General features: G+C 61.5%; 52 protein-coding genes (2 of these 52 only partly in view). 19 read left to right on the top strand and 33 right to left on the bottom strand.

Features of this window, described 5'->3' with window-relative positions:
* Both YH62_RS20720 and YH62_RS20715 read right to left on the bottom strand, forming a co-directional pair.
* On the bottom strand, positions 1 to 122 hold the beginning of the coding sequence (locus tag YH62_RS20720) for an aspartate aminotransferase family protein (RefSeq protein WP_046796182.1). It extends 1237 nt beyond the left edge of the window; 122 of the gene's 1359 nt are visible here — the first part of the coding sequence; it begins with the start codon at positions 120 to 122; the stop codon falls past the left edge of the window.
* Positions 123 to 272: 150 nt separating this feature from the next.
* A complete protein-coding gene (locus YH62_RS20715; RefSeq protein ID WP_046796181.1) occupies positions 273 to 1706 on the bottom strand; it encodes an amidohydrolase in 1434 nt (477 codons plus the stop codon).
* Positions 1707 to 2233: 527 nt separating this feature from the next.
* Here YH62_RS20715 and YH62_RS20710 point away from each other — a divergent pair.
* From YH62_RS20710 to YH62_RS20690, 5 genes are all read left to right on the top strand, one after another.
* A complete protein-coding gene (locus YH62_RS20710) occupies positions 2234 to 3829 on the top strand; it encodes an ABC transporter substrate-binding protein (RefSeq protein ID WP_046796180.1) in 1596 nt (531 codons plus the stop codon).
* A gap of 161 nt (positions 3830 to 3990) precedes the next feature.
* Positions 3991 to 4995: an ABC transporter permease subunit gene (locus YH62_RS20705; RefSeq protein WP_046796179.1), complete on the top strand. Its 1005-nt coding sequence runs from the start codon at positions 3991 to 3993 to the stop codon at positions 4993 to 4995.
* A gap of 78 nt (positions 4996 to 5073) precedes the next feature.
* Positions 5074 to 5928, top strand: a complete 855-nt coding sequence (locus YH62_RS20700) for an ABC transporter permease subunit (protein ID WP_245282149.1) — start codon at positions 5074 to 5076, stop codon at positions 5926 to 5928.
* A 1-nt stretch (position 5929) separates the two neighbouring features.
* Positions 5930 to 6781: an ABC transporter ATP-binding protein gene (locus YH62_RS20695; RefSeq protein WP_082118438.1), complete on the top strand. Its 852-nt coding sequence runs from the start codon at positions 5930 to 5932 to the stop codon at positions 6779 to 6781.
* Positions 6781 to 7635, top strand: a complete 855-nt coding sequence (locus tag YH62_RS20690) for a dipeptide ABC transporter ATP-binding protein (protein WP_046796177.1) — start codon at positions 6781 to 6783, stop codon at positions 7633 to 7635. The genes YH62_RS20695 and YH62_RS20690 overlap by 1 nt, the downstream gene beginning before the upstream one ends.
* 3 nt (positions 7636 to 7638) lie before the next feature.
* On the opposite strand, the gene pbpC is transcribed toward YH62_RS20690, so the two are convergent.
* The 11 genes from pbpC to YH62_RS20635 form a co-directional block, all read right to left on the bottom strand.
* Entirely contained in the window at positions 7639 to 9720 is a 2082-nt protein-coding gene (gene pbpC / locus YH62_RS20685) for a penicillin-binding protein 1C (RefSeq protein WP_046796176.1), read from the bottom strand.
* A 10-nt stretch (positions 9721 to 9730) separates the two neighbouring features.
* Positions 9731 to 15175, bottom strand: a complete 5445-nt coding sequence (locus YH62_RS20680) for an alpha-2-macroglobulin family protein (protein WP_046796175.1) — start codon at positions 15173 to 15175, stop codon at positions 9731 to 9733.
* 133 nt (positions 15176 to 15308) lie between these two features.
* Positions 15309 to 16064: an SDR family oxidoreductase gene (locus tag YH62_RS20675; RefSeq protein ID WP_046796174.1), complete on the bottom strand. Its 756-nt coding sequence runs from the start codon at positions 16062 to 16064 to the stop codon at positions 15309 to 15311.
* Position 16065: 1 nt separating this feature from the next.
* Positions 16066 to 16911: a DUF296 domain-containing protein gene (locus YH62_RS20670; protein WP_046796173.1), complete on the bottom strand. Its 846-nt coding sequence runs from the start codon at positions 16909 to 16911 to the stop codon at positions 16066 to 16068.
* Positions 16912 to 16936: 25 nt separating this feature from the next.
* Positions 16937 to 18568: an acyl-CoA synthetase gene (locus tag YH62_RS20665; protein WP_046796408.1), complete on the bottom strand. Its 1632-nt coding sequence runs from the start codon at positions 18566 to 18568 to the stop codon at positions 16937 to 16939.
* A 2-nt stretch (positions 18569 to 18570) separates the two neighbouring features.
* The gene (locus tag YH62_RS20660) at positions 18571 to 19740 is read right to left on the bottom strand and encodes an acetyl-CoA acetyltransferase (RefSeq protein ID WP_046796172.1); all 1170 of its coding nucleotides are present in this window, start codon (positions 19738 to 19740) and stop codon (positions 18571 to 18573) included.
* Between the two features lie 18 nt (positions 19741 to 19758).
* Complete coding sequence (locus YH62_RS20655) at positions 19759 to 20640, bottom strand: IclR family transcriptional regulator (protein ID WP_046796171.1); 882 nt, start codon at positions 20638 to 20640, stop codon at positions 19759 to 19761.
* Between the two features lie 29 nt (positions 20641 to 20669).
* A complete protein-coding gene (locus tag YH62_RS20650) occupies positions 20670 to 21689 on the bottom strand; it encodes a TRAP transporter substrate-binding protein (protein WP_046796170.1) in 1020 nt (339 codons plus the stop codon).
* Positions 21690 to 21746: 57 nt separating this feature from the next.
* Entirely contained in the window at positions 21747 to 23588 is a 1842-nt protein-coding gene (locus tag YH62_RS20645; protein WP_046796407.1) for a TRAP transporter large permease subunit, read from the bottom strand.
* A gap of 332 nt (positions 23589 to 23920) precedes the next feature.
* The gene (locus tag YH62_RS20640) at positions 23921 to 24724 is read right to left on the bottom strand and encodes an SDR family NAD(P)-dependent oxidoreductase (RefSeq protein WP_046796169.1); all 804 of its coding nucleotides are present in this window, start codon (positions 24722 to 24724) and stop codon (positions 23921 to 23923) included.
* A gap of 140 nt (positions 24725 to 24864) precedes the next feature.
* The gene (locus YH62_RS20635) at positions 24865 to 26313 is read right to left on the bottom strand and encodes a carboxypeptidase (RefSeq protein ID WP_245282148.1); all 1449 of its coding nucleotides are present in this window, start codon (positions 26311 to 26313) and stop codon (positions 24865 to 24867) included.
* Positions 26314 to 26606: 293 nt separating this feature from the next.
* Here YH62_RS20635 and YH62_RS20630 point away from each other — a divergent pair, with 293 nt between their 5' ends.
* The 4 genes from YH62_RS20630 (at position 26607) to YH62_RS20615 (ending at position 30438) form a co-directional block, all read left to right on the top strand.
* Positions 26607 to 27518: an ABC transporter substrate-binding protein gene (locus YH62_RS20630; protein WP_046796167.1), complete on the top strand. Its 912-nt coding sequence runs from the start codon at positions 26607 to 26609 to the stop codon at positions 27516 to 27518.
* An 81-nt stretch (positions 27519 to 27599) separates the two neighbouring features.
* Entirely contained in the window at positions 27600 to 28763 is a 1164-nt protein-coding gene (locus tag YH62_RS20625) for an ABC transporter permease (RefSeq protein ID WP_046796166.1), read from the top strand.
* A complete protein-coding gene (locus YH62_RS20620; protein WP_046796165.1) occupies positions 28760 to 29698 on the top strand; it encodes an ABC transporter ATP-binding protein in 939 nt (312 codons plus the stop codon). Before YH62_RS20625 ends, YH62_RS20620 begins: the two co-directional genes overlap by 4 nt.
* On the top strand, positions 29695 to 30438 hold the full coding sequence (locus tag YH62_RS20615) for an ABC transporter permease (RefSeq protein WP_046796164.1): 744 nt from the start codon (positions 29695 to 29697) through the stop codon (positions 30436 to 30438). Before YH62_RS20620 ends, YH62_RS20615 begins: the two co-directional genes overlap by 4 nt.
* Before the next feature lie 30 nt (positions 30439 to 30468).
* Here the strand turns inward: YH62_RS20615 and YH62_RS20610 are convergent, their stop codons facing one another.
* On the bottom strand, positions 30469 to 31392 hold the full coding sequence (locus tag YH62_RS20610; RefSeq protein WP_046796163.1) for a pseudouridine-5'-phosphate glycosidase: 924 nt from the start codon (positions 31390 to 31392) through the stop codon (positions 30469 to 30471).
* Positions 31393 to 31554: 162 nt separating this feature from the next.
* Between YH62_RS20610 and YH62_RS20605 the strand changes: the two genes are divergently transcribed.
* On the top strand, positions 31555 to 32166 hold the full coding sequence (locus YH62_RS20605; protein ID WP_046796162.1) for a LysE family translocator: 612 nt from the start codon (positions 31555 to 31557) through the stop codon (positions 32164 to 32166).
* 39 nt (positions 32167 to 32205) lie between these two features.
* Here the strand turns inward: YH62_RS20605 and cml are convergent, their stop codons facing one another.
* On the bottom strand, positions 32206 to 33393 hold the full coding sequence (cml, locus tag YH62_RS20600; RefSeq protein WP_082118437.1) for a CmlA/FloR family chloramphenicol efflux MFS transporter: 1188 nt from the start codon (positions 33391 to 33393) through the stop codon (positions 32206 to 32208).
* A 297-nt stretch (positions 33394 to 33690) separates the two neighbouring features.
* Between cml and YH62_RS20595 the strand changes: the two genes are divergently transcribed.
* The gene (locus YH62_RS20595; RefSeq protein WP_052760474.1) at positions 33691 to 34290 is read left to right on the top strand and encodes a DUF922 domain-containing Zn-dependent protease; all 600 of its coding nucleotides are present in this window, start codon (positions 33691 to 33693) and stop codon (positions 34288 to 34290) included.
* 164 nt (positions 34291 to 34454) lie between these two features.
* Here the strand turns inward: YH62_RS20595 and YH62_RS20590 are convergent, their stop codons facing one another.
* The gene (locus tag YH62_RS20590) at positions 34455 to 35270 is read right to left on the bottom strand and encodes an AraC family transcriptional regulator (protein WP_046796159.1); all 816 of its coding nucleotides are present in this window, start codon (positions 35268 to 35270) and stop codon (positions 34455 to 34457) included.
* 220 nt (positions 35271 to 35490) lie between these two features.
* Here YH62_RS20590 and YH62_RS20585 point away from each other — a divergent pair, with 220 nt between their 5' ends.
* The 4 genes from YH62_RS20585 (at position 35491) to YH62_RS20570 (ending at position 39332) form a co-directional block, all read left to right on the top strand.
* Positions 35491 to 36183 carry a GntR family transcriptional regulator gene (locus YH62_RS20585; RefSeq protein ID WP_046796406.1) on the top strand — a complete coding sequence of 231 codons (693 nt, stop codon included), beginning with the start codon at positions 35491 to 35493 and terminating at the stop codon, positions 36181 to 36183.
* A gap of 153 nt (positions 36184 to 36336) precedes the next feature.
* Positions 36337 to 37749 carry an aminomethyltransferase family protein gene (locus tag YH62_RS20580; protein WP_046796158.1) on the top strand — a complete coding sequence of 471 codons (1413 nt, stop codon included), beginning with the start codon at positions 36337 to 36339 and terminating at the stop codon, positions 37747 to 37749.
* A 92-nt stretch (positions 37750 to 37841) separates the two neighbouring features.
* Positions 37842 to 38762 (top strand): methylenetetrahydrofolate reductase, encoded by a 921-nt coding sequence (locus YH62_RS20575; protein ID WP_052760473.1) that lies wholly within the window; start codon positions 37842 to 37844, stop codon positions 38760 to 38762.
* A 90-nt stretch (positions 38763 to 38852) separates the two neighbouring features.
* The gene (locus tag YH62_RS20570) at positions 38853 to 39332 is read left to right on the top strand and encodes a GNAT family N-acetyltransferase (protein ID WP_046796156.1); all 480 of its coding nucleotides are present in this window, start codon (positions 38853 to 38855) and stop codon (positions 39330 to 39332) included.
* 2 nt (positions 39333 to 39334) lie between these two features.
* Here YH62_RS20570 and YH62_RS20565 read toward each other — a convergent pair whose 3' ends face one another.
* From YH62_RS20565 to pcaD, 11 genes are all read right to left on the bottom strand, one after another.
* Positions 39335 to 40717, bottom strand: coding sequence for a M20/M25/M40 family metallo-hydrolase (locus YH62_RS20565; protein ID WP_046796155.1), 1383 nt, complete (start codon positions 40715 to 40717; stop codon positions 39335 to 39337).
* An 85-nt stretch (positions 40718 to 40802) separates the two neighbouring features.
* Positions 40803 to 41519 carry an ABC transporter ATP-binding protein gene (locus YH62_RS20560; protein ID WP_046796154.1) on the bottom strand — a complete coding sequence of 239 codons (717 nt, stop codon included), beginning with the start codon at positions 41517 to 41519 and terminating at the stop codon, positions 40803 to 40805.
* A complete protein-coding gene (locus YH62_RS20555; RefSeq protein WP_046796153.1) occupies positions 41500 to 42264 on the bottom strand; it encodes an ABC transporter ATP-binding protein in 765 nt (254 codons plus the stop codon). Before YH62_RS20555 ends, YH62_RS20560 begins: the two co-directional genes overlap by 20 nt.
* Positions 42261 to 43256 (bottom strand): branched-chain amino acid ABC transporter permease, encoded by a 996-nt coding sequence (locus tag YH62_RS20550; RefSeq protein WP_245282147.1) that lies wholly within the window; start codon positions 43254 to 43256, stop codon positions 42261 to 42263. Before YH62_RS20550 ends, YH62_RS20555 begins: the two co-directional genes overlap by 4 nt.
* Positions 43257 to 43267: 11 nt before the next feature.
* A complete protein-coding gene (locus YH62_RS20545; RefSeq protein ID WP_046796151.1) occupies positions 43268 to 44131 on the bottom strand; it encodes a branched-chain amino acid ABC transporter permease in 864 nt (287 codons plus the stop codon).
* A gap of 68 nt (positions 44132 to 44199) precedes the next feature.
* A complete protein-coding gene (locus tag YH62_RS20540; protein WP_046796150.1) occupies positions 44200 to 45375 on the bottom strand; it encodes an ABC transporter substrate-binding protein in 1176 nt (391 codons plus the stop codon).
* 120 nt (positions 45376 to 45495) lie between these two features.
* Positions 45496 to 46566 carry a 3-carboxy-cis,cis-muconate cycloisomerase gene (locus YH62_RS20535; RefSeq protein WP_046796149.1) on the bottom strand — a complete coding sequence of 357 codons (1071 nt, stop codon included), beginning with the start codon at positions 46564 to 46566 and terminating at the stop codon, positions 45496 to 45498.
* Between the two features lie 6 nt (positions 46567 to 46572).
* A complete protein-coding gene (pcaG, locus tag YH62_RS20530) occupies positions 46573 to 47190 on the bottom strand; it encodes a protocatechuate 3,4-dioxygenase subunit alpha (RefSeq protein ID WP_046796148.1) in 618 nt (205 codons plus the stop codon).
* A 1-nt stretch (position 47191) separates the two neighbouring features.
* Positions 47192 to 47932, bottom strand: coding sequence for a protocatechuate 3,4-dioxygenase subunit beta (gene pcaH, locus YH62_RS20525; protein ID WP_046796147.1), 741 nt, complete (start codon positions 47930 to 47932; stop codon positions 47192 to 47194).
* Positions 47929 to 48360 carry a 4-carboxymuconolactone decarboxylase gene (gene pcaC, locus YH62_RS20520; RefSeq protein ID WP_046796146.1) on the bottom strand — a complete coding sequence of 144 codons (432 nt, stop codon included), beginning with the start codon at positions 48358 to 48360 and terminating at the stop codon, positions 47929 to 47931. The genes pcaH and pcaC overlap by 4 nt, the downstream gene beginning before the upstream one ends.
* Before the next feature lie 10 nt (positions 48361 to 48370).
* Positions 48371 to 49162, bottom strand: coding sequence for a 3-oxoadipate enol-lactonase (pcaD, locus tag YH62_RS20515; RefSeq protein ID WP_046796145.1), 792 nt, complete (start codon positions 49160 to 49162; stop codon positions 48371 to 48373).
* A gap of 93 nt (positions 49163 to 49255) precedes the next feature.
* On the opposite strand from pcaD, the gene pcaQ reads away from it, so the two are divergent.
* A complete protein-coding gene (gene pcaQ, locus YH62_RS20510; RefSeq protein WP_046796144.1) occupies positions 49256 to 50182 on the top strand; it encodes a pca operon transcription factor PcaQ in 927 nt (308 codons plus the stop codon).
* Positions 50183 to 50190: 8 nt separating this feature from the next.
* Here pcaQ and YH62_RS20505 read toward each other — a convergent pair whose 3' ends face one another.
* The gene (locus YH62_RS20505) at positions 50191 to 50523 is read right to left on the bottom strand and encodes a hypothetical protein (RefSeq protein ID WP_046796143.1); all 333 of its coding nucleotides are present in this window, start codon (positions 50521 to 50523) and stop codon (positions 50191 to 50193) included.
* Positions 50524 to 50671: 148 nt separating this feature from the next.
* On the opposite strand from YH62_RS20505, the gene YH62_RS20500 reads away from it, so the two are divergent.
* A complete protein-coding gene (locus tag YH62_RS20500; RefSeq protein WP_046796142.1) occupies positions 50672 to 51928 on the top strand; it encodes a glycerate kinase in 1257 nt (418 codons plus the stop codon).
* Positions 51929 to 51963: 35 nt separating this feature from the next.
* Here the strand turns inward: YH62_RS20500 and YH62_RS20495 are convergent, their stop codons facing one another.
* From YH62_RS20495 to YH62_RS20485, 3 genes are all read right to left on the bottom strand, one after another.
* Positions 51964 to 52869 carry a S1C family serine protease gene (locus YH62_RS20495; RefSeq protein ID WP_046796141.1) on the bottom strand — a complete coding sequence of 302 codons (906 nt, stop codon included), beginning with the start codon at positions 52867 to 52869 and terminating at the stop codon, positions 51964 to 51966.
* 203 nt (positions 52870 to 53072) lie between these two features.
* Positions 53073 to 53606, bottom strand: coding sequence for a DUF992 domain-containing protein (locus YH62_RS20490; protein WP_046796140.1), 534 nt, complete (start codon positions 53604 to 53606; stop codon positions 53073 to 53075).
* A 147-nt stretch (positions 53607 to 53753) separates the two neighbouring features.
* Positions 53754 to 54587, bottom strand: a complete 834-nt coding sequence (locus YH62_RS20485; protein WP_348625776.1) for a helix-turn-helix domain-containing protein — start codon at positions 54585 to 54587, stop codon at positions 53754 to 53756.
* 173 nt (positions 54588 to 54760) lie between these two features.
* Between YH62_RS20485 and pobA the strand changes: the two genes are divergently transcribed.
* Complete coding sequence (gene pobA / locus YH62_RS20480) at positions 54761 to 55930, top strand: 4-hydroxybenzoate 3-monooxygenase (protein ID WP_046796138.1); 1170 nt, start codon at positions 54761 to 54763, stop codon at positions 55928 to 55930.
* Positions 55931 to 55939: 9 nt separating this feature from the next.
* Here the strand turns inward: pobA and YH62_RS20475 are convergent, their stop codons facing one another.
* Both YH62_RS20475 and YH62_RS20470 read right to left on the bottom strand, forming a co-directional pair.
* The gene (locus YH62_RS20475; protein ID WP_046796137.1) at positions 55940 to 56350 is read right to left on the bottom strand and encodes a TIGR02588 family protein; all 411 of its coding nucleotides are present in this window, start codon (positions 56348 to 56350) and stop codon (positions 55940 to 55942) included.
* A 12-nt stretch (positions 56351 to 56362) separates the two neighbouring features.
* Positions 56363 to 57232, bottom strand: a complete 870-nt coding sequence (locus YH62_RS20470; protein ID WP_245282145.1) for a TIGR02587 family membrane protein — start codon at positions 57230 to 57232, stop codon at positions 56363 to 56365.
* A gap of 192 nt (positions 57233 to 57424) precedes the next feature.
* On the opposite strand from YH62_RS20470, the gene YH62_RS20465 reads away from it, so the two are divergent.
* Positions 57425 to 57671: the start of a DUF1003 domain-containing protein gene (locus tag YH62_RS20465; protein WP_082118436.1), read on the top strand. It continues 320 nt past the right edge of the window; the window shows 247 of its 567 coding nt (coding positions 1-247); it begins with the start codon at positions 57425 to 57427; the stop codon falls past the right edge of the window.

Genomic DNA, 57671 nt, shown 5'->3' with positions numbered 1-57671 from the left:
TAGACCCCCTCGCCCCGGTCCATCACCAGCGAACCGTCGCGCTCGAGCGCTCTGGCATTGGTGTAGGAGTGAAGCTGATAGGCTTTGTCCCTGGCTTCGATGGAATTCGGCTGAATGGTCACGGCGATCTCCTGTGAGACTTGCTGCGCGTTCGGACTTGGGGCGCATATAAATCTCATAGGCGGAAACACGGGCCTTTGACAGCCCGTGCCCATGAATTCGGCTGGCCTTTTGTTCAAAATAATTGACGCAAGGCGCCTGCGGTCATTTCATCATTTCGCCGTCATCGCGGCAATCGGCGGCTCAGCACCTTGCGGGATAGGGCTCGTATATTCCTGCCCCTTCCGGCGCTTCTTGAGGTCCGCCCAGGCGGCCTCCCGGAGCTGATCGCTTTCGAGTGCCGCCAGGCCCGTGGCCGCAAGCGCCTTGGCGGCCGAGATCATGCCCTTGTGGGCGAGCGGGCTCTGGCCTTGGGCAACCACCTGCCAGGTATGGAGTTGCGTGCCGATCGCATGCGTCGCGCCATAGGCCTGCACGGTCGGAACTACCCAGCTCACATCACCGACATCGGTCGAGCCGCCCATCTGGCGGACTTCGTTATGCGGCGGCAGGATGAAATCGGCGAGCGCGATGTCGCGCTGCTCAAGCCGCTCCTGGGCCCAGCTTGCGGCAATGTCCTCCGCGGTCAGCGTGCCTCGGATCTGTTCGGCAAAGCCGAGATCGGCCTCATCGAATTCCGGCGGGCCCAAGCTTTCCCAGATGTCCTGCATCGCGTCCATCAACGGTGTGTTGACCATCAGGTTGGAAACGCCGGAAAGTATGGTGCTCTCGACCTTGGTTTCCGTCATCAGCGCGGCCCCCTCGGCCACCTTCTTGACCCGCTCGATGAGGGAGATGAGACCGGGCAGCTCTGGTGAGCGCACCACATAGCGAACCTTGGCATGCGCCTGGACGACATTGGGAGAGATGCCGCCGGTATCGAGGACCGCATAATGGATGCGGCAATCCGACGGCATGTGCTCGCGCATATAGTTGATGCCGACATTCATCAGCTCGACGGCATCGAGCGCGCTGCGCCCGAGCTCGGGAACCGCCGAAGCATGAGCGGCCCGCCCCGTGAAGGTGAAATCGATACGGCAATTGGCGAGCGAGGTTTCGCGCTGGACGCCGGCGAAATTGCTCGGATGCCAGCTGATGGCGATATCGACGTCCTCGAATGCTCCAGCCCGCACCATGAACGCCTTTGCCGCACCCCCCTCTTCGGCGGGGCAGCCGTAATAGCGTACGCGGCCGGGCGTGCCGGTCTTTTTCAGCCAGTCCTTCAGTGCAGTCGCGGCAAGAAGCGAAGCTGCTCCGAGAAGATTGTGCCCGCAACCATGGCCGTTCGCGCCCTGCGTAACGGGATCGACATGGGCAATGCCTGCCTTCTGGCTCAACCCGGCAAGCGCGTCGTATTCGCCGAGAAAGGCAATGACGGGGCCGCCTTCGCCGGCTTCACCGATCAGCGCGGTTGGAATGCCAGCCACGTTTTCGGCGATCCGGAAGCCCTGCGCTTCCAGCATCTCGCGATGGGCGGCCGCCGAAAGCGTCTCCATGTAACAGGTCTCCGGCGTCTCCCACACCCGGTCGCTGAGTTCGGTGAAGACCTCCTTCTTCTTGTCAATGAGGTCCCAGATGAGCGGGCGATTGGAGCTGCCTGTCGTCATGAAATATCTGCCTTGGCTAACTTGGTCTGCGGTGGGAAGGGCGGACCGTACCCCATTCTTTTCGCCTCGGGAATGCGGCCAACCCCGAAAATTAAGGATTCGGCAGCCTTGACGGCACGCAGAAAGCGCAAGTGGGCGCGCCCTCTGCAATTGTCACGCGGTGGTGTCTCGACAAGTCAATCATAATCGCTATGCTCCGCCGCATGGTCCGACGGTGACTTCGCAGAACAATAAAAAACGGCAAAAAACGTTTGGGTGAGCGGCAGAAACTGGGAAAAAATTTCCACAATACATCTCGGGCGTAAAAATTTGGGGGTAGCCCCGAATTCAAAACGATGAGAAGAGGTTGCGGAATTCGCGACGAACTTCTCGAGAAGGAAAGCAGTAGTCGGCCGGTCGGTACAGCATTCGCCGGCCAGGAGGTGAAGAAAAGAACAATACCACTTGAGGCGCCAGGGAGCGCGCCACTTGAAAAAACGAAATCAACCTGACCGGCTTTTGCCGGCAAAGGTATTGGGAGACTAGTCATGAAAGTCAAACTCGCACTTGCCGCAGCGCTTCTGTCGGCAACGTTCTTCGCAAGCGCAGCCAGCGCGAAAACCTTCGTCTATTGCTCCGAAGGTTCTCCGGAAGGCTTCGATCCGGGCCTTTACACCGCCGGCACTACTTTCGACGCTTCGGGTCATCCGATCTACAGCCGCCTGCTGGAGTTCGAACCCGGCACGACCAAGCCGGTCGCCGGCCTCGCCGAAAGCTGGGAAATCTCGGAAGACGGCACCGTCTACACCTTCAAGCTGCGTTCGGGCGTGAAGTTCCAGACGACGGACTTCTTCACCCCCACCCGTGAGCTGAATGCCGATGACATCGTGTTCTCGATCGGTCGTCAGATCAAGACCGACGATCCGTGGCATCAGTACGTCCCCGGCACCTCGTGGGAATATGCCGCCGGTATGGGCTTCCCGGATCTGATCAAGTCGATCGAAAAGGTCGACGACCTGACGGTCAAGTTCACGCTGAACCGCCCGGAAGCGCCCTTCCTCGCCAACCTGGCCATGCCCTTCGCTTCGATCATGTCGAAGGAATATGCCGACAGCCTCGACGCCGCCGGCAAGAAGGAACAGCTGAACCAAATGCCGGTCGGCACCGGCCCGTTCACCTTCGTCGGCTATCAGCAGGATGCGGTGATCCGTTATAAGAAGAACGCGGACTACTGGGGCCCGGCTCCGAAGATCGACGATCTCGTGTTCGCCATCACAACGGATGCTTCCGTTCGCTACCAGAAGCTGAAGGCTGGCGAATGCCACCTGATGCCCTATCCGAACGCCGCCGACGTGAAATCCATGAAGGACGATCCGAACCTTACGGTTCTTGAGCAGGAAGGCCTGAACGTCGCCTACATGGCCTACAACACCACCCAGGCTCCGTTCGACAAGGTGGAGGTCCGCAAGGCGCTCAACAAGGCCATCAACAAGCAGGCGATCGTCGACGCGGTCTTCCAGGGCATGGCAACGCCGGCCAAGAACCCGATCCCGCCGACCATGTGGTCCTACAACAACGCCATCGAGGACGATGCCTACGACCTCGATGCCGCCAAGAAGATGCTCGAAGAAGCAGGCGTCAAGGACCTTTCCATGAAGGTCTGGGCCATGCCGGTATCGCGCCCCTACATGCTGAATGCCCGCCGTGCGGCGGAAATCATCCAGGATGATTTCGCAAAGATCGGCGTGAAGGTCGAGATCGTCTCCTACGAATGGGCTGAATATCTCGAGCGCTCCAAGGACAAGAACCGCGACGGCGCTGCCATCCTCGGCTGGACCGGCGATAACGGCGACCCGGACAACTTCCTCGATACGCTGCTCGGCTGCGACGCAGTTGGCGGCAACAACCGCGCTCAGTGGTGCAACGAGGAGTTCAACTCGCTCGTGAAGAAGGCAAAGACGACCGCGGACCAGGAAGAGCGTACTCAGCTCTATGAGGAAGCACAGGTCGTCTTCAAGCGCGAAGCTCCCTGGGCAACGCTCGACCACTCCCTGTCCATCGTTCCGATGCGCAAGGGCGTGACCGGCTTCACCCAGAGCCCGCTTGGCGATTTCACCTTCGAAGCGGTCGATATTTCCGAATAATAGCCGTTTCTTAGCATTTTTTGCCGCGGGGCGCGTTGCGTTTCCCGCGGCAATTGCTTTATGAGACCCGGAAAAATGTGGCGGAGACGCCTCAATTGCCGCGTTCATGGCTTGACAAAACCATGAATCGGTCAAGAACCAAAAACCATCGAAGGTTTCGAATGTTTGGCTTTCTCCTGCGGCGGCTCGCCGTATTGATCCCGACCTTTCTTGGGGTCTCCATCATCGCTTTTTCCTTTATCCGACTTCTGCCGGGCGATCCCGTCGCCCTCCTTTCCGGCGAGCGTGTGATGTCGCCGGAACGCCATGCCCAGATCAGCGCGCAGCTCGGCCTCGACCGCCCGCTGGTCATGCAATATTTCGACTATCTCGGCGGTGTGGTGACCGGTGACTTCGGGTCTTCCATCGTTTCCAAGCAGCCGATCCTGGACCAGTTCCTGGCTCTATTCCCGGCAACGGTCGAGCTTTCCTTCTGTGCCATCATCATTGCCATCGCGCTCGGCATTCCGGCCGGCGTGATCGCGGCGATCAAGCGCGGCTCCTTCTTCGACCAGTCGCTGATGGGCATCGCACTCGTCGGTTATTCCATGCCGATCTTCTGGTGGGGTCTGCTTCTTATCATCCTCTTCTCCGGCATCCTGCAATGGACGCCCGTCTCCGGCCGCATCTCTCTGATGTTCTTCTTCCCGCCGGTCACTGGCTTCATGCTGATCGACTCGCTGCTCTCCGGCCAGAAGGGCGCCTTTGTTTCGGCGCTTAGCCACCTCGCGCTGCCCTCGATCGTGCTTGCGACCATTCCGCTCGCAGTCATCGCCAGGCAGACGCGCTCGGCCATGCTGGAAGTGCTGTCGGAAGACTATGTCCGCACCGCGCGCGCCAAGGGCCTGTCGCCTTTCCGTGTGGTCGGCATCCATGCGCTGCGCAACGCCATGATCCCGGTCGTGACGACCATCGGCCTGCAGATCGGCGTCATGCTCGCCGGCGCGATCCTCACGGAGACGATCTTTTCCTGGCCGGGCATCGGCAAATGGATGGTCGATAGCGTCTTCCGGCGCGACTACCCGGTCATCCAGGGCGGTCTGCTGCTGATCGCCGGTATCATCATGTTGGTCAATCTCGTGGTCGATCTGCTTTACGGCCTGATCAACCCGCGTATCCGCCACTAGAAGGAAAGAAACCCCATGGCCGATACTGTCATCGACAAGGCACCCGAGGCGGCCTCGACCGCCCAGCTTCGCCGCCAGATGCTCAAGGAGTTCTGGTTCTACTTCTCCGAAAACCGCGGCGCCGTGATCGGCCTGTTCGTTTTCCTCGCGCTCGTCATCGTTGCCGTCCTGGCACCGGTGATCGCTCCGCACTCGCCGTTCGAACAATACCGTGACGCAGTTCTGATACCGCCGGTCTGGACCGACGGCGGCCGTGCGAGCTTCCTGCTCGGCACCGATCCGGTCGGCCGCGACATTCTCTCGCGCCTGATCTATGGAGCGCAGTATTCGCTGTTCATCGGGGTTTTCGTAACGACGCTTTCCCTCACCGGAGGCATCCTGGTCGGCCTCATCGCCGGCTATTACCGCGGATGGGTCGATACCGTCATCATGCGTCTGATGGACATCATCCTGGCCTTCCCGTCGCTGCTGCTCGCACTTGTGCTTGTCGCGATTCTCGGGCCTAGCCTGACCAACGGCATGATCGCCATTGCGCTTACCTTGCAGCCGCATTTCGTGCGCCTCACCCGCGCCGCGGTGATGTCGGAAAAGACCCGCGACTACGTGACGGCTGCGCGTCTCGCCGGCGCCGGTCCGCTGCGGCTGATGTTCCGCACCATTCTGCCGAACTGCACTGCACCGCTGATCGTCCAGGCGACGCTTTCCTTTTCGAACGCCATCCTCGATGCAGCCGCCCTCGGCTTCCTTGGAATGGGTGCCCAGCCGCCCGCACCGGAATGGGGCACGATGCTCGCCGAAGCGCGCGAGTTCATCCTGCGCGCGTGGTGGGTGGTCACTTTCCCCGGCCTCGCAATCCTCATCACCGTTCTCGCCATCAATCTGATGGGCGACGGGCTGCGCGATGCGCTCGACCCGAAACTGAAGAGGTCCTGACATGGCGCTTCTGCAAATCGACAATCTGACCGTCGAATTCGAAACCGCAAACGGCTGGTTCAGGGCCGTTGATGGCGTATCCATATCCGTCGACAAGGGCGAAGTGCTGGCGATCGTCGGCGAGTCCGGCTCCGGCAAGTCCGTCGCCATGCTGGCTGTCATGGGCCTGCTTCCCTGGACGGCGAAAATCACCGCCGACCGAATGCTCTTCGAAGGTCGCGACATCCAGAACATCGATCCGGCCGAACGGCGTAAGCTGATCGGCAAGGATATCGCGATGATCTTCCAGGAGCCGATCGCCAGTCTCAATCCGTGCTTCACGGTGGGTTTCCAGATCGAGGAGGTGCTGCGCATTCATCTTGGCCTCGGAAAGAAGGAGCGCCGCGCCCGCGCGATCGAACTCTTCAAGCTGGTCGGTCTGCCGAACCCGGATGAGCGCCTGAGCCACTTCCCGCATCAGATGTCGGGCGGACAATGCCAGCGCGTAATGATCGCAATCGCGATCGCCTGCAATCCGAAGCTTCTGATCGCCGACGAGCCGACCACCGCGCTCGACGTGACAATCCAGAAGCAGATCCTCGATCTCCTGATATCGCTTCAGGCCAAAACCGGCATGGGCCTCATCATGATCACCCATGATATGGGCGTCGTGGCCGAGACCGCCGATCGGGTGGTCGTGCAGTACAAGGGCCGTAAGATGGAGGAGGCAGACGTGCTTTCTCTCTTCGAGAACCCGAAGAGCAACTATACCAAGGCGCTGCTCGCTGCCTTGCCGGAGAACGCGACAGGCGATCGGCTCACCACCGTATCCGCCTTCTTCGACGGCACGCCCGAGCCCGCGGAGGCACGCTGATGACCGATACCTTGACCAAGAATACCATGCTCGAAGTGCGCAATATCAAGCGCGACTACGAGCTGCCCGGCGGCCTTTTCAAGCCAAAGAAGACCATTCATGCGGTGAAGGGCGTCTCCTTCTCGCTGGAGCGTGGCAAGACATTGGCAATCGTCGGTGAATCCGGTTGCGGCAAGTCCACCCTCGCCCGCATGCTGACCTTCATCGACGAGCCGACCTCCGGCGAACTCTATATCGACGGAGACAAGATCGACACGCGGCCCGGCCACCTCACGTCCGAGATGCGCCAGAAGGTGCAGATCGTTTTCCAGAACCCCTACGGCTCGCTCAACCCGCGCCAGAAGATTGGTGACGTTCTCGGAGAGCCGCTGGCGATCAACACCGGTATGAGCGCTGCCGAACGACGTGATCGCGCCACAGAAATGTTGGTGAAGGTCGGCCTTGGGCCGGAACACTACAATCGCTATCCGCACATGTTCTCCGGCGGCCAGCGCCAGCGCATCGCAATCGCCCGCGCGCTGATGTTGAACCCCAAGCTGCTCGTGCTCGACGAGCCCGTTTCCGCACTCGATCTTTCGGTGCAGGCACAGGTGCTGAACCTGCTCGCCGACCTGCAGGACGAGTTCGGCCTCACCTATGTCTTCATCAGCCACGACTTGTCCGTCGTGCGCTACATCGCCGACGAGGTGATGGTGATGTATTTCGGCGAGGCGGTGGAATACGGCACCCGCGACGAGGTCTTCTCCGATCCGAAGCACGAATATACGCGCACCTTGTTCAAGGCGACGCCACGCGCCGACGTAGAGTCGATCCGCGAGCGTATTGCAAAGAAGAAGACCGCCAGCGCGGCTTGATCGCTATTCCACGAAAATCCTGACGCTGGCGGCACGGCCGGCAGCGTCGATCACTGTCAGTGTCGAATATCCCGCCCCATCCGGCATCCATTCGCTGGTGCGACGGCGGGAAATCTCCGCAAGCGGCCTGCCATTGGCAAGCCACCGGAAGGGTGCGCGGCCGCCCTGCAATTTGAGCGCCAGCGGCGAAATCTCTCCCGAACGAGCACCGAGATCGACCTTTGCCCCCTCCGGCGGATAGACGATCTGCGGTGCCCGCTCGCGCGTCGACGCGGAAATCAGGCCGCTCGACGTCGTGGAAAAGCGCCGCTGGCTGATCGGCAGTTCGGACTGCGCGATCCGCATTGCACCTGCGGGAGCGGCAGGCAGCGGTGTAATCGGAACGCCTGACTTCGAGAAGGCCTCGAAGAGGATCGGCGCCGCCGTCTGATATCCGGCGATCCCCGGAACCGCACCGTTATCCGGCCGCCCAACCCAGACACCCAGCACGTAGCGTCCGTCGAAGCCCACCGACCAGGCATCGCGATAGCCGTAGCTTGTGCCGGTCTTATAGGCGATGCCGAGCCGACGGCTCCCCTGCGGAGGCAGGACATCGGAAAGAATGTCGGCCACATGCCACGCCGCGGTGGGTTCCAGCAGCGGTTCACCGTCGATCAGGCCGGGCTGATCCTCGATACCATTGCCGAGCCGCATCGGCTGGCCACGATTGGCGAGCGCCGCATAGGCCTGCACGAGATCCTTCAATGTGATGCCGACGCCGCCAAGCCCGATCGCCAGTCCCGGCGCCTCGTTGGGCGGCAGGACCGGCCGCACCTCCGCTCGACGGAAGCGCACCATCAGCCGCGAGGGGCCGACCGCATCGAGCAACCGCACCGCCGGCACGTTGAGCGACAATTGCAGCGCCTGCCGGACACTGACATCGCCCTGATAGCTCATATCGAAATTCTTTGGCCGGTAGCCGAAGAAATCCGCAGGCCGATCTTCTATGATCGTCTCCTGGCTCACCAGCCCCTGCTCGAAAGCAAGGCCATAGATGAAGGGTTTCAATGTCGAGCCCGGCGAACGATTGACCCGCGTCATGTCGATCCAGCCGGAACGGCTCGCGTCAAAATAATCGGCCGAGCCCACTTCGCCGACAATCTCGCCCGTCGTGATATCTGCCATCACCATGGCAACGGAAACCCGCGGACTGAGCTTGGCGGCTGTCTCACGCGCAACATGCTCCAGCCCTTGCTGAATGCTGCGTCTCAATGTCGTGCTGTGTCGGTCTGATCTCGGCTCCTTGCGGATCGCCGCTTCCGCCAAATGTGCTGCATAGGCCGGCAGATGGAGACGCCGGGTGGGAATAGCATCGCCCGCGGCACGATCCGCCTCGCCATCTCCCAATACGTCCTCGACAGCCGCTCTCATCAGCACGCGTTCGCGGACAATCTTCGCCGTTTCGAAATGCCGGTCCGGCCTTCGCCCCTCCGGTGACTGTGGCAGGGCAACAAGCAATGCCGCCTCCGCCACTGTCAACCGACGGGGTTCCTTACCGAAATAGGCGAGGCTCGCTGCCCGCACCCCTTCCAGATTGCCGCCATAGGGGGCATGGGTGAGGTAGAGTTCGAGTATATGCTCCTTGCTCAGCCTTCGCTCGATCTGGACAGCGCGCACGAACTGCAGGAGCTTGGCGGAAAGCGAACGGGTTTCGCGTGGCTCGATCAGCCGGGCCACTTGCATGGAAAGCGTCGAAGCGCCGGAAACCACGCGGCCGTTGGTGACGAATTGCAAGGCTGCGCGCCCGACCGCCAGCGGATCGACGCCCGAATGATCGAAAAAGCGCTGATCCTCATAGGCCACCAGCATCTTGAGGAAGCGAGGATCGACATCCGCGACCGAGGTCTTCAGCCGCCAGCGGCCTTCTGGCGTTGCGAAGGCGCGCAACAGCTGACCGTCCGCATCCAGTACCTCAGCGGAAACCACTCCAGCTTTTTCAAGCGGCGGCGGAAAAGCCTTGTCGGCAGCATCGAGACCGAAGACGAGCCCTGCCAACACTGCAAGACTGGCCCCGCAACCGATCAGGATTTTCCGCTGGAACTTCATTTTCCGGACCTTACTGCGCCGCCGATACCTCCATGCGGCCCGTCGCCGTGCGCGCCGAGAATTGCGGACGGTACATGTCTTCCACATTCGCCGCCGGATGATCATAGATACCTGGCGTTACGGCGCGGACGACATAGGCCAGCGTTATCTCGCGATTGTCGCCCGCATTGCGGTTGAAGGCCGCCGCGAACCGGTCGTTGCGGAATTCCGTATGCGCCGCCTCCACCTCGCCGACCCAGTCGAAATTGGCAAGCTGTGCACTGCTGATGAGGCTCGGATTGTCGATCTGGAAACCGGCCGGGAGCAGATCCTGCACGAGAATGCGTGAAGGCCAGTCATTGGTTTCGGTAATCGTCAGCACCACGACGTAACGCTCGTTCTGCTTCGCTTCGGTGACATTCGCCACCTCGCCATCCATCGTGTAATAGGTGCGCTCGATGGTGAAGCCGTCCCCGCCCGCCGGCAGCGGCTCGGCAGGGGCCGCGACGGTCGTAACCGCCGCTTGCAGTGGGTCGCCGCTGTCGTTGCGGACGGTCAGCGGATGATCGAGGAGCGCATCCCCGGACATCTGCGACATCAGCGTGCCACGATGTTCGCCGCCGTTGAGGTCCAGCCGCAGGTTTTCATCGCCATTCTGCAGCGCACGAGCTGCGAGCAGCATCCAGGTTTGCTCCTGCGTGCTGGTATAGCTCTTCTCCCGCCACTCCTTGGCAACGATATCGGCCAGGGGAGCGACGATCGGCGGCACCGGCCGGCTTTCGGCGGCAAGAGCCAGAACCGCGGCCCCATCCCGCAGAGAAGAGCCGTAATCGGAACGGGCAAGGCTCACCTTGTGAACCTGCGCCTGCTCCGACATCTGCAGCGAATCCGCGAAAATATTCCGGGCGCGCTGCTGATCGCCATAGAGCGACAGCGCCGCGGCGATATGCGCTTTGGCTAGAGGGGTCGGGAAGTCGCCGAGCGACGCATCCGCATAATAGCGCAGGTCGCTGATCGCAGCCTTGCGGCTGCGCGCAAGCACATAAAGCGCATAGGCGATCTCGTTGCCTTGGTCGCGCACATTGTTGGTATAGCCGAGTGTGTTCTGCAGGTTTTCCAGCGCTTGTACCAGCGCCTGCTCGGGCACTTCGTAGCCCTGCTCGCGGGCCCGGGTGAGGAAGTCGGTCACGTAGGCATCGAGCCAGAGATCGCCACTGCCCGGACCCCAGAGGCCGAAACTGCCGGCCGACGACTGGTAGGAAAGCACGCGATGGATGGCATCCTGAACCCGCTTCTTCACCTCGGCATCGTCGGCAAGGCCATTCTGCGTTGCCATTTCGCTGAGATAGAGCAGAGGCAACGCTTGGCTGGTCGTCTGCTCGGCGCAGCCATAGGGATAACGGCTGAGGCTCATAAGCAATGCCGGGATATCGAAAGCGCTGGAGCGACTGACATTCACCGCGACGGAGGCTCCGGGCAGGATGCTGTCCGCCAGAAGGTCGCCGTTGACCGTCAGGCTGTTTCCGGGCGCTAGCGAGATGAGACGCCGCGTCGTAACCGGCAGCGCCCCCGGGCGGACGGGAATATCCAGCGCCTGATCCAGCGAGAGGCCGGAAGCATTCGAAAGCCGGATGAAGACTGCGCCGTCGCCCGGTTCTACACCGGTCATAGGCATGGTGAGATCGAGCTTGCCACCCGCCTGAAGGCTGATGGTTTGCTCTGCCCCCTGCTCGACAGCGATCGCATCGTTCGTGGCGATTTCCAGCTTGTAGTCGCCGGCCGGCGCATCGGTATTGGCGATATCGAGTCGGAGGTTCGTCTTGTCGCCAGGAGCAAGGAAACGCGGCAGGCTGGCGGTGATCACCACCGGTTCGCGGATAACCACATCCTTCACCGCATGACCGACACCGCTTTTCGACCATGCGACAGCCATCACGCGGGCCGTGCCGTTGAACTGCGGAATATCGAAGGAGACGTTCGCCCTCCCCTCACCATCAAGCTTCACCGGGCCTGAGAAAAACGCGAGCAGTTTCTCCTTGGGCGGGCTGCCCTGTATCGCCATGCTGCCGCCGTCGCCGCCGGTCCGCAGCCGACCGGTCGCACCAAGCGAACCGTCGATGAGCCGCCCATAGAGGTCGCGGATTTCGAGCCCCAATCGCCGCTGGCCGAAATACCAATCGTCCGGCGCAGGAGGCTCGTAGCGGGTGAGGTTCAGGATGCCGACATCGACGACAGCGACCGTCACATAGGCATCCTCATTGGCGCCTGCACCCGCCACCTGAACCGCAATATCGAGCGGCTTGCGCGGCAGGGTCTGCTCTGGCGCACCCAACGAGACTTGGAGATCGCGATCGGCAGGATCGACCTTTAGCCAGGTAATGCCGATGGATCGCATCGGCATGCGGCTTTCCTGCGCCTCGCCTGGACGGAAGAGCGTTGCGGTAATATAGGAGCCGGCACCCCATTCCGCAGTCACGGGAATCTCGATTTCTCCGCCTTCTGCGCCGATGCTGACGGTATTTGCCGAAATCAGCTCTTCAGCGCCTGCGATCACCATCAGTTCCCCTGCATAGCGTGAGGAAACCTTGAGCTTGGCCGTTTCCCCGACCGCATAGCTCTGCTTGTCGAGCGCGATTTCCAGCGCATCCGGCGTCTCCGTGGAAGTCGCGGTCACGAACCAGCCGGCATCGAACTCGACGCTGGAAGCCGGCCCGCCCGCATCGGCGGTTTCCACTTCCAGGCGGTAACGGCCCCAATTGACGGGAACCGAAATTTCGCCTCCATCCGTCGTGACGTCCAGCGTGCCATTAGAAACCTGGCTCGTACGGGTGACCGGCTCGTAGCGCCACGAATTGCCGTCGCGATACCACTGATAGTCCCGGTCAACCTTGATGAGCTTCCAGGAAAGGCCCTGCATGGCCTGTTTCTGGCCGGCGGCATCCACGGCGATGACGTGGAATTTTCCGACGGAGTTCTCGGCCAGGTCGCCGGAGAATTCCGGCTTTATGCCGATCCGCGCATCCTCGGCTTTCACCGGCAGGGTCAGCGTGCGCTCGACAGCGCGCCCACCGGCCTCCTGCATGCGCACGACGATGTCGGCGGTGACGAGCTGCGTCGTCGACGGAGCTTCGGTGACGGAGGCATCGAAGCTTGCCTTCCCTTGGTCGTCAAGGACGGGGAGAGCATCGAGGGGAATGCGCACCGTCTCGTTGGCCTCCTCGTCCGCCAGACCGAACTGGTAGCCGGGGAAGGAAGCATTCTGCCTGGTTGCCTTCAACACCACTTCGCCTTCGAGATCGAGCCCGGCAGCAGGCGCGCCATAGAGATATCGCCCGTCGATTTCGACAGGCACGGGAGCACCGACCTCTATCTCCTTGGCTTGGCTGGTCATGTCGAACTCGATGCGATCCGGGACGAAGTCATCCACCAGGAAAGGCTTCTCGCCGATCGGCGAACCCTTGGGGTCGGTGAAGACCTGCATCGTCCACGTGCCGCGCATCGCCGTCCGCTGCAGGGGCAGGTCGAGCGCGTAACCGCCAAGGGCACCGGTACTGACCATCCGGCGGTCTTCGACCCCATCCGGCCGCAGGAAGACGAAGGTCAAGGGCAGGTTTTCAATTGCAGCGGCGTCGACATCGCGGGCAAGAGCGGAGGCATGAACCGTTTCGCCGGGCCGATAGATGCCGCGCTCGGTCCACGCAAGAAGATCGATCGCACCGGGCGCCGGGCGGCCGGTAACGCCACGGTCGGATAAGTCGAAGCCAGCGCGGGTCATGTCAAGGAAGACATAATCCTCGTCGCCGTTCCTGGCGGTCAGCATGGCGGGCGCCATGCCGGACGTGCCGCGCGTCAATCCCGCGGTGAAGGTGGCGCGGCCGGCTGCATCGGTCGTCGCGGTGCCGAGTATCTCGTTATTACGGGCAAGGAGCTGCAGTTCCACACCGGCAAGCGGCTTGGCCGAGCCGAGCGACCGGGCAAAGACGTTGAGGCCGTCCGTGCCTGCATATGTGGAGAGCCCGATGTCAGAGACCACGAACCACTGCGTCGCCTTACTGCTCCACTCCTGTGAAACGGCATTGGAGGCGGCAGCCGTCAAAACATAGACGCCGGGCTTGCGGGCGGGGAGCGCCTCGTCGACAGGAAAGCTCGTCGTCACATCCTTGTTGAGATCCTGCGCAAGATCGATCGTACCCTGCCAGACCAGTTCGCCGCTTTCCGTCTCGATCCGCGACGCGCCGTAGCCATCCATCTGGGTGAGGAACTGCGAATTGGTGAGCAGCGAGACGATGTTGCGGTCACCGATGCGGTAGAGCTTCAGATCCGCGCTTTCGGTATTGACCGAAACGATGGGAATGCCGCGCCGCACCGTGGATGGCAGAACAAAAGCATCGCCCGTAAACCGCACCGTCGGCGAGCGATCCTTCACATAAAGATCGAGATCGACTTGCGCCTCCAACGGCTCATCGACCGATGACGGCAGGCCACGCCGGAACGAAACCTTGAGGCGTTGACCATGCGTCAATCCTTCGACGCAGATCTGATTGTCCTTGGCCTCCATTGCTTTGGGCGCCTGACCGTCGACCACGACGAAGGGCGCATAGTCGGTGTTCTTCACCAGAGCTTCGGAAAACTGCACGCAGGCGCGCGGATTGGCGCTATCGGCATCGATCGTATTGCCGACGATCCGAAAGCCCTGCCGCTCGCGCAGATCGTTATAGGCGGCCTGAACGGTACGGGCGTTCACAAGCGCAAGGCTCTGCTTGTAGGCGGTCAGCGCGGAGCGGTAATTCTCCTGTTTCGCCAGCCCTGCCGCCAGAACCGCAAGCGCATCGGCGCGGCTCTGTGAGGTGCGGGTAAGCTGATAGCCGTTGACGGCGGCAAGAACGCCCCGCGCCGTCGCGTCGCTATTGCCGTCGGCCGTGCCGGCCGTGCGCGCCATCTCTATCCAGAGGTCGCCATTTTCCCGTTGGATCGAAAGTGCGCCCTGGAAATTGTAGAGCGCTGTGTCGACATTGCCGGAAAGAAGCTCGTTTTGCGCGATCGTGCGCAATTCTTCCGCACCGTAACCTTTCTGGTTGTCTCCGAGCGACAGGCCTTGCTTCTGCTCGCGCGCCTGCTGGAGCAAATCCTCGGAAAGGAAAGAGAGTTTGGGCGCAGCGCCGATATCCGGCTCTGCAGCCACCTCCACGATCTTGCCGGCAACGGCGCCGGGGAAGGTGTTGAGCTGGTTGAAATCGGACTTGAGGAAGCACCACTGCGCCTTGACGTTGTAGGTGAAGGCCTTGCAGGCATTGTCGCCGATACAGACGGCTTCACACTCGGCCTGGCTGACATTCTGCACCGTGCGCAGATCGAAGCCGAAATAATCGCCATTGGGTGTGGTTTCGATCCGCCGCTCCGCGGCGATCACAGGCGGCACAAGGCCAAATACGGAAAGAACGAGAGCGGAAAAGCCGATAAACGCGCGCTTAGACATGATGTCCTCCCCGTCGCTGGCGTTCTATGCTCTCACTTTTCTAATTTACCTCCGCAATGTCAACGCGCCGCGTCGATTGCAGCCCGGGATTTTCATGAAGGTTTTGCTGCAATGGACGGTTGCTCGAATTCGGTCAATTCATCAGACCGGCAGCGGTGAATCCGCCGTCAACCGAAAGAACCTGCCCCGTAACGTAGGAGGACTGCCGCCCGTCGATCAGGAAGGCGATCGCGGATGCAATCTCCTCCGGCCGCCCGTAACGACGCATCGGCACGGTACGTTGCCACTCTTCCCGGGTCGCTGCGGTATGGTTTTCCCTCACCATCGGCGTTTCGATCGGCCCCGGCGCGATGGCATTGACGCGGATCAGGTCGTCGGCAAGCTCCACTGCCATGATCTTGGTCAGCGTTATCAAAGCGCCCTTGGAAGCACCATAGGCCGAACGGCCGAGATTGCCCTTGATGCCGGAGACGGAGGCGATATGCACGATCGAACCGCCACCGTTCTCCTTGAGGAGCGGCGCCAAGGCCTGTGAAAGAGCAAAGGCGCCCACGACATTGACCTCGTAAATGCGCCGAAGCTGTTCGGCGGTCGTATCGAAGAAGCGGGTGTTAGCGGCAATCCCAGCACTGTTGACCAGAGCCATGAGCGGCCGCGCAAGCTCTCGGCACTGGCCGGCGAGGCGGGAAATCGCCGCCTCGTCGGTGATATCGATTGCCACCGGCGTGACCATGGCGGCTCTGTTGTCGAGCCGGTCCATCAACCGGTCGAGAGCGGAAGCATCGCGATCGGCCGCGACCACATGCCAGCCCGCTTCGATCAGCAGCTCCGCGGTCGAAAACCCGATCCCCGACCCGGCGCCCGTGACGACGACGCTCCCCCGATCCATGTCAATCCTCCCGGTTGCCTATGATGACGAGTTCGAAGGTGACGCCGACCGGATTGTCTCCTCGAGCAAGCCGGCCGTGGTAAATGACGCCATCGGTATCCACGACGGCAACATCGAGCCGCGCCCGCAGGCCTTCCGCAGTCCGTTCCAGCACGCCGTTTTCGATATCGATCTCTGTTGCAAGGCAGTTCACCCGTCGACCGTCCTCGAAGATAGGTTCATAGATGCTGCCGATGCCGTGGATGCTGCCGCTTTCGATGCCAGCTTCGGCGCAAGCGGCTTCGATCGCCGTTGCGATATCCTCGTTTGGGCGGACGCGAAACAGTACGCCGTTGCCAGACAGGCTGTCGCCCTTGGCCGAAAACAGGGTGAAGTTCGTTTCCGGATCGGGGATAGAGGAGAAGGTCGCAGACGCGCTGCCATGACCTTTCACCCAGATCGGGCGGCTCACGACGCTGTCGAAAGGCAGTACATGCCCCATGCGAGGTTTATCTTCGCCCGTATCCCAGATGCCGTGGCAATGCAGAAATGGCGCCCCGTCCCGCTCGCCGACCATCGCGGTCGCGGCGACGAACCTGCCGCCCGCTTCGGGCGCATGGGTTTCGCTGTACCAGGCGGCGTGCTCCTCATCCGGCGAAAGAGCCGGCAGCACATAGCGGAAGGGATCGCAGGCGCCGCCTTCGATCGTGACATAGCCGCCAAGGCAGCCAGCTTCGGCAAAGACCCGCGCGATCCCGTCCATGAAGGTCTCACCAGGCTGAAGCTCTCCTTCGACCGGCCTCAGAACGGTTCTGACGGCCTCTCGCCGCACCTCGGCAACCGGGCCGGGATGCCTGATCTGCCGCATGGCGGATCTTTCCTTCCGTGCAGCATCAGCCATCGATCTCGCCCCGCTTCTGCAATTCCTCGCGGATCATCTTCTTGGTGATCTTGCCATAGGCGGATTTCGGCAGGGCCTCCCAGAAAATGAAACGCTTCGGCATTTTGTAGCGGGACATCTTGCCGCCGATGAATGCGAGGAGTTCCTCCTCGGTCACGGATGTTCCCGGCTTGGCGACACAGACGGCAATCCCCACCTCGCCCCAAAGCGGATCGGGCACGCCCAGCACCGCCACTTCGCTGACTGCGGGATGGGTAAGGAGCTTCTCCTCGATCTCACGCGGATACACGTTGGAGCCGCCGGAAATGTACATGTCAGAAGCACGGCCGGTGATGTAGAGGAAGCCTTCCTCGTCCACGTGCCCGAGATCGCCGGTGCGGAACCAGCCGTTGCGGAATGCCTTCTCGTTGGCTTCCGGATTGTCATAGTAACCTGCGAAAACGGCCGGTCCGGTGCAGCAGATTTCACCGGTCTCATAGGGCGATAGCTCTTCGCCGGCATCGTTCTGGATCGAGACCTGCATTCCGGTCCGCTCCATCCCGCAAGTGCCGATCTTGACGCTCTCCCCGTCTTCCGCCGAATGCAGCGCAGGCGGCAACACCGTGATCGCTCCCGTTACTTCCCCGAGCCCGAAATACTGCACGATGACCGGACCCAGCGCCTTCAGCGCCCGCTTCTGGTCCTCGCGGTACATCGGCGCGCCGGCATAGATCACATATCGCAACGAGGAATGATCGTATTTCTCCGCCGCCGGATGCTCGACCAGCATCTTCAGGATCGTCGGCACGGTGAACATGGTGGAGACGCGCCATTTCTCGACCAGCGCCCAGGCAGCATCGATATCGAACTTCTCCGTCGGCAGCAGGATCGTCTTCACGCCATGCGCCACCTGTGTGAGCTGGTGAACACCGGCGCCATGGGACAGCGGAGCCACCACCAATGAGGCGTCCGCGGACGTAACCCCCGGCATCAGATCGCAAAGGTGATTGTTGACGACGAAAGCCATCTGGCCATGCGTCAGTACCGCCGCCTTGGGCCGTCCGGTCGTGCCCGAGGTAAAGAAGAACCAGCAGGGATCGTCGCGATCGACTGCCGCTTCCACAGGCTTGCGGCCGCGGAATTCCTCGACCAGCGCGTCATAGGAAGGACCGAACCCAGCTTCGCCGATCGCGAGCACGAACCCGACATCGGGATTGCCGCTGCGAACCACTTCCGCATGTTGCGGAAAGGAAGCGTTGCAGATCATGCCAGTCGCGCCGCTTGCCTTAGCGAGATAGGCGACCTCCTCCGGCGTCTGCCGGAAATTCGTCGGCACCCAGACTGCGCCGATCCGGAAGCAGGCGAACATGGATTCGAACATCTGGTTGCAGTTCTGCGACTGCACCAGAACGCGATCACCCTTGGTTACCCCGAAGCGCTCCTGCAATGCGGTCGCCATGGCATCGATGCGGGCCTCGAACTCCGCCCAGGTCCAGGTCTTCTCGCCCCAGACGACGGCGATGCCCTGCGGATCGCGCCGCATGGATTGGGTGACGAAGCGGGCGAGGTTCATGACCCGGGTGGAGCGCGGTAGAAGTCCGCCCTTCGGTCCCGCCTTACCATCCACGCCAGCCGAGGCAATCATGTTCATTTCGCCCGCTCCAGGATCGAGACGTAGTTGGCGACCGCAGCTCCGCCCATGTTGAAGACGCCGGCAAGCGAGGCTTTCGGCAGCTGCATTTCGCCCGCTTCGCCGCAAAGCTGCATGGCCGCCATCACATGCATCGAAACCCCGGTCGCACCGACCGGATGCCCCTTGGATTTCAGACCGCCGGATGGATTGACCGGTAGCCTGCCATCCTTGGCGGTAATGCCTTCCCGGATGACACGATGCCCCTCGCCGGGCTTGGCAAGCCCCATCGCCTCGTATTCGATGAGCTCGGCGATCGTGAAGCAGTCATGCGTTTCCACGAAGCTCAGGTCCTCCAGCGAAACGCCGGCTTCTTCCAGGGACTTTCGCCAGGCCAGCCGAGCTCCTTCAAAAGCGATCGGATCGCGGCGCGACATCGCCAGGATATCGTTGACATGGTTGCGCGCACGGAAAGCCACAGCACGGTTCATGCCGGCCGCAACGTCCGGATGGGCGAGCACGAGCGCCGCTGCTCCGTCGGACACCAGCGAGCAATCCGTGCGCCGAAGCGGCGGTGCGACATAGGGGTTCTTGTCGGAAACCGTATTGCAGAACTCGAAGGAGAAATCCCGTTGCATGTGGGCATAGGGATTCTTGACGCCGTTCGCATGGTTCTTCGCGGCGATCATCGCCAGCTCCTCGGAACGGTCGCCGTAACGCTGGAAGTAATTGCTCGCGATGCGGCCGAATAGGCCGGCAAAGCCACCCTCCACATCCGCTTCTTCCTCACGGAACGAGGCGGAAAGCAGCACATCACCGGTTTCCTTGGTCGGCAGCGAGGTCATCTTCTCAGCGCCGACAACGAGCGCGATCTTGCCGCGCCCGGAGGCGATGAAATCAAGCGCCGAATAGATCGCCGCCGATCCGGTGGCGCAGGCATTTTCCACGCGCATGGCGGGCGTATGGGTAAAGCCGTCCGCCGCCATGGCGACCAGCGCGCCCTGGAAATCCTGCTTGGTGAAGCCGTTGTTGAAAACCCCGACGAAGATGCCGTCGACATCCCTGGCCTCGATGCCCGCATGGGCGAGCGCCGGATTGACAACCTCCGCCATGAGCTCGCGGGTGGTGGGGGCTTCGGATTTCCCGAATTTCGAATGGGCCCAACCGACGATCTGCGCCTGTGTCATGATCTGTCTCCTTTTCGGCTAAACGCGCTCGGGCACTTTCCGTGCCGGCTGCCGCGGCAATCTTCCGGCCGTGGCTCTCTCGGAATTGAACAAGGCTTTCAGCTTCCCCTGGATACGGTCGACCTCCACGCGCAGCAGGTCGGCAAGCTCGACCTGCCTCGCAGGCCCCATGCGGCTGTCGATCGCCGCGATCGACAGCGCTCCGGCGAGGCGGCCGTCCGGAAGCAGGATCGCCATTCCGATGCCCCAGGAATTGGCAACGACACGGCCTGGATTGATCGCATAGCCAGCCTCCCTGGTGCGAGCGACATCCTCGCGAATGATAGCCGGCGAATAACCGGGATATTGTTTCGCGACGATGTCATGCGATCTCTCGATAACGACTTCGACTTCGGCATCCGGAAGCGCCGCCAGCATGGCGAGCGACCCGGCGCCCACACCGAGCGGATTCTGATCGCCGGTGAGCAGCGCATGGGTGCGCACCGGATAGGTCCCTTCCTCGCGATGCAGGCAGACGGCGTAGTCATCCCGCCGCATCGAAACGAAGCTGGTATCGGCAGTCACGGCAGAAAGGCGCCTCAAGCTTTCACCGGCCATCTCCAGAAGCCCATGACGGCGCGAAGCCAGCATGCCGAGCACATAGAGTTCCCCGCCGAGATAGTAGCGGCGGGTCATCTCGTCCTGCTCGACAAGACGGGAGCGCATCAGGGCCATCAGCAATCGCCTCGCCGTCGGCTTGTTGAGACCGCTGCTGGCCACCACATCACCCAGCGTGACGCCGGTATCGGCGCCGCGCCCGACGATCGCCAGAAGCTGCAACGCTCTTTCGACGGCCTGCGCTCCCGAACCGGAAGCGGCAGCACCCCTGACAGCCGACAGCTCTTCTATGCTGGCCTCCATATGCGTTTCCCGCGCTTATCGTCTTCCCGTCACCCGAGCGACTTGCCGACCGCCCCTTCCAGGATCGCCCAGGCTTCGTCGCCGTATTTCGACTTCCAGTCGGCGTAGAAATTCGCCTCTTTCAGCTTCTCCTGGAAAAGGCCACCGTCCGGCGTGTTGAACGCCATCCCCTTGCCCTCGAGTTCCTTCTGGACCGAGGCATTCAGCCCCATGACATCCTTGCGCTGCAGTTCGGCAGCGGCGTTGAAGTGCTTGGCGACGATCTGCTGCAGGTCTTCCGGCAACGCCTGCCAGGAGCGGCGATTGAGGAGAATCCAGAACCCGTCCCACATGTGGTTGGTCATTGAGACGTATTTCTGGACTTCATAGAGCTTGGCGGTGGTGAGGATCGCCAGCGGGTTCTCCTGCCCGTCGACGATACCTGTCTGCAGCGCCGTATAGGTCTCGGCGAAATTGATGCTGGCTGGCGCAGAGCCGAAGGCGGTGAACATGGAAGTCCAGAGCGGACTTACCGGCACGCGGATCTTGAAACCTTCCAGATCCTTGGGCGTCTCGATCGGCCCCTTGGAGGAAGTGATCTGGCGGAAGCCGTTGTCCCAGATCTTGTCAAGCGTCAGCAGCCCCTTCTTTTCGATTTCGCCACGCACATATTTCCCGAGTTCGCCGTCCATCGCCGGCCAGACCTGATCGTAGCTCGGAAACGCGAAGCCGACGCCGTTGAGCGAAGCATTGGGAACAAGCGTCGACAGAATGATCGGCGAAAGGCTGAACATTTCGACGCCGCCGGCGCGAACCTGATTCAGCATGTCGGTGTCGGCGCCGAGCTGGCTCGAGGGGAAGATGTTGATCGCCATGCGGCCGCCGCTCTCCTCCTGGATCTTGGCAACGGCTTCCTGCGCCCGCACGTTCATGGGGTGGGTAAGCGCCTGGTTGTTGGCGAACTTATAGGTGAATTCCGCAGCGTTGGCCGGGCGCGTGCGGATCGAAAATGTCGTGGCGACGCCTGTCGCGGCCGCGCCCATGAGTAGCGTTCTACGGTTGACGTTCATGAAATCCTCCTCCGATTTCAGTTGATTGGATTGACGTATGAAGCCTCGCGCTCCCCCTCACAAAAGGAACGTCGAGAAATAGGGGACGGCCGCGATAACCACGAGACCGATCATCAGCGCGCCGATATAGGGCCAGATCGCCTTCATGGCCTCGTCGGGCGAAACGTTTCCGATCTTGCAGGCAATATAGAAGCCGATGCCGATCGGCGGTGCCATCAGGCCGATATTCATGGCGGTCACCACGACCATCGAATAATGGATATCGTTGATGCCGACGGAGCGGGCGACCGGGAACATGATGGGCGCCATCAGCACGATCGCCGGCAGGCCTTCCAGCACACAGCCCAGCACCATGAAGATCGCGATGGTGACGCCCATGAATGTCATCCAGCCGCCCGGAAGACCCTGCACCGCTGCCACCAGCTGCGCCGCGAAACCCGTCTGTGTGAGCGCCCAGGCCATGGCGGAAGCCGCCCCCAGGATCATCAGGATCGCGCCGGAAAGGGCGGCCGTCTCGACGAGCATGGAATAGATCCGCCCACGGCTGATGCCACCATAGAGCACGGCTCCTATGATCATGGCGTAAAGAACGGCGATGGTGGAAACTTCGGTCGCCGTCGCGATACCTTCGCCGACCGCAGTACGGATCAGGAAGGGCAAAACGAGCGCAGGTGCCGCGACAAGGAAAACCTTCCAGATCAGCGAAAGAGGTGCGCGTTTCACGCCCGCCATGGATTCATGCCGGGACTTGAAGCGGGCGAGAACCGCCAGCACCAAGAGCAGCACCATGGCGATCGCAAAGCCGGCGGTGAACAGCCCGGCGATCGAAACGCCGGCCGCCGATCCCAGCACGATCAGCACGATCGATGGCGGCACGGTTTCGGCCATCGCCGCCCCGGTTGCTAGAAGCGCGATCATCTCCGGCGGCTTGTGGCCGCGCCGCTTCATCTCCGGAAACAAGGCCGGCGCAACCGTCGCCATGTCGGAGACTTTCGAGCCGGAAATGCCCGACACCAGAAAGAGGGAGCCGAGCAGCACATAGGACATGCCGGCGCGCACATGCCCGAGCAGAGAGGCCAGGAATTCGACAATTGCCTTGCCCATGCCGGTGGCATCGAGAATGCAGCCGAGCAGCACGAAGATCGGTACCGAGAGCAGGATGATGCTCGACATGCCCTCGTCCATGCGGCCGATCATCACGAAGATCGGCACCGATGTGCTGAACGAGAGAAAGGCCAGTGTCCCGAGCCCAAAACAGAAGGCAATCGGCACGCCGAGAACCAGGAAGAGAGCAACGAACCCGACGAGGAAGATCGGTATGTTCCAATTGCCAATCTGCTTTAGAGTGGGCGATCCTATCCACAGGAGTGCTGTCGCCAACGCGATCACCACAACCGAAATCAGGATCTGCCGAAAACTCGCCCCACGCAGGGCATGGACGAGCGCCAGAATCAGCATCAGCGTGACACCGACCGGAAGGGCCGACGCCCGCCAGCTCATCGGAATGTTGAGCGCGGCGGAGGTGATATAGGATTCCTCCATCGCATATTCGAAGGCCGGCCGAAGCATGGCGCCGAGAAAGAGGGCGACGAGCAGCATGGACAGCGTGCCCGCGAATTTCTGGATCCGCTCCGGAAACATGCCCACGAAGAGCGTCAGGCGAAGGTGCTCGCTCCGATCGACAGCCATTGCGGCGCCGAGCATGGCGAGCCAGAGAAAGGAAATCGACGCCACCTCGTCGATCCAGACGATCGGCAGCGAGAAGACGTAGCGCGAGATCACGCCGGTGAAGAGAAGCGCGATGATCGCCACCAACAGCACCGCGGCGACAGCTTCCACCGGCCGCATCCACACGGAGCCGGATTGTTGCGGCGCGACTCCCTCGAGCCCCGCCAGCATAGCCGCATCTTCGAGCGGATCGATCGTATTGTTGACTGCCGTCACCTGCATATCCTCCTTGATGCACATTTCTCATGCGCAATGCAGGAAGATGTCGACGGAATGGCATCACCGATGGCGATGAACGCGTCACATGCCCTCCTCGGCAGGCTCCGCTTTATTCCTCCCCGACGTCCGGCTCCTCCTGCCGTCCGCTTGGTCCACGATATGGATCTTCTTTTCGATCAGACATCGCGACTTTGCGCAACAGTGCGCTGCATGGCAAGTCGGAAATCCTTCGAGCGACAAAAAATTTCAAAATCGATCCATATCGTGGAATTCTCCAAAAGACCTCAGCCGAGGCTACCGGAAACGGTTACGTGCAGCCCGCCATCCACCGGCAATTCGATGCCTGTTATGTACTTCGCTTCGTCGGATGCGAGAAAAACCGAGGCCCAGGCGATATCCCACCCATCTCCCTGACGTTTCATCGGGGACAGCGCATCGCGTTTCGCCTTCATCTCGTCAGCGGTGCCGTAATAGCCGCTGATCTGCTTCTGGATATGCGGAGTGTCCATAACCCCAGGGAGAATGGCATTGGCGCGGATACCCTTGGCGGCATATTCCACCGCAATAGCCCGAGTGAAGTGGTTCAGGGCCGCCTTCGATGCATAATATGAAACGTAGGGATAGCCGGTCCAGCGTATGGCAGCCAGCGACGAGATATTGACGATCGCGCCGCCGCCCTGTCGTTCCATGATGGGCAGAACCGCCTTGCAGGTCAGGAACGCGCTGGTGAGATTGACGTCCATCACCCGCCGCCAGCTCTCCTCGGTCGCTTCCGCCGCTCCGCCTGGCACATTGATGCCGACATTGTTATGAAGCACGTCGATGCGGCCGAAACGCTGCATCGTCGCTTCCACCACCGACGCAATCTCCTGGGATTTCGTGACATCCGCGGCAAGCGCCAAACCTCCCCCGCCCTCGGATTCGATCACCTCCAGCGTATTGCGTGCCGCCTCGAGGTTGACATCGACGCAGACGACCTTGCCGCCTTCGCGCGCATAGGCGACGGCCGCCGCCTTGCCGTTTCCCCAGCCTGGGCCGACCGAGCCCGCGCCGAATACCAGGACGACCTTGTCCTTCATGCGATCCATTTTTGGTGTCTCCTCCCTTTGATTCCGGACAGGCCGGATTCGGAGAGCAAACTTAGAAGTGGCTGGCGCGAGGGTCCATGCTCAATCCTGCACAGGCTTTGTCCGGAAACGATCGGATGGGACCCTTGGACGCGAGTTCGTCAATCCGTCGCCTTGGCCTCGTAGAACGTCCGCGCGTCCAGCGCAAAGCTGCGGCGGGAAGCCGGATCGGTGTAGAACATATGACCGCCGCGATAGACCTTGAGTTCGGCACGCCCCGCCGCGAGATCGGACGGCAGATGATCGATCACGTAGCGGCTCACGCCGTAGGGCGTCAGGGCATCGCTGTAACCGTGCACCACCATCACCCGGAACGAAGGGATGACCGAGAGCAGGTCGCGCAGGTCTCCTGAGGCGCTAGCCATTGCCCGGTTATCTCCGCCCCTTCCGCCGTTCCACTCCCAGCGGCGGTTCACGTCCTCGTTCAGCAGCGTGTAAGTCACTTCGCTGGGGAAGCCCAGCTCATGCCGGGCATAGTTGGCAAAGGCAGCGCCATAAGCGCGGGTGTAGCCATCGAGGATGGGATCGTCGTTCCGGCTGTAGCCGGCTTCGGGATAGGCGTCGGGAACACTGTAGGCCGCGTCATAGGAGCTCGCAATCTGTCCGCTACCGGCTGCCCGCTTGGCATAGATATCCCCGACGAAGCCGCGCGTGCGTGCGACATCCTCTTTCGGAATGCCGGTGAGTTCCGAGATCCGGCTGTAGAAACCGTCCGCGACTGCTCCGGAAGGAGCGGGGCCGGCGAGTGAAACCAGATAGTCGCCCATCGCGAAGCGCTCGGCCTCGCCTAGTTTTTCCGGCGTGAAGGCATTGGCGCGCTCCAGCTCGGCTGCCGCAAGAGAGGGCAGTTGCAGGGCCGCAGCCAGTGGGTCGTCCCCCGTGCTCGCGAGGAACTGGCCTTCGATCATTGGCGAGACCATGATCACGCCGCTGGCGAGGATACCTTGATTGCCCTTCAACGCCGTCGCGACCTTGGCCGCGCGGAACCCGCCATAGCTCTCGCCGAGCAGGTATTTCGGCGCATCCATTCGGTCGTTCTTCTGAACATAGAGGGCGATCACCTTGGCAAGGCTTTCGGCATCCTGCCTCACCCCGTAGAAGCTGCCCGCCGCGTCATTGCTTGCCGCGCGGCTCCAGCCGGTGCCGACGGGATCGATCAGCACAAGGTCCGTGAAGGCAAGCCAGCTATCGGGATTGTCCGATAGCTTCGGGGTGGTGCCGTCGTCCTGAGAAGGACCGAACTCCAGCACGCGAGGCCCGACGAGACCGAGATGCAGATAGGCCGAGGCAGCACCCGGACCGCCATTGAAGACAAAAGTGAGCGGGCGTCGGGGCTGCCGATCCTTGGATACATAAGCCGTATAAAAGACCTTTGCTGTACGATCACCATCCTGCCCGAAGAGATCGAGCGTGCCGGCGGTGGCGGTATAGGGCAGGTCGCCGGAAGCGGTCTTTAGCACGTGATCCGTGCTGGAATCGGGAGGGATGAGATTGAAAATCCCGCTTGAGGCATTTCCCCGCTGCGGCGGCTCCCGCCCCTCCTGCGCCATCACCGGCGCGGCCACGAGAGCCAGAAACATGGCGGCGAGCGATAGGGTACGGTGGAACTGCAAACTCGACTCCTTTTCGGGTACCAGCGCCTCCATGACAATCTAGGGCGCCAAAGCTCCTCCGGAAAATTCAACTCCTATTGATCGGCGCATCGACAAACGGAAGGAACTTAGCCGTCAATTGCCGGAAACCCCTTTTCCTTTTCTCGAACCCTGCCACATATAGCAGTTCATGCCCCGCAGGTGCCGAGGTCGCCGGGTCATAATGGGGACGACAACGGAGGGTTCATCCAATGATTCTGAAGACGAAGTTCATCGCTGCCGCCGCGGCTTTCGCCTTTTCCGTCGGCATGGCGAACGCCCAGGTCGTCGTCTCCTCGAAGATCGACACGGAAGGTGGTGTGCTTGGCAACATCATTCTTTCGGTGCTGAACGCCAACAATATTCAGACCACCGATCGCATTCAGCTCGGCGCCACGCCGGTGGTCCGTCAGGCGATCACTGCCGGCGAGATCGACATTTATCCGGAATACACCGGAAACGGCGCCTTCTTCTTCCAAAAGGCCGACGATCCGGCATGGAAGAACGCTGCGCAAGCTTACGAAACGGTCAAGACACTTGATTACGACGCCAACAAGATAGTCTGGCTGACGCCTTCACCTGCCAACAATACCTGGGCTATCGCCATCCGTAAGGATGTAGCCGATGCCAACAGCCTGAAGACACTCACCGATTTCGGCAAGTTCGTTGCCGGTGGCGGAGAGGTGAAGCTTGCCGCCTCTTCGGAATTCGTCAACTCCGCGGCAGCCCTTCCGGCCTTCCAGACCACCTATGGCTTTACCCTGAAACCCGAGCAGCTCATCACGCTTTCAGGTGGCGATACGGCGGCCACGATCGCCGCGGCTGCCAACCAGACGAACGGCGCCAATGCCGCGATGGTCTACGGCACCGATGGCGGCATCGCTCCCTCCGGCCTCGTCGTACTGGAAGACGACAAGGGCGTGCAGCCGGTCTACCAGCCGGCGCCGATCATCCGTGAAGCCGTTTTGAAGGAACATCCGGATATCGAAACCGTATTGAAGCCGGTTTTCGAGAAACTCGACCTCATAACGCTGCAAGAGCTCAATGGCCGCGTGCAGGTGGGCGGCGAGCCGGCAAAGGCCGTCGCCGAGGATTTTCTGAAACAGAACGGTTTCCTGAAATAAATCCCTTCGACTTCACTTCACGCCGGAATAGGCCGGGTCTATGAAAATACCCGGCCTATTCTCGACGGCAGAGGCAGCGGTTTGAAAATCCCGTTCGACAAACTCGGCATCGTGATCGCCCTTCTGGCCGCCTACGGGGCTCTCGCGGCACCCTTTGCGACACTGAAGCCGAACCGCATCGTGCAGGGCGAAGCAAAGGCAATTCTCTCGGCGCTGCCGGGATGGGCGGGCTGGGGCCTCGCCTTGCTCCTGTTCGCCGCCACCCTGATCGCGGTCCTGCGGACGCCGGTCCAGTTAAGGTTTTTCGCCGCCGCAGCGGCCCTTATCGCCTTGGCATTGTCGATCGGCCTGGCCGCAACTTTTCTGACACCGGAAAGCAACAGCTATGCCCGCGTCTCGCCGGCTTCCGGTTTCTGGATACTCATCTTCGCCTTCACGCTTTTGGCTGCCGATGCGATCGCCCGGTTGCAGCCCCGGCCGCTGACGCGGGTGCTGGTTCTCATCATGGCGGCGATCGCGGTTACGGTACTGCTTACCTCCGGAAGCTGGAACGGCCTGTCGATCATGAAGGAATATGCAAGCCGCGCCGATGTCTTCTGGATCGAGGCCGGCCGCCATGTGACGCTGGCGCTCGGCTCGCTGTTCGCCGCGGTCGCCATCGGCTTGCCCCTCGGCATTCTCTGCCATCGCGTCGAACCGCTCAGAGCCGCCGTCCTCAACACGCTGAACCTCATTCAGACCATTCCGTCCATTGCCCTCTTCGGCATATTGATCGCGCCGCTCGGATGGATCGCTGCTAATGTTCCGGGAGCCGCCGCGATCGGCATTCGCGGTATCGGCGTGGCGCCCGCATTCGTCGCCCTCTTCCTCTATTCGCTGTTGCCGGTGGTGGCCAACACGGTCGTCGGTCTCGCCGGTGTGCCGCGCGAGGCGAACGAGGCGGCACGCGGGATCGGCATGACCGACCGTCAACGCCTTTTCAGTATCGAATTCCCGCTTGCATTACCCGTCATCCTCACCGGCATCCGCATCGTGCTCGTCCAGAACATCGGGCTCGCCACAATAGCAGCCCTCATCGGCGGCGGCGGCTTCGGCGTCTTCGTCTTTCAGGGTATCGGCCAGACGGCCATGGACCTTGTACTGCTCGGCGCGGTTCCCACGGTAGCTCTCGCCTTCGCGGCCGCAGTCGTGCTCGATGCGCTGATCGAAATGAACAGTCGCATACCGAAAGGAAGGCCGGCATGATCGAGATCGAAGCCATCACCAAACGCTACGACGGCACTGCCGTGGTCGATGACGTCTCGATGGTGATCGAACCCCGCACGATCACCGTCGTCGTCGGCACGTCCGGTTCCGGCAAGACGACACTGCTCAGGATGGTCAACCGTCTGGTGGAGCCGACCTCGGGCACGATCCGCATCGACGGCGAGGACAACCGGGCGATCCCCGGCCATGAACTGCGCCGCCGGATCGGCTATGCCATTCAAGGACACGGGCTCTTCCCGCACCGAACCGTCGCGGAGAATATCGCCACCGTGCCGACCCTGCTCGGTTGGGAAAAGGCGAGGATCGACGCAAAGGTTGAAGAACTGCTCACGCTTTTCCAGCTCGATCCCGAGACGTTCGGGGCACGCTATCCGCACGAGCTTTCCGGCGGACAGCAGCAGCGCGTCGGCGTTGGCCGCGCACTTGCCGCCGAACCGAATATCCTGCTGATGGATGAACCCTTCGGCGCGCTTGATCCGGTGATCCGCGCGAAGGCGCAGGACGACCTGCTCGCGATCCAGAAGCATTTCCGCACGACCGTTATCCTCGTCACTCACGACATGGACGAAGCCTTCCACCTAGCGACCAGGATTGCGGTGATGGACAAGGGCAAGGTGGTGCAATACGGCGAGCCGGCCGAACTCATCCGGTCCCCGGCGACGCCCTTCGTCGAAACGCTGATCGGCGAGGCGCAAAGGCCTTTCCGGCTGCTCTCCATCGCAACGGCAGGCGATGCGGCCGAGCCCGGCGAGGTCGAGGGCCCCGCGATCTCCGGAGAGACGAGCCAACAGGATGCGCTGGGTGAGCTCATCTGGACCGGCCGTGATGCGCTTCCCGTCGTCTCCGCAAGCGGCGCCCCGATCGGCAAAGTAACCCTCGACGGGCTGTTGAAACGCGCAGCGAGGCCGCGATGAAACAGTGGCTGCCGACGATTCTGCGGGGGCTCCTGCTTCTCCTGCTGATCGCCTTCCTGGTGACGCCGGGAAGCTTCGAACCGTTGCTGAAGCCGCTGACCCAGACCAACGCACCCGCCATCTATAATCAAGGCAGCCTGCTTTCGCTGACGGTCCAGCATCTCCGCACCGTCTTCATCGCCACATTGGCGGCGATAATCGTCGCCGTGATGCTGGCTATCCTCGTCACCCGCCCTTTCGGCGCGGAGTTCCTGCCCCTTTCGCGCAGCCTGGTGAACATCGGCCAGACCTTCCCCCCGGTCGCGGTGCTGGCGTTGGCCGTACCTGCCGTCGGCTTCGGCGAAAAACCGACGTTGATCGCGCTCTTCCTTTACGGCCTTCTGCCGATCTTCGAGAACACGCTGACGGCGCTCACCAATCTGCCGCGCTCGGTGATGGAGGCTGCGCGCGGCGCCGGCATGACCGACATGCAGCGGCTTGCAAAGATCGAGCTGCCGCTGTCGCTTCCGGTCATTCTCGCAGGCATCCGGCTTTCGGTGGTCATCAGCCTCGCGACCGCCACGATCGGCTCGACGGTCGCGGCACGGACGCTCGGCGAAGTCATCATCGCCGGGCTGCAATCCAACAATCTCGCCTTCGTGCTGCAGGGCGGCCTGATCGTCGGCGCACTCGCCGTGCTGATCTATGACGCGCTGTCCGCGCTCGAGCGCATGCTTGCCCGCCGGATGGGAACCGCCTGAACGAGAGGCAATCCGGCGGTGGCGCCGATATCAGCCCTTCTTCAACGCCGCATAGGCGACGGCCATCTTCGCGGCGAGCTTCGCATTGTTCTTCACGAGCTCGATATTCGCCTTCAGGCTCTCTCCCTTGGAAAGCTCATTGATGCGGGCGAGCAGGAAGGGCGTCAGCTCCTTGCGGCCGATGCCGCGTTCATCGGCCTCGCGCACCGCATCCGCGATCGTGCCGTCGATGAATTCCGGTGTCAGCGCGGCCTCTTGCGGGATCGGATTGGCGATCAGCAGGCCCGTGCCGGTGCCGAGCCTATGATGAAGGTGCATGGCGCGGGCGATCTCCTCCGGCGTGTCCAGTCGGTGGTCCGCCTTGTAGCCGCTTGAGCGTGTGAAGAAGGCCGGAAATTCATCGGTGCCGTAGGCGATCACCGGCACGCGCTGAGTTTCCAGATACTCCAGTGTCTTGGCTATATCGAGAATGGACTTCACGCCGGCGCAGACGACCGCCGTCCTGGTGCGGCCGAGTTCGGTAAGATCGGCGGAGATATCGAAGGTCTGCTCCGCGCCGCGATGCACGCCGCCGACGCCGCCCGTTGCAAAGATATCGATGCCGGCCAGATCGGCAAGCAGCATGGTAGCGGAAACGGTCGTGCCGGCCGATTGCCTGCGCACCATGGCAACCACCAGATCACGGCCGGAAGCCTTGACCACATCCTTTGCCTGGGCAAGCGATTCCAACTCGACGCTTTCCAGCCCCGCCCTCAGCTCGCCTTCCACCACGGCCATCGTCGCCGGCACCGCGCCGTTTTCCCGCACGACCGCCTCGACCGCCAGCGCCGTTTCGAGATTAGCGGGATAGGGCATGCCGTGGGTGATGATCGTCGATTCGAGCGCCACGACCGGACCTCCGGCAGCGAGCATTTCGGCGACTTCACGGCTAAGTTTCGGTTTCAGGAGGGTCATTCACGGTATTCCTTCGTCGTTTTAGGCGGTCTGATAGCATGCCTAGGCGACAGATGCGACGTGCATTCCCCAAGAGAGAACCGCCTGCAATTTCGTTCAAGACCATTGACGTCGTCGAGATCTATCGGAGGAAAGCGTTCGGCCTACCAAAGGACATTTTCCATGAGCCTTGAGTTTCTCCTCACCTCTTTCATCGTCGTCGTCTCGCCGGGCACCGGCGTTCTCGTCACGCTGGCCGCCGGCCTTTCGCGCGGCGCGCGCGCCGGCATTGTCGCAGCGCTCGGCTGCACGCTCGGCATAGTGCCGCACATGATAGCCGCGGTCTCAGGGCTTGCCGCCCTGCTTCATGCGAGTGCGCTTGCGTTTCAGACGATCAAATATCTCGGCGTCGCCTACCTGCTTTTCATGGCCTGGCAGGTATTGAAGGAGAGGGGAGCCCTTTCGGTGGATGAGAAAACTGCTCCTCGTTCGGCACGCCAAGTGGTCCTCTCGGCGATTTTCGTCAATCTCCTGAACCCGAAGCTCTCAATCTTCTTCTTCGCTTTCCTGCCGCAGTTCATCGGACAGGACGAAACCGCTCCGTTGATGCACATGACCGAACTCAGCCTGGCCTTCATGCTGATGACTTTCGTGGTCTTCATGGGATACGGTCTGTTTGCGGCGGCCATCCGCAGCCAGGTCCTGTCGCGGCCATACATCCTGACCTGGATGCGGCGCGTCTTTGCCGGCGCTTTCGTGGCGCTGGGCACCAGGCTGGCATTTTCCGAGCGGTGATTGCGAACGGGCCGGCGCGAGGCCGGCCCGAACATGTTCCTATCGTCTCGAAAGACGTGCCAAGGCAGCCAGCGTGATAAGCGCCATGACCGCGCAATATCCGGCGAGCGGCCATACCGTATCACCGCCGAGCAGCACGACCGACATTGTGCCGGCCACACCGACGATTACGCTCTGTATGCAGAAGTAGAGCGCTACCGCCGTGCCGGCCACGCTGCCGAACTCCTGAAGAGCGCCGTTGGCCGTAACCGAGGCCGTAAAGACGATCCCGACGGCGATGATCCACATCGGCGGCAGGAAGCTCCAGAATGAAGGCTCCACCAAACCTTGCCCGACGACGAGAAGCGAGGCGCCGAGAAGGAGCAGCAGCATCCCTCGGGCAAGACTTCCCGCAACGCCCCATCTGCCGACAAAACGCTTCGCGAAACGGCTTGTCAGGATCATGACGAAAGCAGCGGTGGAAAAGGCCAGGCTGAAGCCGATTTCGGAAAAGCCTGCCCGCCCGATGAGCAGTCGCGGCGCCGTCGAGAAGAACACGAAGAAGGAACCCATGGCCGCGCTGAAACCGAGCGTATAGGTCCAGAAGGAAGCGTTCGTGAGAATTCTCGCGAACGCCACGGTTTCTGTGCCTTCGCGCTTCGGCCGCGTTTCCGGCCAGTTCGGCAGCGCATTGATGAGGGCGATCACCCCCAGTATGCCGAGGGTCGCGAAAATGGCCTGCCATCCGAACCACTCGGCGATCAGCGCGCCGGCAATGGGTCCGAGCGCCGGCACGAAGGCCAGCATCGAACCCAGCAGGCTGTAGATCGCCGTGCCCTCCGGCCGTTCGGCATAGACGTCCCGCACGGTGGCGAAGGTGGCGACCAGGGCAGCCGAGGCACCGAGCGCCTGCAGGATGCGCAACCCGAGGAACATCGCGCCGGACGAGGCGATGGCCAGCAGGAAGGAGGCGAGGATGAAGAGAGCCGCCCCGCCGAGAACGACCGGGCGGCGGCCGATCCGGTCGGAAAGCGGCCCGAAGACGATCTGACCGAAGCCGAGCATGAGCATGTAAAGGCTCAGGGTCAACTGCACGATAGTCGGCGAAGTTTGGAGCATGCCTGGCATGGCCGGCACGACAGGCAGGTAGATATCCATGGCAAGCGAGGCCAGGATATCGAATGGCGCCAACAGCAGGAGCGCCGTCGGCAGGGTATGATTCCAGGTTTGCGATTGTAAATTGGACACGATGGGAGATCCGCTTGAATGAATTTCATTCCGCGGCGATCTGCCACTTCATCAACAATTGGATATGAACCGGACAGAAGGCCGCAACAACAAGGAACTGTTGCTGCGGCTTATATGTCTGACGACTTGGGACCCATTGAACGGCTCGCATATCTAAAAAACGGCCGTTGCTTAGCAGTTCGAGCAGAATTCGCCAACCCCATGCATGAGTGGAGTTCCCATTACCTGACCGATTGAAGCAAGCCGAAGAGCCCGCTAGTGTCCGCCGCACGAGAATAGCCATTGGGGAAAATCCGCGTGACGCCTGCCTTTTCATTCCACCTGCTCGTCGCCGGGTTTCTATCCCTGCCGTCCATCGCGGAGGCACAGTGGCAGGCGGTGGAAAAGGTCAGCGCCTATGCGATCAAAGGCCAATCGGGAGCCGAACTTTATGCGTCGATCGGCGAAAGAGGACCGAATGTCGGAGTAGGCCGAGCGATTGCGCATACGAATTTCAAGCTCACATGGTCGAGGAAATACGAGCCGCAGGATGATGGGTCCTGCATCCTGGTCTCGGCGCGCCCGAACCTCATCATCACCTATACGCTTCCCAAGCCTGCGGCGACGCTTCCCGCAACCGTAAAGCAAGATTGGGAAACCTTCATCACCGGCGTTACGGCCCACGAGAAAGTGCACGGCGAGTTCATCATCGACATGGTGCGGCAAATAGAGGCCGTCAGCGTCGGCCTGAGAGCCGATGCGGATCCGGATTGCAAAAAGATCAGAACCGACCTCACCAAACGGCTCGGAGAGCTTTCCCTCGCACAACGGCAGCGCAGCCGCGATTTCGACAAGGTCGAACTCAGCGAAGGCGGCAATGTCCACCAGCTCATCCTGCGGCTGGTGAACGGGTATTGATGTGAGCAGCGGGTCTGACGAGGCTCGCGATCCCCAACCCGAAACCCGGATGCGAGCCTCTGACCGCCGTCATGGCGGCTTCCAAAACCTAGGAAGGGCCGGCATGAAGGGTCAAATGAACAATTGGTAAGGTTCGGGTCGGCGGTGCTCCGACGAAATGAATATTACCGCGCCACTTCGGCATAATTGCCCGGCGAAATCCCATAGGTGCGCGTGAAAATCCGGGTCATATGGCTCTGGTCCGAAAACCCGCTCTCGACGGCCGCTTGCGCAAGAGGTATACCCCCGGCAATCAACCTGCGGGCAAGCGAAACCCGGCGCTGGATCAGATAGGCGTGCGGCGTAAGCCCGGTCGCCCGAGAAAAGGCACGCAGGAACTGGAACTGCGAAAGTCCGCTGATGGCGGCGAGATCGGGCAGGGTTATCTGTCCGGCAGGGTCGTCGTTCAGTCTTTCGAGCGCGATCGCGACGGCGGCGGGAAAGGCCGGCATAGTGTCCGATTTCTCTTGCATGACCCCGGCCAGTAGAGTGAGCAGCAGTTCCTGTCGGCGCAGGCAGGCCGCAGCCGCCTCCTGCCCGGTGACGGCGGCAAACAGCAGGCGGAAATCACCCGCGGTCCGGCCGATCCGCATCACCGGATCGGCGAACTCGACAAGGGATTTCTTGCCCTCGGTGATCTCCGCGACCGCCTTTGCTATAATATTTGGTTCGAAATAGAGCATCCGCCAGGAGCGTCCGTGATCGCCGATGGGCGCTCCATCATGAACCTCTCCGGGATTGACGGTGATCGTATCGCCCGGACCCGCCTCGACCTGCCCACGGCCGCTGGCGGAGACCTGCGCGCCATGCTCGATGATCCCGATACCGAACTGGTCATGCGTATGCCGGGAAAACCGATGATCCGTCTCCGCCGCCACCGCCTGCACGCCGGCGATCGTGCTCCGGAACAATCGAAATTCGCCTCGTTTCCTTGCCGGCATTCTGCATACCCGTTTTTAGCCAGTATCGCAGCCGTGGGCACCGCCTGCAATCCGCTTGCCGGAGACGGCTTCGATGAACGCCCCTCTTCCGTCACCCTTCCCTGTATACATGCCGCTTGGCATTTGATGAGATACGGCTAAGATTCACTTGGACAGGACTGCCGGGGAGGCACGGGCATTGGACGATACGGCACGAACCACGCAGACGCTGCGGGCGCTGATGGAATTGCGCAAGAAGATCATCAGCGGCGATTTCCCCGGCGGGACACGGCTTTTCGAAGTGCCGCTTGCCGAAGCCCTGCAGATTTCCCGCACGCCCGTACGCGAGGTCCTGTCAAGGCTTGCCGAGGAGGGCCTGCTCGACAGACTGGCGAATGGCGGTTTCGTTGTACGCAGCTTCACCTTCGCGGATGTCGTGGATTCGATCGAGCTTCGCGGCGTGCTTGAAGGCACCGCGGCCCGTCTTGCCGCGGAACGCGGTGTCTCGGCCGGCGGGCTCGACCAGCTCCGGGAAGTCGAGGCCCGGCTTGAGGAATGCTTTGGCGATGAGCCTGGCGACGTCGATTTTGAAGCCTATTCCGAACTGAACGCCAGGTTCCACACCTGCCTTGTGGAGCTTTCGGGCAGCACCGTCCTCCAGCGCGAGATCGAGCGCGCCACCCGGCTGCCCTTCGCCTCGCCTTCGGCCTTTCTTTCGATTAGCCCCGAAGTCATGGCCTTCCGCAAGTCGCTCCATATCGCACAGGAGCAGCACCGGGCGCTGGTTTCGGCAATCGCCGCCCGCGAGGGAACCCGCGCGGAATTCATCGCCCGCGAACATGCCCGCATCGCCCGCAAGAACCTGGAATATGTCATGTTCGAGGATCCCGAACTGATCCTCCAGGTGCCGGGCCTCGTGCTCGTCAATACCTGAGCCGGCCACCGGGCATCGCCTTCTCCGCACTGTTTCGCCGATAGCGCCGGCATCACGAACCATCGTGATCGGCGCGCTCGATATTTCCTCTTGAAATTTCTGGCTTGATAGCCTCATGTATACACAGAGGAGTTTTTTGGAGGAGGAGATATCGTGACGAGATCCAGTCTTTCCGAGGTTATCGGGCAAAAAGGCAATGTCGCGCAGATGCTGCGCAACTCGCGCATCGGCATGTATGTATACCCGGTCGTTGCCCCGGAGTTCACCAACTGGCGTGACGAACAGCGCGCATGGCGCGAATCGGCAGTCCTGTTCGATCAGTCGCATCACATGGACGAGGTGATTGTCGAAGGACCGGACGCCGCCTCTTTCCTCGACCATGTCGGCATCAACAGCTTCACGAATTTCGATCTCAATCGCGCCAAGCATTTCGTGCCGGTCACGCCGGCAGGCCATGTGATAGGCGATATGATCATCTTCCGGGAGCGGGAGGATAAGTTCGTGCTCGTTGGCCGTGCGCCGACCGCCAACTGGGTGCAATTCCAGCAGGCGATCGGCAAGTGGAACGTGCGCATCCACCGTGACCCGCGCTCGCCCTCCCGCCCGGACGGCAAGGCTGTCTACCGCACTCACTATCGTTTCCAGATCCAGGGTCCGGATGCGCCGAAAATCTTCGAGAAGATGAACGGCGGCCCGGTTCCGGATATCAAGTTCTTCCATGTCGACTGGATCAATGTGGGCTCGAAACGAGTGCAGGCGCTGCGGCACGGCATGGCAGGAGCGCCGGGGCTCGAAATCTGGGGGCCATATGCGGATCTGGAATATATCCGCAGCGTCATCCTGGAATCGGCTCGCGAAGCGGGCGTCGACCTCCACCAGGTCGGCAGCCGCGCCTATTCCACCAATACGCTGGAGTCCGGCTGGATACCTTCGCCCCTGCCGGGCATCTACACCGGCGACGGCATGATGAAGGAATATCGCGATTGGTTGGGCGCCGACAGCTATGAAGCAACCGGCGCCATCGGCGGCAGCTTCGCCTCGGGCAATATCGAAGACTATTACGTCAATCCGTTCGAACTCGGATACGGCTTCTATATCGACTGGAAATCCGAATTCATCGGCAAGCCTGCGCTGGCAAAGCTGAAGGATTCGAAGAACCGCAAGAAAGTGACCTTCGAGTGGAATGCGGAGGACGTGGTCAACGTCATCGCCTCCGCCTTCCGTCCCGGCGAGGATCACTACAAATGGATCGACTTCCCGCAGCCGAACTATGCCTCCACCAGCGCCGACATGATCCTGCGCGATGGAAAGATGGTCGGCATGTCGATGTTCAACGGCTATAGCTACAACGAGCGCTGCATGCTGTCACTCGGCGTGGTCGATGGCGACGTCCAGATCGGCGACGTTCTGACGCTCGTCTGGGGCGAGCCGAACGGCGGCACCGACAAGACTTCCACTGAAAAGCACAAGCAGGCCGAAATCCGGGTGCGCGTTTCGCCGACGCCCTATGCCCGCGAGGCCCGTGAGAGCTACGCAGAAAGCTGGCGCACCAGAAAGGCAGGCTAGCCGATCGCGGCGCGCGGAGTCTTTCCCGCGCGCCGCTCCCCGCCCCGTGTCTTCGGGCCAAGCTTTCCATGACTGGTTAACAGGGGTATCGCATGGGAATGACAAGTCTCTTCCGCAGCGAGGATGACGCTGCGCCGAAGGCCGATGATCGTTGTGCTTTTCTCGCCGGCTATTCGATCGAGGTCATGCCTCGCACCGCGGCCAAGATCGAGGATTTTCGTGCATTGCTGCCGGCCGGCACACGCGTCTATATCGCCCATATCGCCGGCACGCCGATCGACGACATGGTCGCTACCGCAAGGCGATTGACGGATGAAGGTTTTCATCCGATGCCGCATTTCCCGGCACGCAACATACCGGATACCGGCACACTGGAAACCTGGATCCGCCGCTACCGGGAAGAGGCCGGCGTGGAACAGGCTCTGCTTCTCGGCGGCGGATCGGCCGAACCGGCCGGCATGCTCGACAGCTCAATCGCCATGATCAAGACTGGGCTTTTCGATCGTTACGGTTTCAGGCGCCTGCATGTCGCAGGCCATCCGGAAGGAAACAGGGATATCGACGGGGATGACGGCACCGCCGGGACCGACGCAGCTTTGCGCTGGAAGCAGGCCTTTTCCGGGGAAACAGCGGCCAGCATGGCGATCGTCACCCAGTTCGCCTTCGACGCCAAGCCGGTCATCGCCTGGTCCGAACGCATCGCGGCCGCGGGCATCCGCCTTCCGATCCATGTCGGTGTCGCCGGACCGACCAAGCTCCAGACGCTCATCAAGTTCGCCATATCATGCGGTGTCGGCCCCTCGCTCGGCATCCTTCAGAAACGTGCGCTCGATTTCCGCAAGCTGCTGCTTCCTTATGAACCGACCGATTTCCTCAACGACCTCGCGAGCTACCGTGCGGCCAATACGGAAAGCCTCATCGAGCAGGTCCATGTCTTTCCCTTGGGCGGCATTCAGGCAAGCGCCGAGTGGATGAACGAACATACGGCGACGGCGAGAAAAATGGCCCTATGAAAAGAGGGCGCATGCAGGACCCCAAACATGTCTTGACAGCCGCCGACGCCTTTCGCATGACCTCCGGCGATCCAGCTATGCGGAGGCACCATGGCACTTATCATACGCGAAGCCGTTCCAGAGGATGCCGCGACCATCCTGCGCTTCATCCGGGAATTGGCAATCTATGAGAAAGCCGAGCATGAGGTTGCCGCAACGCTCGAAACGGTGAGCTCATCCATTTTCGGCAAAGGCTCCGTGACGCGCGCGCTTATCTGCGAGAGCGACGGCGAGCCGATCGGCATGGCGGTCTGGTTCTTCAACTACTCCACCTGGCAGGCCAGGAACGGGCTCTATCTGGAAGATCTCTATGTGACGCCGGATGCCCGCGGCCTCGGGGCCGGCAAGGCTCTGCTTAAAAAACTGGCGAAGATCGCCCTCGATAACGGATGCGGCCGCTTCGAATGGAGCGTGCTGGATTGGAACGAGCCGGCGATCCGCGTCTACGAGGCGATCGGCGCCGAGCCGATGAGCGAATGGATACGCTACCGGCTCTCCGGCGAAACTCTGAAGGCATTCGCGAACACCTGAGATCACTTGCCGCCGGGTGGCATTTCGCCGAGCTTTGCAAGCAGGGCTGCGCCCGTTCTGATCCCCTGAATGAAAAGCTCGATCTTCAAGTTCTCGTTGGGCGCATGGTTCGCCTGGTCGGCATTGGCATAGGGCACCACGAAAGAGGGGATGCCGAGGATCTTGGTGAAGACGTAGTCCGGCAGGCTGCCGCCGAGCGAGGGATAGAGCAGCGGTTCGACGCTGCGCGCCGCCTTGATCGCATCCTGAATAACCTGGCCATAGGGATTGTCCATTGGCGTCTTGGAAGGAAGCATGCTGTTCGACGACACGAATTCCACGTCCGGCGCATGGCGCTCCACGTGCGCCCTCACCTTCTCGTAGACGTATTCCGGCGTCAGGTTTTCCACCAGGCGGATGTCGCACTTGGCAACGGCTTCGCAAGGCAGAACCGTCTTGCTGCCGGGCCCGCCGTAACCGCCGTGAAATCCGTTGATCGTCAGCGTCGGCTGGAACATCAGCCGCTCGTAATAGCCCCGGTCTGCCGGCGCATCGAGTTCCGTAATCCCCAGATCGGCCTTGATCTTTTCGAAGTCCAGCGGAAGGCCGGCCATCGCCTCGCGTTCAAGTTCGGTCGGCGGCACCACGGGATCGTAGATGCCTTCGATGGTAATCTCACCCCTATCGTTCTTCATCGTGGCGAGCAGATGCACGAGCTTCCAGATCGCGTTCGGCATGACGCCGCCGAAATTGCCGGAATGCGCGTCCCGCCGGCCGGTCTTGCTGCGCAACTCGAACGAGGCGACGCCTCGCACGCCATAGGTGATGATCGGCCGATCGCTCTCATGCAGCGCGCCGTCCGCGGTGACCACGAAATCCGCCTTCAGCTTCTCGCCATGTTCACGCACGAAATCGGCGATCTGCGGGCTGCCGATCTCCTCCTCGCCTTCCAGCAGGAAGATGACGTTGCAGGGGAGTTCTCCCGCGATCGCCAGCCAGGATTCGATCGCCAGCAATTGCGCAAAATGCTGGCCCTTGTTGTCTCCGATGCCGCGGGCGTAGATGCGGCCGTCGCGGATCTCCGGTTCGAAAGGCGGACTTGTCCACGCATCCAACGGTTCGGGCGGCTGTACGTCGTAGTGACCGTAAAGCAGAACCGTCGGCTTTTCCGGCATTTTCCCGAGCCGGCCGAGCACCATGGGATGGTTCCTGGTGGGGATCGCTTCCGTCTCCATGCCGAGGCGCTGCAGCATTCCCACCAAGCGTTCGGCCGCTTCGGCGATCCCGATATTCTGCGCGCTGATACTCGGATGGCGGACATGGTCCATGACCCGCCGAACGAAGATTTCGCGGTTCTCATCGATATGCGTGAAGATGCGTTCGAGATCGGTTTGCAGCGCGCTCATCGGGAATCCCTCGGCTCAGGCAATGGTGCAAAGCACAAACTGAGCCGAGGCGAACTGGCCCGTCAAGCCATATGAACCGAACGGCTCAATGCAGCCCGCCGACGCCGAGGAACCGCTCGACCGCGACGTGATCGGCTGAAAGCTCCGCAGGCGTTCCGGACCAGGCGATACGGCCGCGCTCCAGGACGAGGACATTGTCCGCGAAATCCAGTGCGCTCTGGATGCGCTGCTCGACCAGCAGGATCGTCATGTCGCCCGATTGCGCAAGTCGCGAAAAGGCCGCCATCAACTCCTCGCAGATCACGGGCGCAAGCCCTTCCAGTGGCTCGTCCAGCAGCAGCACGGTCGGCTGCCCAAGGATGCTGCGAGCGGTGGAAAGCATCTGCTGTTCGCCGCCGGAAAGCTGGCTGCCGAGGTTCCTTCGCCGCTCTTTCAGCCGCGGAAACATGTCGTAGGCTTCCTGGATGGCATCCCTCGGCCGGTTCTTCAGCCCGACAAAGAGGTTCTCCTCAACCGTCAGCGTCGGGAAGACGTCTCGGGTCTGCGGCACGTAGCCCAGCCCCAGAAGCGCTCGGGCGGCACTCGGCTCCCCGGAAATGTCGCGGCCACCCACCCAGATTTCGCCCCCATAGCGACGGGTCTGGCCGGCAAGCGTGGCGAAAAGGCTCGTCTTCCCCATGCCGTTGCGGCCGAGCACGGCAAGCCGTGAGCCCGCCGCCACCGAAAAGGAGACATCCTCGATCACACGTGTCGGACCATAGCCGGCCGACAGGCCTTTGACCTCAAGCGGCGCTGCTGGCATTCGCATAACTCCCCAGATAGGCTTCACGCACGCGGGCGTCCTGCGTCACAGCCTTTGGCGAACCGTCAAAGATGATCGTGCCGGCGGCAAGCACGATCACCCGCTTGGCAAAGCGGAAGACGAGATCCATGTCGTGCTCGATCATCAGCACAGCCAGATCGCTCGGCAGCTTGTCGAGCGCGTGCTCGATGCGTGCAGTCTCGCTTTGCGGCACCCCGGCGGCGGGTTCGTCGAGCAGCAGCACTTTGGGCCTCAGCGCCATTGCCAAGGCGATCTCCAGAAGCCGCTGCTGGCCATAGGCAATCTCGCGGACCTTCAGATGCGAAAGCTCGACAAGACCGAGCAGCTCGAGGATTTCACGCACCTCGTCCATGACTTCCGGCATGCCGGCATAATGCCCCATCACCCGGCCGGAGCGCTTCTCCCGCTGCAGCACGGCAAGCGCCACATGCTCCTCCGGCGTCATGTCGTAGAAGAGGCGCGTGACCTGAAACGAGCGAACCAGCCCCATACGCACGCGGCTCGTGGCATTCGCGCCGGTGATGTCTTGGCCCGCCAGCCGGATATCGCCGGATGTGGGCTTCAGGTGCCCGGTCACGAGGTTGACGAAAGTCGTCTTGCCCGCGCCGTTCGGACCGATCAGCGCCACCCGATCACCCGTCGTCATCGAAAGCGACACATTGTTGGTGACGGTTAAGCCACCGAAATTCTTGTTGAGGCCACGGACTTCAAACAGCGCGCTCATTTGCGGCCTCCCTTGAAGCGGCCGAGGATAACGGCACCGGAGCCGTAGAGCCCCTTCGGCGCAAAAAGAACGACTGCTATGAGCAGCGCTCCGACCATGGTGAGCCAGTGGAAGGGATTAGCAGCCGAAACGAGATCCTCGAACCACATGAAGACCACGGTTCCGATCATCGCTCCGTAAAGAGAACCGGTGCCCCCAAGCACCAGCATGACCAGCGACTCCGCTGAAAGCGTGAAGGAAAGGCTGTCGAGACCCACGACCTGGGTCGAGATCGCCGTCAAGGCGCCGCCGATACCGGCCACGACCCCCGAGATCACGTACATTCGCAGCAGCACGGACTTGACCGAAGCGCCCATGGCCGAAATGCGGATCGGGTCTTCGCGCGCACCACGGGCCAGCATGCCGAAGGGTGAACGGACCAGCACACGCAAGCCGAGGAAAACCACGATCAGCAGAACCAGCCCGTAAATATAGGCGGTGCGGCCCCAGAGATCGAACTGGAACATGCCGAGCAGCGCGTCCGGTGCGATCCCCGCAAGGCCATCGCTGCCACCGGTCCAGGCCGACGCTTTATTGGCAGCTTCGTGGAAAAGATGGATGACGGCGATCGACAGCACGAGTTGCGGCAAGCCGTGAGCACGCAGGATGACGATGCCGGAGATCAGACCTGCAAGCGCACCGGCGATCGCGCCGACCACGGTCATCGTCAATGGCTCGGTAATCCCGAAATGGACTGCCGCGATTCCCGCTCCATAAGCGCCGGCACCGAACAGCGCCGCATGTCCGAGCGTGGCGACACCGCAATAGCCCGTCACGAGGTCGATCGACAACACCAGCAGCATGATCGCGATGATGCGGGTCAACAGAGCAAGATTGTTCGGGAAGAGGAAATATCCGGCGACCCCGATTACGATGATCGCGACGAGGCCAATCAGGCTTCCGGTATCGAATTTTCTGCGAACCGGAAGTCCGGCCGTGACACTGTCATTCATGGAAACTGCCATTACTTGAGCCTCCCCGCCAGACCGCGCGGAAAGATCGTCACGATCAGGATCACCGCCAGGTAGAAGAAGAACTCACCGTATTCGGGCGCAAGATAGCGTCCGGTGGTGTCGATCGCACCGAGCAGAAGACAGGCAATCAAGGCCCCCGGTATGGAGCCTGCGCCACCGACCGCAACCACCACGAGGAAGGTCACCATATACCGCAGCGCATAGTAGGGCTCGACTGGCAGGAGTTCCGCGCCGACCACGCCGCCGAGAGCTGCGAGACCGACGGCCACCGCAAAGCTGACCGCGTAGACCACTTCGGTACGCACGCCGAGCGCTGCCGCCATGGCCGCATTGTCGACCGCCGCGCGAAGCTTGATGCCGAAGGCGGTGCGTTCGATGAAGAACCAGAGCGCGCCCGCAACGACGAGGCCGCAGAGGATCGCAAAAATGCGATGGGTCGCGATCGACCGGAAGCCGAGATCGGCCGAACCCTGCAGGGTCTGAGGCAGGGGAATGGTCTTCAGCGTCGGGCCGAACAGGAAGTTGGCGATACCGATGATGCAGAAGGTGATGCCGATCGTCATCAGCACCTGGGTCAGCTCGGGCGCGCCATAGATGCGGCGGTAGAGAAAGCGCTCGATCGGAATGGCGATGATGATCGTGCCGATCACCGCGATGAGGGTCGCGATCGCGTAGCCGAGCCCGAGGTCACGCGCGGCATAGGAAGCGAGATAGCCGCCGATCATGGCAAAGGCGCCATGAGCAAGGTTCACCACCCGCATCAGGCCCATGGTCACCGAAAGGCCGATCGATATCACGAAGAGCACCATTCCATAGGCGAGTGCATCGATGGCTATGCTGAACACGGTCTGCATGTGGTCCTCCTCTTGCGCGAACGCGAGACCGGTGGCCCCGATCCCGCGTCCGTTCTCTTGCGTGCGGCTTACTTTTTAACGAAGGCGAGACCCGGATCACCCTGCTTTTCGAAGGTCTGCACTTCCTTGTTGATGTATTTGCCGTCCGCGTCCTTCACGACTTCGCGCAGGTAGATGTTTTGCGTGATGTGGCGGCTTTCCGGATCGATCGTCACGGGACCGCGCGGGCTCGTCCAGGAGAGGCCTTTGACCGCCTCGACGGCCTTTTCCGCGTCCTGTTCGCCTCCGGTCGCCTCGATCATCTTCGAGATGACATACATGCCGTCGAAGGCACCGACCGAGGGGAAGGAAAGCTCGGCCGGGTTGCCGATCGCCTTGGCCGCAGCCTCCACGAAGGTCTTGTTTTCCGGCGAGTCGTGGGAAACGGAATAGTGGAACGTGGTCTGCAGGCCGAGACCTGCATCGCCAAGCGCCGGCAGGTCGGATTCCTGCGTGAAGTCACCGGGGCCGAAGAACTTGATGCCGGCCCCCTTCAAGCCGTTTTCGTTGAACGCCTTGACGAAGCCGAGCGTGGTGGGGCCGGACGGCAGGAAGGCGAAGATCGCTTCGGCGCCGCTGTCTCTCACACGCTGCATGATCGGCGAGAAATCGTTGGTCGAAAGCGGCATGCGGATCGCCTCGACCACGGTGCCGCCCTCTTTCTCGAAGGCCGTCTTGAAGGCGTTTTCCGCATCGATGCCCGGACCGTAGTCGCTGACCACCGAAATCACCTTGGTGACGCCGCCATCCTTGGCGACCTTGGCGATCGGCGAGGAGGTTTGCCATGTGGTGAAAGACGTCCGAACGACATAGGGACTAGCCGTGACGATCGCCGAAGTCGCCGCGTTCATGATGACCATGGGCACGTTTGCCTGCTCCAGCAGGGGCGTGGCCGCCATGGCGTCCGGCGTGAAATAGAAGCCCGCGAGATACTGGACGCCTTCGCGCACGACCAGCTCCTGCGCAAGCGCCTTGGACTGGGCGGGATCCGCCTGGGGCACGTCTCGATAGATGACCTCGATTTCGTCATCGCCGACCTTGTTGCCGTTGATCGCGAAATAGGCGTCGATACCCGCCTTGAAGTTCTTGCCCTGCAGCGCGAACGGACCCGAGAACGGGCCGACAACCCCGACCTTGATGGTGTCGGCATAAGCCGCGCTCGACAGAACGGCAGCCGCAATGGCAGCGGCGACAAGCCTTTTCATGAATTCCTCCCTTTATCGAAAGCCCTGACAGGCTCCCTGCGTCAGCGCATCTAAGTATAGTGTGCCCATGCGAAACGGTAATGTAAAATGAAATGCAATCGCCCAAGCATATCCTGGTGGTTATGATTTCGCGCCAGCGCGCCCAAGGGATCGGATATTTCCGATCAACTCGGCGGCAAGGCGTAGCGAGGCGCCGGCGGCTGCCGCCATTGACGGCAGAATCAGCCATTCGAGCGTCCATGCAGCACCCGAGCGTTCCTGCTCATGCACTATGGCCTGGTGCATTCCGGAAAGTTGCACGGCATTGAAGCGCGCAAGCGTTACCAGCACCTCGGCGGCGACCGGGTTCTGCTTATGCGCCATGGCCGAGGAGCCCCCGCCACCGGTAAGCTCGATCTCGGCACCGAGTTCGGCAAGGAGCGCGATATCCTGCCCGAACTTGCCGAGGCTACCGGTGATCAGGGAAAGAATTCCCGCAAATTCCGCCAGCCGATCGCGCTGGCTCTGCCATTGAACGGCGTCACCCAGAGAAAGCTCGTTTGCCAAGGCTGCCCGAACGATATCGGCCTTGTCTCCCAGCTTCTCCAGCGTACCCGCAGCACCGCCGAACTGGACCGAGAAACCGCCGCTTGCCGAAAAGCTTGCCAGCCGCTCCCGAAGCCGTACCAATGGATCGCACCAGGCGCGGATGCGATCCGAAACTGTGATCGCGATCGCCGCCTGCATGCGGGTGTGGCCCATGAGCTCCCGGCCACCGTATTTCCGGTCGAGTTCTCCGAAAGCTTCTTCGAGCCTGGCAAGACGATCGACCAGCACCCCGCAGAGCCGTTTCAACCGCAACACCAGCGCCGTATCGATGACATCCTGGCTGGTGGCGCCGAAATGCACATGACGTCCGGCCTCTTCGCCGGCGGCATTGCGTAACTGGCGGACCAGCTCGGGAACGACGACGCCGTCCCTGCTCGCCTCCTTCCGCAGCGCAGCCATGTCGGGTTCGAAATCTGCGCAGGCGATGGCAATCCGCTCCGCCGCCGCTACCGGAATGAGCCCGGACGCGGCCTCGCTGTTGGCGAGCGCCAGTTCGAAGGCAAGCATGGCCTCGATCTCGGCTTCCGCACCGAACAGCTGCGCCACCTCGTCATCGCCGACGAGACCGGAAAGGAACGGATGCTCGAAAGCCGAAATGCTCATGATTTCTCAAACATCGAAGAAAATGGTTTCGTTGTCGCCCTGTAGATGGATATCGAAGGTTACGGTATCCCCTTCCCTCTTTCCGATCAGTGTAGGCACGCGCACCCGATGCTCGATGCGGGACAGGATAGGGTCCTCGCCATTCGCCGCCTCCTCATCGGAGAAATACATGCGCGTATTGAGCCCGATATTGATGCCGCGCGCAACGATCCAGAAATTCACATGCGGCGCCATCAGCCGCCCGTCACGGAAGGGCACGCGTCCAGGCTTGATCGTTTCGAACACGAATTCGCCGGTCGCCATGTCACCAGGGCAGCGAGCCCAGCCGAAGAAGTTCGGGTCCGCCTTGCCGCGGATTTCCGATGGGCTGTTGTAAAGGCCCTCCGCATCCGCCTGCCAGATTTCGATGAGCGCATCCTTGAGCGCCGTTCCGGCACCATCGTAGACATGGCCGCGAATGGTGATCCGCTCGCCGCGGGTTTGATCGTTGATCATCGACCCGGAGCCGAGATCGGTTTCGTAGACCCCGTGAATGCCGGTGAAATTCGGCGTACAGCCGATATGGACATAGGGGCCCGCTGTCTGGGAAGCGGTTTCCTTGAGATATCCGAGCGGCTGGACCATGTCAGTTGCCCTCCATGCGGTTCTCGAACAGGGTCGAGCGGCGGCCGCGCAACACGATGTCGAACTTGTAGGCGCGCATATCGTGCGGAATGGTCGCGTTCATGTCGAGCGGCGCGATCAGCCGTTTGATCGCCTCTTCGTCCGGGATTGTCTTCACGATGGGACATTTCCAGATCATCGGGTCACCCTCGAAATACATCTGCGTGATCAATCTCTGGGCAAAGCCATGGCCGAAGACGGAGAAATGGATATGGGCAGGACGCCAGTCGTTGACGCCATTCGGCCATGGATAGGCGCCCGGCCTCACCGTCTTGAACCAGTAGAAACCGTTTTCGTCGGTGATCGTGCGTCCGAACCCACCGAAATTCGGATCGAGCGGCGCAAGATAGGTTTCCTTCTTATGGCGATAGCGCCCGCCCGCATTGGCCTGCCAGAACTCCACCAGCGCGCCGCCGATCCCGATTCCGCGCTCGTCCAGCGCCCGGCCGTGCACCAGAATGCGTTCGCCGATAGGGCCCTCGCCCGGCTTCGCGTAGTTGGCGAGAAGGTCGTTGTCGAACTCGTTGATGATGCTGTGACCGAAAACGGGGCCTGTGATCTCGCTGATCGTGCCTTCGAACGATATCAGCGCCCGCTGCGGCGAGCGCAGTACGGTCGTCTTGTACCACGGCGTATAGGCAGGCGGATGCATATCCCGGTCGCGGGCGAAGAAGGGCGTGGTTTCAGGTGGTGTGTTTTTCATTCGGTCTCTCCCCCGGCATGGTCGGAAGTCGGCTGCTTAGCCTCCATTTCCGCATAGGCAGCCTTCGCCACCTTGAAGGCATGATTGGCCGCCGGAACGCCGGCATAGACTGCCACATGCAGCAAGGCTTCGCGGATATCGTCCTTTGTCGCACCCGTATTGACGGTCGCACGCACATGCATTGCCATCTCGTCATATTGCCCGAGCGCGGCAAGCAGCGCGATCGTCACCATCGAGCGCTCACGTTTCGTCCAGGCGGATCGTGACCAGAGCGTACCCCAGGCACCTTCCGTGATGAACCGCTGGAATGGCCCGTCGAAATCAGTTTCGCTCTCCAGAGCGCGGTCCACATGCGTATCGCCCAGCACCGCGCGGCGGGTCACCATGCCCTGCCGGTAGCGTTCGGAGCCTGCGGAAGAATCGGCCATGACGGTACCCTCAATTCAATTGACTGGCGAAGCCGCGGATGACCGCGGCGAAGGCAGCCGGCGCTTCCACGCAAGGAATATGCGCCGCACCTTCGATGATTTCGTATCGAGCGCCGGGGATGAGATCGGCAAGCGAGCGCACCAGTTCCGGCGGCGTCGAACCGTCTTCACGCCCGACGACGCAGAGCGTCGGGACGGCGATGCGGCGCGCTGCTTCAGTGAAATCCGCGTCGCGGATCGCAGCGCACGTGCCGCTGTAGCCGAGTATCGGCTGCCGCATCAGCATGTTGCAATAGCCCTGATAGGCGGTGTTGCCGACATTCCGGAAAGGCTGAGTGAACCACCGCGCCATGATGTCTTCCAGAACGCTGCCTATGCCATCGGCTTCGACCGCGGCGATGCGCTTGGCCCACATCTCGGGCGTGCCGATCTTATGCGCCGTATCGCAGAGCGCCAGGCCCTTCACGAGGTCGGGGCGGGTGGCATAGAGCCCCTGCGCAATAAGCCCTCCGACCGACAATCCGCAAACGATCACCCGAGAGAGCCCGAGATGATCGAGCAACCCAGCGAGATCGGCGACATGATCGTCGATCGAGTAGGGCGGATTGCCGAGATCGCTCAAGCCATGGCCGCGCTTATCGTAGGTCACGAGCGTGAAGTCATCGGCGAGCTTTGGCAGCACATGATGCCAAATCCGGCTGTCGGTTCCGAGCGAGTTCACGAAGACAATAACTGGCTTCTCCTCGCCGGCGCGCTGGATATCATATTGGATGACGATGTCGTTGATGCGTACAAACTGCATTGCCGCCTCCTCCGGCTTGTAAGATTGCAGTATCTATCCGGTTAGGTAAAATGATATTTCATCCCGAGTTTCTTAACTGCAAGGTTATGGGTTTTGATCGACTCCCGCGTCAAATTTCGACATCTGCATACATTCGTCGAGGTTGCGCGCCAGAAAAGCGTCGTCAAGGCGGCAGATCTCCTGAATATCAGCCAGCCGGCCGTGACCAAGACGATACGGGAGCTGGAAGAGGCGCTCGGGGTTGCGGTTTTCGAACGGGAAGGGCGCGGAATTCGGATAACCCGCTACGGCGAGGTCTTCCTGCGCCATGCGGGCGCGGCGCTGACCGCGCTTAGGCAGGGAATCGACTCGGTCTCCCAGGAATTGTTCGATTCCGCACCACCCGTCAGGGTCGGAGCGCTGCCGACGGTTTCCACCCGCATCATGCCACGCGCCATGTCGTTGTTCCTTGAGGAAAAAACCGGCAGCCGCATCAAGATCATCACCGGTGACAACGCGGTGCTGCTCGAACAGCTGCGGGTCGGAGATCTCGATCTCGTCGTCGGGCGGCTCGCAGCGCCAGAGCAGATGGCGGGCTTCTCCTTCGAACATCTCTATTCCGACCCGATCGTCTTTGCCGTCCGGGCGGGCCACCCGCTTCTACTGAGTAAGCGCTCGGTTTTCGAGGGTTTGGCCGACTACCCCATCCTGATGCCGACGCGCGGCTCCATCATCCGACCGATCGTTGAGCAATTCCTGATAGCCAACGGCGTGGCAAGCCTGCCGACGCAGGTCGAAACCGTCTCGGATGCCTTTGGCCGCGCCTTTGTCAGGAAAACCGATGCGATCTGGATCATTTCCTCCGGCGTGATCGCGACGGACGTGGAAGACGGAATGCTCGCCATGCTGCCGATCGACACCAGCGAGACCAAGGGCCCCGTCGGCTTGACCATCAGGGCCGACGCCACCCCATCCACGCCGCAAACGATCCTGATGCAGACCTTGCGGCAGGCCGTCGAAGAAATCATGCCAATGAGATGAAGCGTGCCTCAAGCGGCGCTGAGTTCGGGAAACTTCCGCCGCAGTTCCTCGAATGAGCTACAGACTGCTTCATTGGCCCGCAGCGTGACTGAGATGTTGTCGGCCACATTCAATGTTTCTTCGAAATGCACTGGCACTTCCTCTCCACTCTGGCGCACCAGCATCGCCTCCTTGCGAAAGCCATGTTTCAACAGCCAATCGCGCGGCGCGGTGAGGCTGACTGCAACGTGGAAAGCACCATCATCTTCCTTCCGCGCCTTGAGCTTGTAAGTAACGGGCGACCTTTCGCCTCCGATGTCGATCTGCCCCGGATAGCCAACCTCCTTGAGATGTTCAGGCATGGTCCTGTGCTCCTCCATTCCTTAAGAACATCGAGGAAACCGGCGCTCGTTCGCTTTGTTCCGGCCGGAAAGCCGGCGAACGATCAAGACCCGTTGACGCCCGTTATCCCGCGTGATGAAACGGACGCGCCAGAGGGGGAGTGCCGGGATGGAAGACAGAAAATTTCTGGAAGCGCTGTTTACCGCTGCGGTGAAAGCCGCCGATCCGCTGACGGGCATCCGCAGGCACCTGCCGCAACCGCCGAAGAACGGCCGCACGATTGTGATCGGCGCCGGCAAGGGCGCCGCCCAGATGGCCGCCGCACTCGAAAGTCTCTGGTCCGGTCCGCTCTCGGGATTGGTGGTCACCCGCTACGGTTACGGCTGCCAAACCAAGGATATTGAGATCATCGAGGCTTCGCACCCGGTTCCGGACGCCGCGGGGCTTACCGCTGCGAAACGGCTCGTGGAAACGATCTCCGGCCTCTCGGAAGACGATCTGGTGATCGCACTCGTCTGCGGCGGCGGTTCGGCGCTCCTGCCTGCCCCTCCCGAGGGCCTGACGCTCGAGAACGAGATCGCGCTCAATGAGGTGCTGCTCGCTTCGGGTGCGCCGATCTCAGCTATGAATGTGGTGCGCAAGCATCTGTCGACCATCAAGGGCGGCCGGCTCGCAGCCGCAACCAAGGCGCGGGTGGTCAGCCACATCGTGTCCGACATTCCCGGCGATAACCCCGCATTTGTCGCCTCCGGACCGACCATACCCGATGGCACTACGAGGCATGATGCGCTGGCAATCGTCGAACAATACGGGCTTGACCTCCCCAAGGCGATGATCGCGCACCTGCAATCGCCAGCGGCCGATGCGCCCCGACCGGACGACCCGATCTTTTCCCGCCACGAGTACCACGTCATCGCCTCGGCGGCCGTCTCCCTGGAGGCAGCGGCTCAAGTGGCGCGAGCGCATGGGATAACACCCCATATCCTGTCAGACTCGGTGGAAGGCGAAGCGCGCGACGTGGCACTCGTGCATGCCGCCATCGCCCGCGAAGTAGCGTTGCGGGGCCGGCCGTTTGCCAAGCCAGCGGTTCTGCTCTCCGGCGGCGAAACGACCGTGACCCTCAGGAGCAAGGGAGGCAAGGGAGGCCGCAACGGCGAATTCGCGCTCGCCTTGGCGCTTGCCGTCGATGGTCATGAGATCACCGCGCTTGCCGCCGATACGGATGGCATCGACGGGTCGGAAACCAATGCTGGCGCGTTTGTCGACGGTACGACAGCGCGAAGGCTGCGTGCCACCGGCCTCGACGGACGCAAGCTGCTCGACGGCAATGACAGCTTTTCCGGCTTTTCCGCAATCGGCGACCTGTTCACCACCGGCCCCACAGGCACGAACGTCAACGATTTCAGAGCGATTCTGGTCGGGTAAGATAACCGCACCGGCTACCGTCGGCCGGAAAGCGGCTATTGCAGATGCGGCTTCTTCAAAAAGTCGTTTCGGTCAGCCGATTTGATCCGCAACCACGCCTCGCGGCCATTGCGTACCACCCGCATCGGGATTTCCGCTCCCGCCGGACCGCTCATCCAGATCTTGCGGTAGAAGTCGGCCAGGCCATCCACCTCTCCGTCGCGGATTTCCGAAATGATGTCGCCGCTCTGCAGACCCGCTTGCTCCGCCGGGCCTCCTTCGGTCACACTCATGACGACGACCTCGCCATTGCTTTCCGCAGAAAAGGCGCCGAGCCAAGGCCGGGGTGGCTTGTCCACCCGCCCCCGGTTGAGCAGATCGTCGAGTATGGGCTGCAGCAGGTTGATAGGCACGATCATGTTGATGTCGGCTATCTCCCCTGCCTGGCTCATCTGCAGGCGAAGCGACCCGATGCCGAGCAGCTTGCCTTCGTCATCGATGAGAGCCGCGCCTCCCCATGAAGGATGGGCAGGCGCAGTGAAGATCGCTTCGTCCAGCAGGTATTCCCAGTATCCGGCAAATTCCTGCTTGGCCACGATATAGGCCTGTACGAACTGGCCGATGCCGTCCGCCAGCAACACGGAATCGCCAAGCCCGGCTTTCGAGGAGTCGCCGAGCTTGAGCGCCGGCAGATCGAGCGGCGCGAGCGCCTGCACCAGTCCGAAGCCGGTTTCCTGGTCATAAGCGAGTGCGTGGGCAGGCACGACCAATCCGTCGCGCCGCGTCAGCCAGACCTCCTCCGCCTCGGTAATGAGATAGCCGATCGTAAGCACCAACCCATTTTCCCGGACAACGACGCCGCTTCCTTCCCGTCGGGTGCCGAGCGTACCGGCGGTAAAGGCATCTTCCGGGATTGTTGAGCGCACGGCCACGACGGACCGCAAAATTCTCTCGGTATCCATGATGAAATCCTGATAAGCGCGTATCGGGCTCGAATGACTTCAGAGGCCGAGGCGGCCGGTCATCGTTTTGTCTGTCTCGAGTTGTTCTCCCTACAATTATGGAGCCCGATGGCCGGGTGCAAGGCCAGTCGGAGCTTCCAAGCCGGGACGAAAGCAAGCAAGCCGCGTTCCCGCGGCTTGCTTGCGAGCGGCTTGGCCGCCCGTCAGTTCACCGAAGTCAGCGTCATGGAGGTTCCGGTCGCCGCGACGTTGAGGCCGAGCTGACCGGTCACGCTGACCGTCTGAAGATGGATAGAACCGGACGTGCCGCCGACAAGCACATTGGCCCCGATACCCGCGCCCACGGTAGCCTCCGCGGTCGCTCCCTGATAGAGGCCGCTCAGTGAGCCATGATGATAGCCGGCGGTCGGTGCGAATACGGCCCAGATCAGCCGCGTGCGCGTGGTGAAGCCGAGATCGATGCCCATCTTGCGGACAGCGCCCGTATAGTGGTCGATAGGCTCGCTACCCATTGCCGAACGGAAGACGCAGTCGGCCTCCTTGGCGGAGCCCAGCACGTAGCCCACACCGGAACCGATCGTGCAATCCAGATAGCCGATCCGGACTCCGCCGCGCTGATCCGGCTCTTCGGCGAGCGGGATCGAGTCTCGGCGGGAGATCACGTCGGCTGCAAAAGCTGCTCCGGCGCTGGAGAGGATCGGCAGGGCGGCAATCGCTATGGCAAATATCTTTTTCATCCCTGTACTCCTTTAGTGTTTGCCGCCCGTCGATTCTCTCGTTGCGAGCAGCCGGACAGCGATGAATAACGGATGTGGCGGAAGAATGATCCATTTCGCCGGGAACACGATTTGTCACGGCGATTGTTCCCGACGTGATGGTCGCCCCTATGGCGCAAGCTCCGCCTGCCGCAGTTTCTCCCGCTCCGTCTCGCGATATTCCCGCGGCGTCAGCCCCGTCCGCTTGCGGAAACAGCGGGAAAAATAGGCCGCATCCGCAAAACCGAGATTATCCGCGATGCGTTGTATGCTGTTGGGCGTGAAGACCAGGGCTCGCCGGGCCTCGTCGATCACCCGCGCCATTATCAGATCGTGGGTGCTCGAACCCGTCACCTCGCGCACCAGCCGGTTGAGATGCGTTGGGGAAAGGTTGAGGAGCCTGGCATAGGCCTCGGCCGGCAACTGCTCGCGAAAATGCCGGCCGATCAGCTCCTGCAGTACCTCGACCCGCATCTGGTTGATCTCGCGCGCTCCTTCTCCCGCCTGCGGAATGGCGGCGCGGCGCAGAAGCAGCAGAACCGAGACGAGATGCGCCTCGATGAGATCGTTGCGGCCGGTGCGCCGCCCGTCGAACTCCTCCAGGATGCGGCTGAAGGTCTCCCCCAGATAGGATGTATCGGAAGCCTCTGGATCGAGGACGACCAGCCGCGGTGACGCCAGCCAGTCTGCCGGCCGTTTCGAAAGGCCCGACGTCAGTCTGAGCTGGTCGGCAACGACGGTGATCACCATTCCATCGACATCCCGCGAGAAACGAAAGCCATGGCTGATCCCGGGCGGCACCACGGCCACGCAGGGCGGGCGAAACGGGAGGGTCTCGCCTTGCAGGAGAGCATCGCCGGATCCGTTCCGAATGTACAAGAGCTGAAAGAAGCTGTCGTGCCGATGCAGACCGATCTCCCATTGGTGCAAACTGCTGCGGGAGGCGATAGTCTCACAATGCATCCAGAAATCCGGTTTCCCGGAGCTTCGCTCGCCATAGAGGTCGTAAGTAGGAACCGACAAAACCATGCTATACTACCCACCAAGATGTTCGTTTTGTCCCATTAGTTGCGCGAAAAGTCCATTCTGACGCGCTCACGGCCCGCTTAGCATGAGGAAGAACTCGGGAGGTTCTCATGCGCACCAAAGTCGCCATAATCGGCTCCGGCCCGTCCGGTCTGCTGCTCGGGCAGCTACTCGCCAATGCGGGCATCGACAACATCATCCTCGATCGCGTCAGCAAAGATTACATTCTCGGACGCGTGCGGGCGGGCGTGCTGGAGGAAGGCACCGTCGGCCTGCTTGACCAGGCAGGAGCCGGTGCCCGCATACACCGGGAAGGTCTTCCGCATGACGGCTTTTCACTTGCATTCGACGGCCGGGACCACCGCATCGACCTATACGGGCTGACGGGCAAGCACGTGATGGTCTACGGACAGACGGAACTCACCCACGACCTCATGGACAAGCGCGAGGCGACGGGCGGGATCAGCATCTACGAAGCCGCCAACGTTACCCCCCATGATTTCGATGGCGGAATCCCTTATGTGACCTACGAGAAGGACGGCACCACCCGCCGCATCGATTGCGACTTCATAGCCGGCTGCGACGGCTATCACGGCGTCAGCCGCAAATCCGTGCCCGAAAGCGCCCTCCGGATCTTCGAGAAAGTTTATCCTTTCGGCTGGCTCGGCATCCTTGCCGAGGTGCAGCCCGTCAGCCCGGAGCTGATCTACGCCAATCACCCGCGGGGTTTTGCTCTCTGTTCGATGCGCTCGCACACCCGCAGCCGCTATTACATCCAGTGTCCGCTCGACGATAAGATCGAGAAATGGCCGGACGATCGCTTTTATGACGAGCTGCGCCGCCGCTTGCCCACAGAACATGCCGAGGCCATGGTGACCGCCCCTTCCTTCGAAAAATCGATCGCTCCGCTTCGCTCCTTCGTCGCGGAGCCTATGCGTTTCGGCAGGCTGTTCCTGGCGGGCGACGCCGCCCATATTGTCCCTCCGACCGGCGCCAAGGGGCTCAATCTCGCGGCCAGCGACGTGCATTATCTTTTCGAGAGTCTGCGGGAATATTACGGAGAGAAATCAACCGCCGGCATCGATGCCTATTCCGAACGTGCGCTCAAGCGGGTCTGGAAAGCAGTACGCTTCTCATGGTCGATGACGACCCTGCTGCATCGTTTTCCCGATACCGGCGATTTCGGCCAGAAGATCCAGGAAGCCGAGCTCGATTATCTCGTCCACTCGACTGCCGCCTCCACCGCGCTTGCCGAGAACTACGTGGGCCTGCCGTATTGAAGGCACCGATCAAGGATCGATGTAGCCTATCGTTCGGATTCTGACTTCCCTGACACCGGGATCCTCCGAAAACAGGAGAGCCCCGGAGGATTTGGATTCAGCCGGCACATAGTCGAAAGTGACCTCCGCATCTTCCGCCACCTCGCCGCCATCGACGATCTCGCCGCGCACGACGACCGCAGCCGCCGTGGTGGTCGCGCGATTGGCAATGTCGAACTCCACCCGGTAACCATCCGCAGCCGCGCCACGTCCGGTAATCTCTATCGAAAACTCGGGCGGCGCGCCGTCCTCCATCCACGCCTCCTTGGCTATCCAGGCGATCATCAGGAAAACGAGAAGCGCTGAGACGATGCCCGTTACCCATTCCACCCAATGCGGCTCATGGGCTTCGGTGTGGCGGTTCTTGGCTGTGATCGTCATACGGACATTCCATCAAAGAATGAGGCGGGCGGCCGCGGCGCCGATGGCGCCGGGAAAGGAAAGCACGATCACCGACATCAACACCTGCGTCAAAGCAGCGTCGTCGAGCCGCTGGAAAGTCCACAACACATAGATGCTGATCAACACGGCGACCATGTAGCCCGGAAGCGTGAACCGAAAGAGCGCATGCCACCAGGGCGTTTCCTCCGATAGCTCATGGGTTCCCTTGAATGCCACGGCATAGACGAATCCATGCATGATGGCGATCGAAAGCAGGATCAGCGCCAGCGCATGAAGCGGCGTCATCTTGTAGGATATGAGGATGATCTCCTCCGTCGGCGCGACGTTAAGGCTCAGAAACAGTGCCCCGACACCCATCAGGAAAAGTTCGCGGCCATAGCTGGTCGACATTTCGTTCGGCACGATGTCGTGGTCCCCCTTCTTCTCGGCCTTGTCATCCTCTTCCTCATCGCCGTCCCGATGGGCACCCAGCTGCGAACGGCCGAGCAGGGCGCCGATACTGGCCGGCACCGCCTGCATGGCTATCTTGCCGATGATTTCCGAAAAGGGCATCTCGGCGGTTATGTTTCCGAGTAGGAACAGAACGACGGCGCTTATGACGATTGCGATCGCATAAGCAATCGTCGTGTCACGAAAAGCTTCTCGCCAGGTGAAGGTCTGCTCGAAGCCGATGCGATGAGCGAGCAGGACGAGAAGCGGAATATTGACGAGCAGCAACAGAAGCAGGCGCGAGCGGCCGATATAGAAGCCGAGATGCCAGAGCTCCATGGTCATCAGCATGGGAATGCCGAAGATCATCGCTCCGGCTGCACCACGCCCGAGACCGATCAGGAAATGACGGCTCCGATGCCTCCTCCCCATGCTCCTTCCGGCCTTGGTCATCGTCGCTGATCCACATATCCGCCGGCCCGTAACGAACCGTTTCTTCCGCAAGGAAGATAGGTTGGATCGGCCAATTGACCAGAATGGCTACACCGCACGCGAAAAGCCTTCAGCGGGAACGCTCGCCGCAGTCGATCGTTGGGAATAGCTGGCGCATTTTCCCGGTGACGCATGGACCTTACCTCGCCCTCTCTAGCCGATCTCGATCGAACCGCCGAAGACGGAAGCAAGGACGCGCTGAGCGGTACTCTCGATCGCAATATCCAGGCACTGCTCGATAGACGCGCCCAGAACGTTAGAGAAGCCTCCCTGGAGGAACGGATAGCTGACCGTATTACCCGCTTTGCCGGCAGCATGACCTTCGTCTACCTGCATGTCGCGATCTTCGGGTTTTGGATTCTCGTCAATCTCGGCTTTT

This window comes from Rhizobium sp. LC145 (assembly GCF_001005825.1).
GTDB lineage: Bacteria > Pseudomonadota > Alphaproteobacteria > Rhizobiales > Rhizobiaceae > Neorhizobium.
This window is presented reverse-complemented; position numbering and strand designations above follow the sequence as displayed.

Bases quoted from the DNA above. Each gene is read 5' to 3' on its own strand.
- YH62_RS20715 (WP_046796181.1), bottom strand. From the start codon at position 1,706: ATGACGACAGGCAGCTCCAATCGCCCGCTCATCTGGGACCTCATTGAC.
- YH62_RS20710 (WP_046796180.1), top strand. From the start codon at position 2,234: ATGAAAGTCAAACTCGCACTTGCCGCAGCGCTTCTGTCGGCAACGTTC.
- YH62_RS20705 (WP_046796179.1), top strand. From the start codon at position 3,991: ATGTTTGGCTTTCTCCTGCGGCGGCTCGCCGTATTGATCCCGACCTTT.
- YH62_RS20700 (WP_245282149.1), top strand. From the start codon at position 5,074: ATGCTCAAGGAGTTCTGGTTCTACTTCTCCGAAAACCGCGGCGCCGTG.
- YH62_RS20695 (WP_082118438.1), top strand. From the start codon at position 5,930: ATGGCGCTTCTGCAAATCGACAATCTGACCGTCGAATTCGAAACCGCA.
- YH62_RS20690 (WP_046796177.1), top strand. From the start codon at position 6,781: ATGACCGATACCTTGACCAAGAATACCATGCTCGAAGTGCGCAATATC.
- pbpC (WP_046796176.1), bottom strand. From the start codon at position 9,720: ATGAAGTTCCAGCGGAAAATCCTGATCGGTTGCGGGGCCAGTCTTGCA.
- YH62_RS20680 (WP_046796175.1), bottom strand. From the start codon at position 15,175: ATGTCTAAGCGCGCGTTTATCGGCTTTTCCGCTCTCGTTCTTTCCGTA.
- YH62_RS20675 (WP_046796174.1), bottom strand. From the start codon at position 16,064: ATGGATCGGGGGAGCGTCGTCGTCACGGGCGCCGGGTCGGGGATCGGG.
- YH62_RS20670 (WP_046796173.1), bottom strand. From the start codon at position 16,911: ATGCGGCAGATCAGGCATCCCGGCCCGGTTGCCGAGGTGCGGCGAGAG.
- YH62_RS20665 (WP_046796408.1), bottom strand. From the start codon at position 18,568: ATGATTGCCTCGGCTGGCGTGGATGGTAAGGCGGGACCGAAGGGCGGA.
- YH62_RS20660 (WP_046796172.1), bottom strand. From the start codon at position 19,740: ATGACACAGGCGCAGATCGTCGGTTGGGCCCATTCGAAATTCGGGAAA.
- YH62_RS20655 (WP_046796171.1), bottom strand. From the start codon at position 20,640: ATGGAGGCCAGCATAGAAGAGCTGTCGGCTGTCAGGGGTGCTGCCGCT.
- YH62_RS20650 (WP_046796170.1), bottom strand. From the start codon at position 21,689: ATGAACGTCAACCGTAGAACGCTACTCATGGGCGCGGCCGCGACAGGC.
- YH62_RS20645 (WP_046796407.1), bottom strand. From the start codon at position 23,588: ATGCTGGCGGGGCTCGAGGGAGTCGCGCCGCAACAATCCGGCTCCGTG.
- YH62_RS20640 (WP_046796169.1), bottom strand. From the start codon at position 24,724: ATGGATCGCATGAAGGACAAGGTCGTCCTGGTATTCGGCGCGGGCTCG.
- YH62_RS20635 (WP_245282148.1), bottom strand. From the start codon at position 26,313: ATGGCGCAGGAGGGGCGGGAGCCGCCGCAGCGGGGAAATGCCTCAAGC.
- YH62_RS20630 (WP_046796167.1), top strand. From the start codon at position 26,607: ATGATTCTGAAGACGAAGTTCATCGCTGCCGCCGCGGCTTTCGCCTTT.
- YH62_RS20620 (WP_046796165.1), top strand. From the start codon at position 28,760: ATGATCGAGATCGAAGCCATCACCAAACGCTACGACGGCACTGCCGTG.
- YH62_RS20615 (WP_046796164.1), top strand. From the start codon at position 29,695: ATGAAACAGTGGCTGCCGACGATTCTGCGGGGGCTCCTGCTTCTCCTG.
- YH62_RS20610 (WP_046796163.1), bottom strand. From the start codon at position 31,392: ATGACCCTCCTGAAACCGAAACTTAGCCGTGAAGTCGCCGAAATGCTC.
- YH62_RS20605 (WP_046796162.1), top strand. From the start codon at position 31,555: ATGAGCCTTGAGTTTCTCCTCACCTCTTTCATCGTCGTCGTCTCGCCG.
- YH62_RS20590 (WP_046796159.1), bottom strand. From the start codon at position 35,270: ATGCCGGCAAGGAAACGAGGCGAATTTCGATTGTTCCGGAGCACGATC.
- YH62_RS20585 (WP_046796406.1), top strand. From the start codon at position 35,491: ATGGAATTGCGCAAGAAGATCATCAGCGGCGATTTCCCCGGCGGGACA.
- YH62_RS20575 (WP_052760473.1), top strand. From the start codon at position 37,842: ATGGGAATGACAAGTCTCTTCCGCAGCGAGGATGACGCTGCGCCGAAG.
- YH62_RS20570 (WP_046796156.1), top strand. From the start codon at position 38,853: ATGGCACTTATCATACGCGAAGCCGTTCCAGAGGATGCCGCGACCATC.
- YH62_RS20565 (WP_046796155.1), bottom strand. From the start codon at position 40,717: ATGAGCGCGCTGCAAACCGATCTCGAACGCATCTTCACGCATATCGAT.
- YH62_RS20560 (WP_046796154.1), bottom strand. From the start codon at position 41,519: ATGCCAGCAGCGCCGCTTGAGGTCAAAGGCCTGTCGGCCGGCTATGGT.
- YH62_RS20555 (WP_046796153.1), bottom strand. From the start codon at position 42,264: ATGAGCGCGCTGTTTGAAGTCCGTGGCCTCAACAAGAATTTCGGTGGC.
- YH62_RS20550 (WP_245282147.1), bottom strand. From the start codon at position 43,256: ATGAATGACAGTGTCACGGCCGGACTTCCGGTTCGCAGAAAATTCGAT.
- YH62_RS20545 (WP_046796151.1), bottom strand. From the start codon at position 44,131: ATGCAGACCGTGTTCAGCATAGCCATCGATGCACTCGCCTATGGAATG.
- YH62_RS20540 (WP_046796150.1), bottom strand. From the start codon at position 45,375: ATGAAAAGGCTTGTCGCCGCTGCCATTGCGGCTGCCGTTCTGTCGAGC.
- YH62_RS20535 (WP_046796149.1), bottom strand. From the start codon at position 46,566: ATGAGCATTTCGGCTTTCGAGCATCCGTTCCTTTCCGGTCTCGTCGGC.
- pcaG (WP_046796148.1), bottom strand. From the start codon at position 47,190: ATGGTCCAGCCGCTCGGATATCTCAAGGAAACCGCTTCCCAGACAGCG.
- pcaH (WP_046796147.1), bottom strand. From the start codon at position 47,932: ATGAAAAACACACCACCTGAAACCACGCCCTTCTTCGCCCGCGACCGG.
- pcaC (WP_046796146.1), bottom strand. From the start codon at position 48,360: ATGGCCGATTCTTCCGCAGGCTCCGAACGCTACCGGCAGGGCATGGTG.
- pcaD (WP_046796145.1), bottom strand. From the start codon at position 49,162: ATGCAGTTTGTACGCATCAACGACATCGTCATCCAATATGATATCCAG.
- YH62_RS20505 (WP_046796143.1), bottom strand. From the start codon at position 50,523: ATGCCTGAACATCTCAAGGAGGTTGGCTATCCGGGGCAGATCGACATC.
- YH62_RS20500 (WP_046796142.1), top strand. From the start codon at position 50,672: ATGGAAGACAGAAAATTTCTGGAAGCGCTGTTTACCGCTGCGGTGAAA.
- YH62_RS20495 (WP_046796141.1), bottom strand. From the start codon at position 52,869: ATGGATACCGAGAGAATTTTGCGGTCCGTCGTGGCCGTGCGCTCAACA.
- YH62_RS20490 (WP_046796140.1), bottom strand. From the start codon at position 53,606: ATGAAAAAGATATTTGCCATAGCGATTGCCGCCCTGCCGATCCTCTCC.
- YH62_RS20485 (WP_348625776.1), bottom strand. From the start codon at position 54,587: ATGCATTGTGAGACTATCGCCTCCCGCAGCAGTTTGCACCAATGGGAG.
- pobA (WP_046796138.1), top strand. From the start codon at position 54,761: ATGCGCACCAAAGTCGCCATAATCGGCTCCGGCCCGTCCGGTCTGCTG.
- YH62_RS20475 (WP_046796137.1), bottom strand. From the start codon at position 56,350: ATGACGATCACAGCCAAGAACCGCCACACCGAAGCCCATGAGCCGCAT.
- YH62_RS20470 (WP_245282145.1), bottom strand. From the start codon at position 57,232: ATGGGGAGGAGGCATCGGAGCCGTCATTTCCTGATCGGTCTCGGGCGT.